Below are 57671 nucleotides of genomic sequence, written 5' to 3' on the forward strand. Positions count from 1 at the left end.
CTAACGCCGCAACTGGAAGCAATCTTCCGTGCGCGCTTTCCCGCCATACGATTGGTCAGCCTCCACAGCGGACTCAATCCGGGTGAGCGCATGAATGCCTGGCTGCAGGCACAGCGGGGCGAAGCCAAAATAATACTGGGCACGCGCCTGGCGGTATTCACGCCACTGCCAAAGCTTGGCCTGATTATTGTGGATGAGGAGCAGGATACCTCGTTCAAACAGCAAGAGGGATTGCGCTATTCGGCACGGGACGTGGCGATCTTTCGCGCCAAGCATGCCAATGCACCGGTGATACTGGGTTCCGCCACGCCTTCGCTTGAAAGTTATTACAACGCCCTGAGCGGCCGCTACCTCAGATTGCGCCTGCCATCCCGCGCGGTGAAGAATGCCGCGCTGCCAGTCGTGCGCTGTATCGATACCCGCGCCGCCAAAACAAAAGAAGGTTTTTCGGACCCATTAATCGCCGCGCTGGAGAAGTGCCTCACGTTACATCAGCAAAGCCTGGTTTTCATCAATCGGCGTGGTTACGCACCGGTGTTGCTGTGCAAGTCATGCGCATGGACAGCAACCTGTCATCGCTGCGCCAGCCGTCTGGTGGTGCATCTGCGTGAAAAACAATTGCGATGCCACCATTGCGGTCATCAGGAGCGCTTCCCCTCCGTCTGCCCCGAATGTGGCGACCAGGATATCGTACCCTTTGGCCATGGCACGCAGCGGGTGGAAGCCGCATTGACCGAGCGCTTCCCCGAGGCACGAATTGTACGCATCGATCGCGACAGTACGCGCCGAAAGAATGCGTGGCAAAAAATACTGAAGGATATCCAGGAACAGCGTGTGGATATTCTGATTGGGACACAGATTCTCGCGAAAGGGCATGATTTTCCAAATCTGTCGCTGGTTAGCATCCTGAATTCCGATGCCTCGCTATTCAGCACCGATTTTCGTGCGTCAGAGCGCCTGTTTGCTCAGTTGATGCAAGTAGCGGGCCGAGCCGGACGGGCCACTATCTTGGGAGAAGTGCTGATTCAAACCGAATTTCCTGATCATCCCCTCTATCAGGCACTGCGGCGGCAGGATTATGACTCACTCGCGCAAACACTCCTGGCAGAAAGAAAGACAGCGGGATTTCCCCCGTATGTCTACCAGGCCTTGTTGCGGGCAGAGGCGCTGCAGATTGCCGCTGCGCTGGACTTTCTTGCCAGGGCGGCAACCATAGCGAAGGCGCCGAAGCTAGTCGAGATATTCGATCCGGTTCCGGCGCAAATGGCGCGATTAAGAGGAATGGAGCGCGCATACCTGCTTATACAATCCGGCTCGCGCAAGCAATTACAGGAATTTCTCTCCGTATGGCGAGCAAAACTCGACACGCTTTCGGCACACAAGGTGCGATGGACGCTGGATGTCGATCCGCTGGAGTTTTAACTGGAAATCCATGCCCCTGCGGCACTTGACCGCGCATTTTTCGCTACCCGCCTGCCCCCTGCCTGTCCCTCCTAGTGAATTTCGGCAAGTAATCTGCTTGTCATTTGTTCCGCCTGGCGAAGATACCCGCCACCGAACAGGTTGAGATGATTCAGGATGTGATACAGGTTATAGAGTGTTTTGCGGGTGGAGTAGCCAGGATCGAGCGGATAGGCTTCCCGGTAGGCCGCATAAAAAGCAGCGGGGAATCCTCCAAAAAGTTCGGTCATGGCAATATCCGTCTCACGATCACCATAATAGATGGCCGGGTCAAATAACACCGGTTGCCCCGCATGATCAAAACTATAGTTGCCACTCCACAAGTCGCCGTGCAGCAGTGAGGCAACCGGCTCCGCTCCCGGAAAAAAGAAATCCAGCTGCACCAGCAATTGTTCACCCTGTGTCTGCAATTTTCCAGTGTAGCCGTTAACCCGGGCAAGCTGTAATTGATAGCCCAGGCGTTGCTCGCGCCAGAACTGTATCCAGCTGGGAAAATAGCTATTGATTTGCGGTGTGGCGCCGATGGTGTTATCGCGCACCCATCCGAATTTTCCGGAAGAGATACGATGCATCGCAGCCAGCCGTGCGCCCAAGGCTGCAGCGCCACTACTGGAAACGTTACCCATTTCCAGATACTCCAGCACCAGCCATGCTTTGGATTTATTTTTCCCCCAGCAGACCGGTACTGGAACACGCAATGTATGGGAGCGATAGATTTCTTGCAGACCCATCGCTTCCGCCTCGAACATTGCCAGGCTGTCCGCATGGTTCAGTTTGACGAAAAATCGCCGGCCATTACCTTCAATCCGATGCGCTTCGTTGATGCAACCACCACCGATGGAAGCGGTTTTTTCCATCGCGAACGGAAGGCCGGTGGAATTGGAGATTTGTGCGGTGATGTCGCTCCAGGGTAGCATAAGCGAATGCCGGATTATCGCTTTAGGATAACCACTTCCTTGCTCGCTTGATGGCTGTCCTCACCTGCGCCGGTGCCGTTCCGCCGATATGGTCGCGACTATCTATCGAGCCTTCCAGGGTCAGTACGGCGTAGATATCGCCGTCGATCAACCGAGAGAATTCTTGCAATTCCGGGAGAGTAAGCGCGCTCAGATCCCGAGCGCTCCCGTCCGCAAAGCGCACTGCTCGGGCTACGGCCTCATGCGCTTCGCGAAAAGGCAATCCTTTTTTCGTCAGATAATCGGCCAGATCGGTAGCTGTGGCGTAACCACGCATCGCGGCAGCGCGCATTGCATCCCGGTTGACGCGCACGCCGGTCAACATATCGGCATAAATACGCAGCGTGTCAGTGAGCGTTTCCACCGTGTCAAAAAGAGGCTCCTTGTCTTCCTGATTGTCTTTATTGTAAGCCAGCGGCTGACCCTTCATCAGCGTCAGTAGCGCAACCAGGTGCCCATTGACACGCCCGGTTTTGCCACGCACCAGTTCCGGCACATCCGGATTCTTTTTTTGCGGCATGATGGATGAGCCGGTACAGAACCGGTCGGCGAGATCAATGAAACCAAACGATGGATTCATCCATAAAATCAATTCTTCGGATAGCCGCGACAGATGCGTCATGATCAGTGCCGCGGCGGCACAAAATTCGATGGCAAAATCCCGATCGGAAACCGCGTCCAGCGAGTTTTCGCAAACCCCGTCAAATCCCAGCTGTTGCGCCACCGCCTTGCGGTTGATAGGATAACTGGTCCCCGCCAGCGCCGCCGCGCCCAACGGCAATTTATTCATACGCCTCCGGCAATCGGATAATCGCTCGACATCGCGCTTCAGCATTTCAAAATACGCCATGAGATGATGACCGAAGACAACCGGCTGCGCCACCTGCAAATGCGTGAAACCTGGCATCACGGTATCCACATGCTGTTCGGCAAGCTCCAGCAATGCGCGCTGCATACTATGGATAAGCCCGATGATATCGTCTATCGCGGCACGCAAATAAAGCCGCACGTCGGTGGCGACCTGATCGTTACGTGATCGCGCGGTATGCAGCCGTTTGCCGGCATCGCCGATCAGTGTGGTGAGGCGTTTCTCGATATTGAGATGCACGTCTTCCAGTTCCAGGAGCCAGACGAATTCACCGTTGCGGATTTCGTCGCGAATCTGGCCCAGGCCAGATTCGATGGCAGCCAAATCATGCTCATCGATAATGCCTGCGCCAGAGAGCATTCGTGCGTGAGCAAGCGATCCCTGGATATCGTATTCCGCCAGTCTGCGGTCAAAACCGACCGATGCGGTATAACGCTGCACCAGCTCCGAAACCGGCTCATCGAACCGCCCCGACCAGGTATTTCCGTTTTTGTTGGCGGCCGATGTTTTTTTCTTTTTTGAAGTTGCCATTATCCTAAGCCCGGCAGTTGCCGCTTATTTTTATCCATTTTTCAACTCGAGACCATCACCCGTCATAACTTTACCCCACTGAATTTCCCAGGGTGTTTGCTACAGAGCATCCCTCTGCCGGATTCAGGTCGAACAATGAGTATAAATCAAAATAACTTTCCTGACGTCACGCCGGATTTCCGCATCAAGGGACTTTGCGGCATTCACAACAAGGTGGCAAGAGATAGCGAATTACCCCTCCAGATGGGTCTGGAATACCAGCCCGGCATGCTCCCGCAGTCTGTGGAACTGAATACGCTTCCAGCTCTCCTGGGCGACACTCAATTCTGCTCCGAATGACGCCAGAAAAGTGGGGGCATCTACCGCATCGTAGGCTACCCGATGCGCGTTGGTGTCGATGAACCGCTTCAGTTCGCGCGAATCATCGGACGTGACCCAGCGCGCCATCTGGTACTTTGCCGAAGCGAGACGGGCATCTACACCATACTCGTGCTTGAGCCGGTGCGCCACCACTTCGAACTGCAATGTACCCACCGCACCCAACAGCAAAGCACCTCCGGCATGGGGCCGAAATACCTGGATCGCCCCCTCTTCACCTAACTGGGTGAGTCCCAACTTGAGCTGCTTGCTGCGCATTGGATCGGCAATCTCCACCGTCTGGAAGATTTCAGGTGCAAAAAACGGCAAACCGGTAAACTGCAAGCGCTCGCCTTGCGTCAGTGTATCTCCCAACTGCAACGTTCCATGATTGGGAATGCCGATAATATCGCCGGAGTAGGCGATATCAAGCAACTCGCGCCGCTGTGAGAGAAAGGATACTACGCCGTTGGTACGGATATCCTTATCGCTACGTACGACCCTGAGGTTCATTCCACGCTCGAAGCGGCCCGAACAGATCCGCACGAAGGCGATGCGATCCCGGTGTGCAGGATTCATGTTCGCCTGAATCTTGAAGACGACGCCTGAAAACATCGATTCCGCGGGTTGCACCTGACGCTGCAAGGCTTGGCGCGATCCGGGTGATGGCGCCAGGTCGACCAGTGCGTCAAGTACCTCGCGTACGCCAAAGTTGTTGATGGCCGAACCAAAAAACACCGGGGTCTGCTCGCCGGCGAGGAAAGCCGCGTGACTGAATTCTGGCGAGGCACCACGTATCAGCTCGATTTCCTGCCGAGCGTGGGCGGCATTCGCCGCGAAACGTATCGCGATTTCAGGATTATCCAGACCTTCGATAATCTCGTCCTGCTCATCCAGCCTATCCGCGCCTGGACGAAAAACGCGCATGCGGTCGCGCCGCAAGTCGAATACACCATGAAAACCACGGCCCATACCCAGCGGCCAGGTAAAAGGCACCGCCGTCATGTTCAACGTCCGTTCGATTTCGTCAATGAGATCGAGCGGCTCACGTACTTCGCGATCCATTTTATTCACGAAAGTGAGGATGGGCGTATTACGCGCACGGCACACTTCCAGCAGACGCAATGTCTGGGCCTCTACACCATTGGCGGCATCGATCACCATCAACGCCGCATCCACCGCGGTCAGCACCCGGTAAGTATCTTCGGAAAAATCCTGGTGACCCGGTGTATCCAGCAGGTTGATGACGCAACCCCGGTACTCCATCTGCATCACGGAACTGGCAACGGATATACCCCTTTGCTTCTCGATCTCCATCCAGTCCGAGGTGGCGTGACGGCTCGCTTTCCGCGCCTTGACGCTGCCGGCGATATGAATGGCGCCGGCAAACAGCAACAACTTTTCCGTCAGCGTGGTTTTCCCCGCATCCGGGTGTGAGATTATGGCAAACGTGCGGCGACGCGCCACTTCCTGATTGACCGCCATCAAATATTCCTCATGCTGAATCTTGTTCCTGTGGGTAAAGGTAGCACCGCGCCGTGTGCGTTGAACTGAATGCGCTTGTTTCGGGGTAATGCTCACGGCATATCGGCATGACATGCGGACAACGAGGATGAAAGTGGCAGCCGGATGGCGGATTGGCTGGAGAAGGCAGATCCCCATGCAGGTGGATGATCTGGCGCTTTGATGCGAGATCAATGACCGGTACCGCCGACAGCAGCGCCTGAGTATAGGGATGCCTGGGATGACCCAATACTTCATCCACCCGCCCCTGCTCCACGATTCTTCCCAAATACATCACCGCCACCTCGTCGGCGATATACTCCACCACCGAGATATTATGAGTGATGAATAGATATGCCAACCCCAGGCTGCTCTGCAAATCCTTCAGCAGATTCAGGATCTGTGCCTGTACGGACACATCCAGCGCACTGGTGGGCTCATCGCAAACAATCAGCCGGGGATTGACCGCCAGGGCGCGGGCAATGGCGACACGCTGGCGCTGACCGCCCGAGAACTCATGCGGATAGCGCCATTTGGTTTCTGGCGGCAACCCGACACTTTCCAGAAGCGCATCCACTCTTCCCTTCTTGCGGGTGGAATGATGCTCCGCTTGACTTGCTTCGCCGCCGTCGCCGCCATCTCCGACGTTCAGGGCATCCATGCCCTCTTCAATGATATCCACGATACGCATTCGCGGGTTGAGTGACGAATACGGATCCTGAAAGATGAGCTGGAATTCAGCGCGCATCTTCCGCAATCGCTTGCGTTCCATCCCGACGAGTTCAAGCCCGTTGTAACGTACGCTGCCTGCGGACGGCGGAATCAACTGCAAAATACCCTTGCCGACCGTCGTCTTGCCACAGCCGGATTCTCCCACCAGCGCCAACGTCTTGCCCTGCCGGATCGTCAGCGACACGCCATCCACCGCCTTGACATACCCGGTGATACCTTTCATCAGTCCCTTATGTATCGGGAAGTAAACTTTGAGGCCGGTGACGGACAACAAGCAGCTGGAGTCTCGTGATTCAGAAGCCCGTGCGGGCTGAGGACTTGATTCCGCTGATCTTTCAGAGTCCTGAACGGCAGCTTCGAAATGCTGACTCCCGAGTTTCGGGTCCTGAATGCTGGGACGGGTATCTTCATTAAAGAGATGACACCTCACCTGGTGTCCGCCTGCCACCACATTCCACCTCGGTGCGATCTCATGGCACAGTTCCCACGCATGGTCGCAACGGTCGGCAAAACGGCAACCGGTGAATTCGCTTGACAGCGGCGGGACATTTCCGCCAATCGCCGCCAGCCGCAATCCCTGCTCGCGCAGGGCTTTGCCCGGCAGGGAAGCAAACAATTTCTGCGAATAAGGATGCGCCGGACCGCTAAAAAAATCTTCGCGAGTCGCCGTCTCCACAATTTCACCCGCGTACATCACCGCCACCCGATGCGCCATTTCCGCCGCCACCGCGAGATCATGAGTAATGAGTAGAATCGCCATGCCGTCGCGCTGCTGCAAGCTGCGCATCAGATCCAGCACCTGCGCCTGAATGGTGACATCCAGCGCGGTAGTCGGCTCATCGGCGATGAGCAGCTCCGGCTCCCCGGCCAGCGCCATGGCAATCATCATCCGCTGCTTCATTCCACCCGAAAACTGAAAGGGATATTCATTCATGCGGCGCGCCGCATCCGGTATACCCACCTGATTCAATATCTCCAGTACGCGTTCTTGTGCCGCCATACCGCTTAAATTGAAATGCCGCCGCAACACTTCACCAATCTGGTCCGCCACCGTCATTACCGGATTCAAGCTTAGCATCGGCTCCTGAAATATCATGCTGATGCGCTTCCCACGAACATCGCGCATGGCGGCTTCCGGCAGCAGAAGCAGATCTTCCTCGCCGATCCTGATGGATCCCGCCACGATCTCTCCCGCCTCTGGCAATAGTCGCATAACCGAGAGGGCCGTCATGGATTTTCCGCAACCGGATTCGCCCAGCAACACGAAGGTTTCACCCCTAAGAATCTGTAGCGTAAGGCCATCCACCGCCCATACCGGTGCTGCACCGGTGTGGAGAACGGTTTCGAGATTCTCAATTTGCAGTAAGGGACTCATGGCTGGGAGGGGCCTTCAACCGTGGGAGAAACGGATTGAGCTTCCGATTTCTCTCCGCGTCCCCGGCGACGCAATATTACCGCCTTTGCCGGCAACGTTTTTGCTCGTGGATCAAAGGCATTCTGTACCGCATCGGCAAAAAGATTGGCACTCAATACCAACGCGAACATAAAACCGAAGGCCGCAAGCAATGCCCACCACACCATCGGTTCACGCGCCATTTCCAGCCGCGCGGCGTTAATCATGGTGCCAAAACTAATCATGGAAGGATCGACACCGACACCCACATAAGACAATACGGCTTCCGCCAGAACCAGTCCGCTGAAATCCATCACGGTGGCAATCAGCACGATATGCATCACATTGGGAAGAATGTGGCGACTGATGATACGCCAATGGGAAACACCGAAGGCATGGGCCGCCTGAATGTATTCCATTTCGCGCAGTTTCAAGGTTTCCCCCCGCAGCAACCGGCATAGGCCGGTCCAGCTGGTGACCCCGAGTATGATGCAAAGAAACAGCAGACGCAGGTCGGCACGCGCGGCAATGGTGTCGAATAACTCGGGATGGGTTTCTATATAGACCTGCATCATCAATACCGTTGCCGCAATCAGCAGGACACTCGGGATTGAACTCAGCGTGGTGTACAAGTATTGAATGACATCATCCACCCAACCACGAAAATAGCCGGCCATGATGCCCAGAAGCAACGCGAATGGCAGCATCATCAGCGTGGTGAGCGTTCCGATCACCAAACCCGTGCGGATGCTTTTGAGAGACTGATAAAATACGTCCTGCCCCACCTTATCGGTACCAAATATGTGGTAACTGCCGGATAGTGCCAGCGCGGCACCGCAGAATAGCAATATGAATGCAAGCGTGATACATACCGCATTCCATGGAACCTGAGTGGTGCCGCGCCAGATGGCGGAAAGCACCGACGAGAATTTTTCACCGCTACGGCGCGCCAATAGTCCGGTCAAGGAAACCACCACGATGCCCCATAGGAGAAGCCCCAAACCTCCACCCACGCCTGCTTTCCAGGCCACATCGGCCGTAAGCTCAGATTCGGGATCCTGCAAATGCGCGCCGCCGAATTGCAACCGGGGGAATTCCCGTACCTGCCGTCCATCCGGAAGCTCCGTTGTTTCCCTGGCGTAAAGAAAGGCGGCAAAGGGCGCGGAATAAGTCTTTTCCACGCGCGTCCGCAAAGGGGCTGCAATCACGTCGAGCAAACTCAGCACTTCCACACCGTAAGCTTTCTCGCCGTTGCCACTGTTACTATTCTCAACGGCAGGGCGTATATGCACTGTATCGAGCAATCCAACGGCAATAAAAAATACCAGAACCGTAAGTGCCGCCATTCCGCTCGCACTGTGTCCCACACGCCGCCATGGCGCCAGAAGATATTCATTGCGCCGCACATACCAGACGAAGGCGATTATCACCGCCACCAACAGGTAGACAAGTGCATCTGTCCAGAGAATTACCGGTTTGAAAGACATTATCCTAAATCCGGCAGTTGGACGGGGTGAAGTGTACGGTTTTTGGGGTACGGGGCAAGGCGCAACGACGCGGAATGGTTGTTCCATTCCAAGGAGTTACAACGCAGCCATGCGCCGCAAAAATCGTGCAATCCGCCCCGTAGCGAACTCACCCAAGTGAAGATTGATTGAGACGAAACAGCTTTGTAAATCATAATATTAAACTGAAAAATGGCGGTCAATCGCCAGATTTAGGATTATAGCGTCGTCATGCCAGTCTCACCCTTGGATCCACCAGCGTATAGGAAATGTCCGTCAATATCAGTCCGACGATATAAAGCAACGATCCCAGAAAAACCATGGCACGCACTACGGCAAAGTCCTGTGAGTTGATCGCATCAATGGTATAGCTGCCTAATCCGGGAATGCCAAAAAAGGATTCGGCAATCAGGCTTCCCAGAAATAGCAGCGGGATCACTACCACCGCGCCGGTGAGTATCGGAATCATTGCGTTCCTGAGCACATGCCTGAAGAGTACAAGACTTTCAGACAATCCTTTAGCGCGGGCGGTGCGAACGTAATCCTTGCCCATTTCCTCAAGGAAAATGGTGCGATACCAGCGAGTGCTGGCGCCTGCACCGCTAATTACGCCGATGATAACCGGCAATACCAGGAATTTAGCGGCATTCAGGCCACTTCCATAACCTGAAATGGGGACCAGATGCCATATCTTGCTGATCAAAAACTGGCCGCCAATGATATAGAACAAACTGGAGATGGACATCAGGGCGACGCATAGTACCACACCCCAGAAATCCACGTAGGTAGCCCGGAAAAATACCATTGCCAGCGCAAAAAAAATGTAGACAAACAATCCCAGCAGGAACACGGGCAGCGCAATGGCAAGGCTGGGTATCATGCGTGTTTTGATTTCGTGAGCAATATCGCGTCCGTCATCGGCCCGTCCAAAATCAAAGGCAAACATGGCAACTGATTTCTCAAAAAAAATAGTGCGCGTAAATTTTGCGATACCCTCCACCGTATCATTAAACATGAGCGGTTTATCATACCCGCGCTCCTGCTTCCACTTGGTAATGGCCTCGGGCGTGACACGCTTGATTCCCAACTGCATCCGCGCCATGTCATCAGGGCTGTTAACCACAAAAAACAGGGTAAAGGTGATCAGATTCACGCCGATCAGAATGGGAATGGCATAAAGCACGCGCCGAATGATGTAATTAAGCAACGTCGCCTCTTGACCCCGGATTCCCGGTCTCTGATTCCCTGCTCCTGATTCCCGCCCTTTGTTCCCTGCGGCGGTAAACGACCACGGCCGGGGTAAGGCCTACCGCCAGCACGATCAATCCCAGCACAATGGGCCACAACACCGGCTCATTCCATTCGCGCCGCTTCTGATCCCGCAACTCCGCATCTACACGGAAGTATTTAATGTTATTGTGCGATAGCCTGTTCGGTTTAACATTGCCGTACCAGGTGTGATACAACCCATAATCCTTGGGGTGATATCCCCAAAGCCAGGGCGCGTCGTGACGCAGAATGTCGATCATCCGATCGATGATTTGCTGGCGTTCGGGACTGTTTTCCATATTCTTCATTTCCTCGAACAGCCGGTTATACTCGGGATTGGAGTAATTGGCGGCGTTCTCGCCTTCATTACCGACCTTTTGCTGCGGACCATGCAACAGGAACAGGAAATTCTCCGGATCGGGATAATCGGCGTTCCAGCCCCACTCGAAGATTTGCGCGTTGCCCTTGCGTATCTTGTCCTGGAAACGGTTGTAGTCGGTGCTGCGAACCACCAGCTGAATATTGAGTTTCTGGAATTGCTTGCGCATCCAGTCGAGACTCGATTTGTCATCGACACCTCTCGCGGTTACATCAAAATACAGCACCAGCGGCGTACCCGTTTTCGCGTCCATCCCGTTGGGATAACCCGCCTCCGCCAACAGCGCCCTGCCGGCTTCAATCGGTTTGCGCCGTGCCCGTCCGTTTACCCAATCGTAGACGACCGGGTTGATTCCCTCCTCGCCCTCCCGATGACCGGCAATGCCCGGTGGAATAGGACCTTGGGCCGGGATACCGCGGCCATTGGCAAATATCGAAACATATTCTTCGTAATCCACCGCGATCGAAATGGCCTGGCGCAACTTTCTGGCAGATTCGCGCTCCTGCTTGGTTACTCCGCCGACTACCGGGTCAAGCATATTGAAACCCATGTAGTTCGTGGAGGTCGCCACAGCGGTTTCCAGCCGGATACCCTGGCGCTTCATCGCTTCGGTCACGGTGGCTTCTCCCTGGCCCGTCAGTTGCACCGCCTGATCGAAACTGTCAGATCCAATGCCCGAGGCGTCATAGTAACCCTGGAGGAACTTGTTCCAGCGCGGAATACTTTCCTTATCGCGGCTGGATATTACTTTATCGATAAAGGGTAGCGGCTTGCCTGCATCCGCGAGCAAACCCGCCTCCGCATCATCCGGCATGCCCTCGGACGGATAGGCCTCGCCGTGAAAATTGGGATTTTTTTCCAATATCATCATACGATTGGGATCGTTCTCGGTGAGCATATAAGGTCCGGTGCCCACGGGATACCAATCAAAGGTGATATTTTTTTCCGCCAACCCTTTCTGGGTATAAAAACGTTCCGCCTCCCATGGGATGGGCGCAAAAAAAGGCATTGCCAGCCAGTACATAAACTGTGGATATTTCCCCTTGATCTTGATGCGATAAGTATAGCGGCTCACTGTTTCCGCGCCTTCCAGCGGATAATTATTCAAATCCAGATAGGCATCGCTACCCTGCCCATTGAACTGCGCCACGACGGCGGTCTGAAGCGTCATGGAGTACTCTTTAAGACCTACAATATAATCGGCCATCAGGCCGAAGATTGGCGAATGCAATTTGGGATGCGCCAACCGTTTGATCTCGAAAATATAGTCTTCAGCCGTCAATTCGCGGGAACCCGTGTGGCGAAAATCGGACAGTTTGTAGACGTTGGCCAGATCCTCCGCGGTGAGATTATGATAAAGAAACTCTCCCTGCTCATTTCTGGCGAAGGCCGGGTGAGGCTGATATCGGATACCGGGCTTGATGGAAATTTCATAAATTGTATAGGCGATTTGCGCGGCATCCACGCTGTCATGCAGGCGCTTTCCATTCTTGTCGAAATATTGCGCAACCGGCATTTCGGCGGCCGCCGATGGGATGAGCGTATAGGGACGTTTCAGATAATGGTATTGCAGCGGCGGTTCGTAAATCTGCGCCGTCAGCAGAATTTCGTTGGAGCTGTATGACTGCACGGGGTCAAGGTGCTTTGGGCGCTCGGCAAACGGAGTATAGAGGATATTTTTTCCCGTATCGTCTGCTGGATAGGGACTGTTCCATGAATTACCGCTACAGGCACAAATGAGGACCACAAGCGATGCCGGCAGATATTTGGATAGGGCCTTCATTGATGCGATAGTGTAGCGTAAATATCAGAAATGGAGATGACGCTTCAACCCCGGCGGCGTTCATGATTCTACAAGTGGGAAAGACTTGAAGTTATAATCCTGAATCCGGCAGCTGACCACTCATTTTTTACTCACTTTTCAGCTGGGCACCATGATCCACGCAGACTTTTGGCGCCATTTGATCTTTACCTTTTTGGTGAGTGCTATGGGATGGATTGCATGGTTTGTGCGGCACATGGCTGCGTTGCAACTCCTTACCCTGCATCCGGGAAAATCATACGCTCCACTCCGCTCAACTGCCGGAATCAGGATAATTCCCCAAACTCCTCATTACTTCAAGGATATGACATGACACTCCTCGCTGACAAACGCATTCTCATCACCGGACTGCTTAGTAATCGCTCCATTGCCTATGGCATTGCAAAAGCCATGCGTCGCGAAGGCGCGCAACTGGCCTTTACCTATCAGGGAGAGGGAGTGCGTGGACGAGTTGAAAAAATAATCGCTGAATTCGAGAGTGATTTGCTGTTTCCCTGTGATGTTTCGAACGATGATGAAATCATCCGCTGTTTTGATAGTTTAGGAAAACATTGGGATGGTCTTGACGGCATCGTTCACTCGATCGCCTTCGCTCCGCGAGAAGCATTGAGCGGGGACTATCTCGAAAGCGTAAACCGCGAGGCCTTCCGCATCGCCCACGATGTCAGTTCCTACAGCTTCGCGGCCTTGGCAAAAGCGGGGATGCCGCTGATGCAGGGCAGGAATGGCTCGCTGCTTACGCTTACCTACCTCGGCGCGGTACGGGTTATGCCGAATTACAATGTGATGGGCCTGGCTAAAGCCAGTCTTGAGGCCAATGTGCGCTTCATGGCATCCAGCCTTGGTCCCAAGGGAATACGCGTCAACGCGATTTCCGCCGGTCCGATCAAAACCCTGGCAGCGGCGGGCATTGGCAATTTCGGAAAACTGCTGAGCTATACGGAGAAGGTTGCGCCATTACGACGCAATGTTTCCATCACGGAGGTCGGTAACGTCGCGGCTTTTCTGTGTAGCGATCTGGCTAGCGGCATTACTGGCGAAGTTACCCATGTCGACGCAGGATTTAATACGGTCGCTTTTGATATCAGCGAACCCTAACCTTGAAGAACCTCTGAACAAACTTCCGGGCTTTGCCGGCAAAGCACTCCCCGAGTGATTCAGAGGTCCCTGACAATGAATACAGGATTCTTATTTCTTTTCTAAACTCTCATTCCTGACCGTCACGTCATACTGTTTTCTGACCCCGGCAAGATAAGATGAGAGCTCCTCCTGGGCGTGTACCTGTTGCAATTGCCGGGAAAAGGTCCTGCGTTCGGATGCTTCTGCTGGAACCGGTTCAATGACGCGGCTAATGCGGATCAAAGTAAACCCTCCCTGAGAATTCTCCACACCGGCATAGGATGGCAGTCTCCCGGCTTCAGCCTTGAAAACCGCGCGCAGGGTTTCATTGTCCAGAGCTTGGGGCTCTTTCCTGGAAACTTGCTGGGTGGCGCCCCACGTAACGGCTCCATCCTTGCCTTCCTGCAACTGCGCAAATTTTTCCCTGCCTGTTTTTTTGGCCGCTTCCATCGCATCCTTGCGGGCCACTTTCTCGCTAATTTTATCCCGCAACATTGCAATGGAAGGCGTCGTCGCCGGCCTGTGTTCCAGAACTCTGGCTGAAACAAGCGTATTGGGCATCACTTCCACCGCCTCGGTGTTACGCTTATTCTTCAGCGCATCTTCCGAGAATATCGCCTGCAGCAATCTCCCATTAGTAAAATAAGGTGGCTCACCCGCATTTCTTCCAATCCAATCACTCTGCTGGATACGCAAGCTGAATTTCTCGGCGGCGGGCCGCAGGCTATCACTCTGCTCATACACCATATTGCTGAAGCCTTCAGCCATTTCACCAAAAATTTTTCCGGCTTTTTGCTTCTTCAGTTCCTGCTCGACTTGGCTCTTTACTTCCTCAAAACTAACCAGTTTTGGAGGTTTTATGGCGGAAAGTTTAATAATATGAAAGCCATGATCTGTTTCAACCAGATTACTGATCTCTTCTGGTTTCATCTGAAAAACCGCATCTTCGAACGCCTTGACCATCATGTTGCGTGCGAAAAAGCCCAGGTCACCCCCCTTGATCGCCGAACCCGGGTCTTGGGAATGCTGCTTGGCAAGTTCCGCAAAGTTTTGCGGAGCCTGCCTTACCTGAACAAGCAACTGTTCGGCCTTGGCACGCGCCACGGCCTTCTCCGCATCGGACGCCGTGGCGGGAACCGTTATCAGTATGTGGCTCGCACGGCGCTCCTCAGGTTGCTCAAACTCACTCCGATGCTCCTCAAAATACTTTATTTCCTCGTCAGTGCTCACTTGCAGGTCTTTAGTCAAATCATCCAGAGACAGCACCAGATATTCAACACGCACTTGCTCCGGCAGCTGAAACTCGGCTTGGTGACTATCATAATAAGACTTGATAGCCGCGTCATCGGGCTTCATCTGCGACAGGAATTGCTCCGGTAGTATTTGAACCAGGCTAATTTCGCGTTTCTCACCCCCCAACCGCATAATTCTTTCCGCCACCGAGACGGGAACGAAACCATTCGCGGTATATGCGTCAGTCAATTGCTGCCGCATCAGTTCCTGGCGCACACGCGCTTCGAATGTTCGCGGATTCATTCCCTGTCCGCGCAGCAGCTCTTCATAGCGCTGCTTGGAAAATTTGCCATCCTCCTGAAATGCGGAAATATCTTGTATGACGGATATCAGTTGCGAATCCGGCACGGTCAACCCAACACGCGCGGCTTCATGCTTCAGGAGCCGCTGCTGGATCAGCCCCTCCAATACCGCAGACCGTAGTTCCGGATTATTCAGCATTGCATCGTTAAAATTTTCTCCCATGGTCGCCCGCATGCTTTCCTGCTGATTGCGCAACGCCTGCTCGAATTCCTGACGCGGGATCTTTTCGCCCGCCGCCAATGCAAGATAGTCTTCGCCGTCACTACTGTTATAGGACTCGATTCCCCAGAAAAGAAATGGCAATGCGGCAAGTGCCAGAATAGCCTGGACGATACGTTTTTTTCTATGAACAAAATCAAACATTATTAAAAGCTTAAGAAATGCATAAAAAAGGCGAACTCGCGTTCGCCCTGGTTTAGCACAAAATCTGGCGGAGTGGACGGGACTCGAACCCGCGACCCCCGGCGTGACAGGCCGGTATTCTAACCAACTGAACTACCACTCCAACAATCTGTAAGTTTCTGCTGGTGGGTGCTGACGGGGTCGAACCGCCGACATTCGCCTTGTAAGGGCGACGCTCTACCAACTGAGCTAAGCACCCCGTCCGAAGAATGCTAGTTTACTGCATCCTTGAGCGCCTTGCCAGCGCTGAATTTCGGAACTTTCGCGGCTTTTATCTTGATTGCCGCGCCCGTGCGAGGATTGCGGCCGGTGCGGGCCGCCCGTTTACCTACTTTAAAAGTTCCAAATCCGACGAGTGTTACACTTTGCCCTTTTTTTAGAGCGGCTTTGATTGCGGATAATGCTCCATCCAGCGCGTTACCTGCAGAGGCCTTGGAGATGTCGGAAGACTTGGCGATGGCATCAATGAGTTCAGATTTATTCACGGTGATTCCCCTTTCGTTATTTTAGTTACAGAAAAACCCTTGCAATTGTTTTATATCAAGCCGTTTGTGCTTGGTCAAGCAATTGTGAAAATATTTCAGAAACATTTTGTACATAAACTTACGCGGGAAAATCCTGCTTTCTCCAGTAAACCCGGTCTGTTTCATGAAATGGAATAAACCGGAGACTGAAAAATAAAAGTTACACGAGCCTTTCTGGAATTTAGTGCTTGATAACCGTGGTGGCAGTATCCTCCTCGACCGCAACGGGACCAGGCACGGGCGCAGGGGTAACGGGAAGCGCTTCCGGCTTGCGTTCCAATGCTAGATCCAGCACCTGATCTATCCATTTAACCGGATGAATATCCAGCCGATTCTTGATATTCTCTGGAATCTCGGTCAGATCCTTGACGTTATCCTCCGGAATCAGCACTCTCTTTATGCCGCCGCGGTGCGCAGCCAGAAGCTTTTCCTTGAGACCACCAATGGGCAATACCTCGCCGCGCAATGTTATTTCGCCCGTCATCGCCACATTCGCCCGAGCCGCGATACCTGTCAGCGCCGATACCATCGCTATGCAAATGCCGATCCCCGCGCTGGGGCCGTCTTTAGGCGTCGCACCCTCAGGCAAGTGGATATGAATGTCGTTCTTCTGATAAAAATCATCGGCGATGCCCAACGTTCTTGAACGGCTGCGTACCACCGACAGCGCGGCCTGAACCGATTCCTGCATTACCTCTCCCAATTTTCCGGTAGTGATGGTTTTCCCCTTGCCCGGCAACACGACCGCCTCGATGGTCAGCAATTCTCCACCTACCTCGGTCCATGCCAGACCTGTCACCTGCCCTACCTGATTTTTCTCTTCCGCAACGCCATAGGTATACCGTCTTACCCCCAGGTATTTATCCAGATTCCGCCCGCTGATGGTGATCTTTTTCTGATCACCTTTGAGCAGCAATGCCTTGACCACTTTACGGCATATTTTTGAAATTTCCCGCTCCATCGCCCGTACACCGGCCTCTCTTGTGTAATAACGGGTAACATCACGCAGGGCGGATTCGGACACCGCCAGCTCATCTTCTTTGAGACCATGATTTTTTATCTGTTTAGGCAACAGATAGCGCGTTGCGATATTGAGTTTCTCATCCTCGGTATAACCCGACAGCCTGATCACCTCCATGCGATCCAGTAATGCCGGGGGTATATTCAGCGTATTGGCGGTAGCGACAAACATGACGTCCGACAAATCATACTCAACCTCGATGTAATGATCCACGAATGAATTGTTCTGCTCCGGGTCCAGCACTTCCAATAGCGCGGATGACGGATCGCCACGGAAATCCATACCCATTTTGTCCACTTCATCGAGCAGGAATAATGGATTTTTGACACCAACCTTGGTCATGTTCTGCAAGATCTTGCCGGGCATCGAACCAATGTAAGTACGGCGGTGGCCGCGTATCTCGGCCTCGTCGCGCACGCCGCCCAGGGACATGCGTACGAACTTGCGGTTGGTGGCACGGGCGATGGATTGTCCCAATGAGGTCTTGCCCACGCCAGGCGGCCCCACCAGACAAAGAATGGGTGCTTTCAGCTTATCAACGCGCTGCTGCACGGCCAGATATTCGACGATACGTTCCTTGACCTTGTCCAGGCCATAATGATCCTGCTCCAGCACCACTTCGGCAGCGTTAAGGTCCTTACTGATTTTATTTTTTTTCTTCCACGGTAACGCTACCAGCGCGTCAATGTAATTGCGAACCACCGTAGCCTCAGCCGACATGGGAGACATCAAACGCAATTTCTTCAATTCCGCTTCCGCCTTTGCGCGACCCTCCTTGGACATCTGTGCGGCCTTGATCTTCCTGTCTATCTCTTCCAGATCGGCACCATCCTCGCCCTCACCGAGCTCCTTCTGGATAGCCTTCACCTGCTCGTTGAGATAGTAGTCGCGCTGGCTTTTTTCCATCTGGCGCTTGACTCTCCCACGGATACGTTTTTCCACCTGAAGGATGTCAAGTTCGGTTTCAAGTAATCCCAGCAGATGTTCCAAACGTTTTGGAACATCGAAAATCTCCAGTACTTCCTGCTTTTGCTCAAGTTTCAATGGCAAGTGGGCGGCGATCGTATCAGCCAGACGTCCTGCTTCATCTATCCCGCTAAGTGAAGTCAGTATTTCGGGCGGAATTTTCTTGTTGAGCTTCACATACTGGTCGAACTGGGCCAGCATTGCGCGCCGCATTGCCTCAACCTCGTGGTTGTCAACGGCATCCGGCGGAAGCAATGCAGCCTGGCCGGAGAAGTAGTTGCCGTCATCGATCACCTTCATGATGCGTGCACGGCGGCTCCCTTCAACCAGCACCTTGACGGTACCATCGGGCAATTTAAGCATTTGCAGCAGATTTGCAACGCTGCATACGCCATAGAGGTCGTCAGGAGCCGGCTCATCCTTGGCGGCAAACTTTTGCGCAACCAGAAGAATGCTCTTGCCGGACTCCATAGCGATTTCCAATGCCTTGATGGACTTGGGCCGTCCGACGAATAAGGGAATCACCATATGCGGAAACACCACTACGTCGCGCAACGGCAATAACGGTAATGACACCTGATTGGGGTCGTTAACTGGGGAGGACATATCGGCTCACCTATAAAAGACGAACAAAGGTTATGGGGACGCCGCGAGGAAATTCAAGGCAACGGACCAGGTAAAATAGTCAGAACCCGGGTTAAAAACTTTTGGCCACTTTCGGTTTATCCGAGTAAATCAGAATGGGTTTGATATCGCCACCTACCGAACCATGATCAATGACCACCTTGGCAACGTTTTCCAGTGAGGGCAGATCGAACATGGTATCCAGCAGTGTACTCTCCAGAATGGAGCGCAGACCGCGTGCGCCAGTCTTGCGCGCCAGCGCTTTCTTGGCAATCGCTTTGAGCGCCTGCTCGCGGAACTCGAGATCGACGCCGCCCTCCATGTGAAACATCTTTTGATACTGCTTGATAAGCGCGTTTTTGGGCTCGGTCAGAATTTGAATCAGTGCCGATTCGTCCAGTTCTTCGAGGGTGGCGACCACCGGCAGGCGTCCGACGAATTCCGGAATCAAACCATACTTGACCAGATCTTCCGGCTCCACTCCCCGCAATACGGCACCGAAGTTCTTGCGACTGTCTTGGCTTCTTACATTGGCGCTAAAGCCTATCCCACCTTTCTCGGAACGGGCGCGTATCACCTTCTCGAGACCGTCAAACGCACCACCGCAAATGAAAAGAATATTGGTGGTGTCCACCTGAACAAATTCCTGATTGGGATGTTTTCTCCCGCCCTGGGGAGGCACCGAGGCGATCGTTCCCTCGATCAGCTTCAGCAGAGCCTGCTGAACACCTTCCCCCGACACATCCCGGGTAATTGACGGGTTATCCGATTTACGCGAAATCTTATCGATCTCATCGATATAGACAATGCCCTGCTGCGCCTTTTCCGCGTCGTAATTACATTTTTGCAGTAACTTCTGGATGATGTTTTCCACATCCTCGCCGACATAACCCGCTTCGGTTAGTGTTGTCGCATCGGCCATGACGAAGGGCACGTCCAGCAAACGAGCCAGCGTCTGCGCAAGCAGCGTCTTGCCTGAGCCGGTCGGACCGATAAGCAGTATGTTGCTTTTTGCCAGCTCAATATCATCAGCGTCCGTGCTTTTTGCGAGATTCCTCAGACGCTTGTAATGATTGTACACCGCCACCGACAGGATTTTTTTCGCCGGTTCCTGACCAATTACGTATTGATCGAGAATCTGGCAGATCTCATGCGGCACCGGCAAATCCGACTTGGTGAGCTTGGCGGCTTCAGCACCTTGTATCTCCTCACGGATGATGTCATTGCAAAGTTCTATGCATTCGTCGCAAATGAATACCGATGGGCCCGCAATGAGCTTCTTTACTTCGTGCTGGCTTTTGCCGCAGAAGGAACAATAAAGCAGTTTTTCCCCGCCAGTTTTCTCTGACATAGTTTTATCCCGCATTATCCGAGCCGGTACGCTCGTAGCTAAAAATTAAATCTCCATCCACGATTATTATAGATCACTCTGGATCATTCAGCCCGCACTCTCACTTCTGGCAGTGAGCACAGAATCCACCAAGCCGTATTTTACTGACTCCTCCGCGCTGAGAAAGTTATCCCGGTCGGTATCTTTCTCGATGGTCTCTATGTTTTGGCCCGTATGCTTTGCCATGAGCGCATTTAATCGGCCTTTAAGAAACAGAATTTCTTTGGCATGTATTTCGATATCAGAAGCCTGACCCTGAAAACCACCCATTGGCTGATGAATCATAACACGTGAATTGGGAAGGCAAAAACGCTTGCCGTTTGCGCCCGCTGTCAACAGGAGGGAGCCCATGCTCGCGGCCTGACCTATGCAAAGCGTGCTGACATCAGGTTTTATGAATTGCATGGTATCGTATATCGCCATTCCGGCGGATACCAGCCCCCCTGGAGAATTGATATAGAAATGAATGTCCTTGTCCGCATTTTCTGATTCCAGGAACAGCAGCTGCGCCACAATCAGATTGGCGGAAACCTCGGTCACCGGTCCCACCAGAAAGATCACCCTCTCCTTCAGTAAGCGGGAATAAATATCGTAAGCACGTTCACCCCTCCCGCTTGTCTCGATCACCATGGGGATCAATCCTAAATTGTTAGGATCGAGGTTGCGCTGTTTCCAATCGAATTGTTGCATCATGTCATGATTTTCCCATCAATTCATCCAGCGTCATTGGCTTATCCGCTACCGTGACTTTATCCACCACCCACATCACCACGTTATCTTCCAACACCGCCGACTCCGCCTCGTTCAGGCGACCCTGTGAAGCATAATGCCATTTAACCACTTCAGCCGGATTCTCGTAGCTTTGCGCGAGATCCTCCACCACTGTTCGTACCTGTTCGGGTTTTGCATGCAAGCCGTTAATCTTTACCACTTCGGCCAGGATCAACCCCAGAGTCACCCGGCGTTGCGCCCGCTCGTGAAACAAATCTCGGGGTAGCGGCACATTTTTAGCGTTCATGCCACGCGATTCAAGATCGTTACGCGCATCCTGCATGAGCCGCTCCAGTTCCTGTTCCACCAATGCTTTAGGTGCCTGAATCGCAGTCGCATCCAGCAATGATTGCATGACCTGTTCCTTGATTCTTGCTTTTACCCGTTTGGATACTTCCCGCTCAAGGTTAGCTCGAATTTCATTGCGCATTTTTTCGATGTTGCCATCCGCAACGCCTAATGATACGGCGAATTCAGCATCCACTTCCGGCAGCTTTGCCGCTTCCACGCTGTGGAGCTTCACTTCAAACGTGGCCGTCTTTCCGGCGACCTCTTTTCCATGATAATCCGCCGGAAAGGTTACTTCAAACGTTTTTCCCTGCCCGGCGCTCATACCCGCAAGAGGTCCTTCAAAGTCCTTGAGAAGCCTGCCTTCACCCAGTACAAGAGCAAAATTCTCGGCTTTGCCGCCTGCAAATTCGACTCCATCGATGACGCCACTATAATCGATGGTGGCACGGTCACCTATTACCGCGGGCCGCTCCGCCGGCTCATACTGAACTCGCTGCTTGCGCAGAATCTCCAGCGTCTTATCGACATCAGAGCCGGTCACGTTGACTACCGGCTGATCGATTCGGGTTCCGCTTAAGTCACCCAGGGTCACATCTGGATAGACCTCAAAGGTTGCACTGAATTCAAATTGAGAGGTATCTTCCCCTACCTGCTTCGGTTCAAAATGCGGGTAACCCGCAACCCGCAGCTTTTGCTCGCGCACAGCCTCACTGAAATTTTTCTGCAGTACATCCCCCATCACCTCCTGACGCACCTGCGGGCCGTATTGCTGCATGACAATTTTCAGCGGCACCTTGCCTGGCCGAAAACCGTGTATTTTTGCCGTGCGCGCCAAACGCTTCAGGCGGCTTTCAACTTCCGTTTCGATTTTTTCCTGAGGAATCGAAACGTTAAGGCGACGCTCTAGCGCACCAAGGTCTTCGACATTCGATTGCATCACATTTCCCGACTGGTTGATAACATTCATGCGGCGCTACCACGACAATAGCAATAGCAGCCAACGGTCATGTGGCCGTCAATACACGACTCGCGCAACATCACTCGCACCGCTTATAACTCCCTGGTGCGAAAGGGGGGACTCGAACCCCCACACCTTTCGGCGCCAGAACCTAAATCTGGTGCGTCTACCAATTCCGCCACTTTCGCGCGCCGCTCCGGGCCAATTATACCTATTTCTCCCTGCAGCGGCAGCCTGTACGGGGACGATCTAGCAAAATACGGTCTGGCCGCTCACGCCTTTACTGTCCGGGCCCATCAAATATAGGTACCCTGGCATTAGATCCTCCGGTTGACGCAAATCCTGCTTGACCTCGCCGGGATGAGTCCTCGTCCGCTGCGGCGTATGCGCCGGCCCCGGGATTATCACGTTGACGCGCAGGTTTGGAAGCATTTCCCATTCCTGTGCCTGAATTTTCACCAGCGCCTCGAGCCCCGCCTTGGCCACCGCAAATCCGCCCCAATAGGCGGCGGGATCATGGCCATGCATTTCCGAGGTCATTACCATGCTGGCATCCGGCGAAGCTTTCAGCAGCGGCAGGCAGGCGCGTGTCAGTGCAAATGGCGCAATCAGATTGACGCGTAGCAGCGATAGCCATTGTTCCAGCGTCTGATTCTCTAATGGCGTCAGGCTGAATATCAATGCCGCGTTGTGCAGAATGCCATCCAGTCTGCCTAACTGCAGCTTGATGGCTTGAGCAATCGCTTGAAAATCTTTGTCTCCCGCCTTTTCCAGGTCGAGCGGAAAGATTGCCGGCTGCACCCCGCCTCTGGTTTCAATTTCATCATACACACTTTCCAGTTTCTCAACCCGGCGCCCATGCAGAATTACGGTGGCACCGTGAGCGGCATAGGTGAGTGCCGCAATGCGCCCGATGCCCTGGCCTGCGCCGGTAACGAGAATCACGCGATCCTTGAGCAAATCCGGCGACGCGTGATAGTTTTTAAAATTATTCATCCTGAATCCGATAGTTGGCCGATGGTCAGCAGAAGGACATGCTGCCAATCATCCCTTGATCCAGGTCGTCCATGCTATCCATAATTTACGCATCGGCGTAAGACTGACGCGCTGCCGCATGATATGACAACCGTCCTCCTTGATTTCCTTGAGCAGGGTTTGATAAATCGCTGCCATGACAATGCCGGGCCGCTGGTTTTTGCGGTCCTCCGGAGGCAAAGCAGCGAAGGCCCGCGCGTAATAGCTTTCCGCGCGTTCAATCTGAAATTCCATCAACTGCCTGAAACCGTCCGTTTCACGCGAATGGAGGATATCCTCGTTGGATACTCCAAAACGAACCAGCTCGTCCTGAGGCAGATAGATTCGGTCGCGGCGTGCGTCCTCGCCGACGTCGCGTATGATGTTGGTGAGCTGGAAAGCGAGTCCCAGATCCTGCGCATACTTCAGGGTGTCAGGATTGCGATAGCCAAAAATCTCCGCTGAACATAATCCCACCACGCTTGCCACATGGTAGCAGTAAAGCCTCAGGGTTTCGAAATCAGCATAGCGATTATAATTAAGATCCATTTCCATGCCATCAATGATTTCATTCAATCGCTCAGCCGTGAGATTGAATGTTTTTGACACGTTAACCAGCGCTTTAGCCACCGGGTGACTAGGCTCATTTCCATGTCCGGCATCAAATATGGCTGCGACTTCCTGCCGCCACCACGCAAGTTTCGTTCGCGCTACCGACGCATCGGTGCACTCATCCACCACATCGTCCACCTCACGGCAGAAAGCATATAGGGCGGTAATGGCGCGGCGTTTTTCCGATGGCAGATAGAGAAAGCTGTAATAAAAACTGGAACCGCTCTGAATCGCTTTTTCCTGGCAATACTGATCTGGGGTCATAATTTATTATGAAAAAACATTTGGCCGCTACCGCCCTGCAATTTATGAGTGTCCGCCATGACTTTAGTGAGTGGCCTGGCACTTTCACATGAACAAAGAAACGAGCTTTTATTTAATGGAGCATTATCCTAAATTCAGCGGTTGACCGCTCTCATCTGTCAATTAAATTTTCCATCAATTTCTACGCTGCCTGATCTTCATCTTTTTGATGAGCGCGCTAAAAGACGGATTTAGGATTATAAAGGGATGTAGCACATATCGTGCACCTCAAAATGAATCTCGGCTTACAGTAGCTTATGTGGGTCGTAATAATAAAAAACCCCACCGTAGCGGGGTTTTTTATTGTGCTTCATTTCCAATAAGACCGGTACGGCAAAATGCTACATATCCATGCCGCCCATGCCGCCCATGCCACCCATGCCGCCCATGCCACCCATACCACCGCCTCCGCCGGATTCTTCCTTCGGCGATTCTGCCACCAGAGCGTCAGTGGTAAGCATCAAGCTCGCCACAGAAGCGGCGTGCTGCAGGGCATAGCGCGTAACCTTGGTAGGATCCAGAACGCCCATTTCCACCATGTCGCCATACTCGCTGGTGGCGGCGTTGTAACCGAAATTACCCTTGCCTTCCAATACCTTGTTGATGACTACCGAAGGCTCATCACCGCAATTGGCAACAATCTGGCGTAACGGCTCTTCCAGTGCCCGCAGAACGATCTTGATCCCTGCATCCTGATCATGGTTGTCGCCTTTGAGGTTGGCTACCGCGGCCCGGGTGCGCAACAATGCCACACCACCCCCGGGAACAATACCCTCTTCCACTGCGGCGCGAGTGGCGTGCAGCGCGTCTTCCACACGCGCTTTCTTCTCTTTCATTTCCACTTCGGTGGCTGCACCGACCTTGATCAGCGCTACTCCGCCAGCCAGCTTGGCCACACGCTCCTGCAATTTTTCCTTGTCGTAGTCGCTGGAAGCTTCTTCGATTTGATTGCGAACCTGCTTGACACGGCTTTCGATGTTTGCGGCATCTCCAGCGCCATCAATGACGGTGGTTTCTTCCTTGCCAACTTCAATGCGCTTGGCTTGTCCCAACTCCTTGAGGGTTGCTTTCTCCAGCGACAAACCCACTTCTTCGGCAATCACTGTGCCGCCCGTGAGAATGGCGATGTCTTCAAGCATGGCTTTACGGCGATCACCGAAGCCAGGCGCCTTGACTGCGCAGGTTTTCAGGATGCCACGGATATTATTCACCACCAGGGTCGCAAGAGCCTCGCCATCCACGTCTTCAGCGATGATCAGCAGTGGCTTACCGGCTTTGGCCACCAGTTCCAGGACCGGCAGCAATTCGCGAATATTGGAAATTTTCTTGTCGTGCAGCAAGACGAAGGGATTTTCCAGCAATGCGATCTGTCTGTCGGGATTGTTGATGAAATACGGTGAAAGATAACCACGATCGAACTGCATACCTTCGACGACTTCCAGCTCATTTTGCAAACCGGAGCCATCTTCCACTGTAATGACGCCTTCCTTACCCACTTTTTCCATCGCATCGGCAATGATCTTGCCAATTTCCGGATCTGAATTGGCGGAAATACTTCCTACCTGCGCGATTTCCTTGCCGGTGGTACAGGGCTTGGAAAGCTTTTTGAGTTCTTCAACCGTTGCGACAACGGCTTTATCAATGCCACGCTTCAGGTCCATGGGGTTCATCCCGGCGGCGACATACTTCATGCCTTCCTTGACGATGGACTGTGCCAGAACAGTGGCAGTGGTGGTGCCGTCGCCCGCGACATCAGACGTCTTGCTGGCCACTTCCTTCACCATTTGCGCGCCCATATTCTCGAACTTGTCCTTCAGTTCAATTTCTTTCGCTACCGAAACACCATCCTTGGTAATGGTGGGCGCGCCATAGGAGCGCTCCAGCACCACATTGCGGCCTTTAGGCCCAAGGGTAACTTTAACCGCATCGGCCAGAATGTTGACGCCGGCCACCATTTTGTGGCGGGCTGAATCGCCAAATTTCACTTCTTTCGCTGCCATAATCTCTTTCTCCTAATTTCCAGAAAATATTGTAAATTAACCTTCGACGACACCCATGATGTCCTCTTCGCGCATCACCAGGAGTTCTTCTCCCATGACCTTAACCGTCTGCCCGGAGTATTTACCAAATAGCACCTTGTCGCCAACCTTAACATCCAGCGGACGGACCTTGCCATCGTCGCCAACCTTGCCGTTGCCTACAGCAATGATTTCGCCTTGATCAGGCTTTTCCGCCGCGCTGTCAGGGATGACAATACCGGATGCGGTCTTGCGTTCTTCTTCCAGCCGCTTGACAATAACGCGGTCGTGTAACGGACGAATTTGCATGTTTCTTTCTCCTGTTTTGGATTAATACGATGAAATCTATGGGAAAACTGATATTTTTGTGTTCAGACTTCCGGACTTACCACAAAAACCTGTTAGCACTCACTGCCAACGAGTGCTAATAATAGGGCTTATGGCCGGGAGTTTCAAGTGGATGAGCCACAAATACTTACTGAAACACCACTTAAAGTCGGTCTGGCACCCCTGCACCCAGATAAAACAGCATGAGGCATCACTCGTTCCTATTGATCGATGCAGAGGTATTTGGCTTCATGATTTCGAAGACAGATGCTATCTCGACACCATTCGTTCTGTACATAGTGAGCAGGAAATGGATTTGCTGGCAGCGGGACTTTGCCAGACGCTTGATTCATTCTAAAAATTAATGGCGGATACCGAAACTCATTACAACGGTTACACCGGAAGCATGGCTCACTTCAGAATAGCAATTGTTCTGTGTGCTGTGCTTGCCGCCGCACCGCTCCCCGCGTTTTCATACAACATACCGGTCCCTGTCAGCCAGGCACTCAAGCAGGCAGGTATTCCACAATCCGCAGTGGGTATTTACGTTCAAGAAATCGGCGCAACCAAGCCATTGCTTGCCGTCAACACCGGCACGCCGATGAATCCCGCGTCGGTAATGAAGCTGGTCACGACTTTTGCCGGACTGGAACTGCTGGGACCGGCTTATACCTGGAAAACCGAGCTGTATGCCGACGGCACGCTGGAAGGTGGCACGCTACGGGGAAACCTGGTAATCAAGGGTTACGGCGATCCCAAGCTGAATCTGGAAAATTTCTGGCTGCTTACGCGACGCCTGCGTCAGACCGGGTTACATGAAATTACCGGTGATCTGGTACTGGATAGCAGCCATTTCGATTTGCCCAGCGGCAATCCGGCCGCCTTCGACGGCAAGCCCCACCGTGCATACAACGTGCTTCCCGAAGCGCTGCTGGTGAACTACCGGACCCTGGCGCTGCGCCTGATCCCGCAACCCGGAAGCAAGACCGTTCGCATCGTAGTCGATCCATCCCTGCCATCACTGGAACTCAAGAACAGTCTGAAGCTTACCAATGGCCCCTGCAACGAATGGCGCGATGCGCTTGACGCCGATATTCGCACCACCATCAACGGCAATGTCCGCGTATCAATCGCCCTCAACGGCAGCTATTCCACTAACTGTGGCGAAAAGACCCTGTATCTCAGCGTGCATGATACGGCCGATTACATCTTCGGCCTGTTCAGGCAATTATGGGAAGAACAAGGGGGGATATTTCGCGGTAACGTACGCACCGGCATAACTCCGGAAGGAATGACGCCGCTGGAAACCCATCAATCCCCCCCGCTCGCGGACATCGTGCGCGACATCAACAAATTCAGTAACAATACTGCGGCGCGACAACTATACCTTGCGTTGGGACTGACTAGTGCGCTGACCGCAAAACTGGTTACCGGGCTGACTGCGGATCCGGCTGCCGGGTTACCGCCAAGGGTGCCTGCCGGTGGAGTCGGCAACACAATCCCTGATATGGCGGGTGCTTATGATAAACCTCCCGCAACGCTGGCCAAATCGGAGATGGCCCTCCGGCGGTGGCTCGCGTCCAAACGGCTCAGTTTCCCGGAGCTTGTCATCGAAAACGGCTCGGGGCTATCACGCAACGAACGCATTAGTACCGGTCACCTGGGAGCACTTTTGCTGGCGGCATTCCAGAGCCCGGTCATGCCTGAATTCATTTCCTCTCTGCCGATCGCGGCGGTGGATGGGACCATGAAGAAGCGGCTGAACGACAGCGCCACCGCGGGCCAGGCCCATATCAAGACCGGCTTGCTGGACGGTGTGAGAACCATGGCGGGTTATGTGCTCGATAAATCCGGCAGGCGCGTGGCCGTGGTTTTCTTTATCAATCATCCAAAATCGGGAATTGCGCAGCCAGCGATGGACGCGTTGCTGCATTGGACTTACGAAAGACCGTGATAGGGCTAATGTCTTAAATAGGGAAGCTAATGGGGAAGCTTACGGAGCACTCGAGCTCAAACCGTCACTGACCAATGATCAATGATCAAGTGAATTGATCATTTGAATATTTACCGCCATTTATTCTCCATGCGTTATTTTTGGAATGATGAACATAACATCTAGGTACTATTATTGCCTGGTTATGCGCATCTAACGAATCTAAAATTTTTTTATTTTTTGGAGTAGTGGTGGCTGGTGTTAAATTAAATAATCTTACTTGAAATTCTGTTTCATTCCCTCCAAAAGGAAAATATGGATTGAAATAAAACGTTTCATTCCACCTGTTATTTGCAAATGTTTTCGATGTGCATCCAAAACAAAAACCATTAACAAAACCCACTTTTTGGGGATTTTCATCTCTACCATCCCGGGTATAAGCATATTGTATTTTAATGCCTTTTTTATTAATCCAGGCGTGACCAGGCTCATTTGTTATCGGACCGTAAATAACATTATCGTCTGTAACAGATGAAACAAAATGCTCCCAGGTTTCATTAATTAAAATATCATCATTTATAATGAAAATAACATCACATTTATTTTCAATACATAAATCGACACCTTTATTCCAAACCCCCGTCAACCCGCCATTCTTAATCTGGTCATCTATTCTAATATAGCTAAATTCATTATTCATGCTGCAAAAATCTGTCACTTTATCATTGTCTTTATGGCTAGATTCGTTATCAAATACGCATACGAATTTTTCGTACTTAATATTTTCCCGCATGGAACTTAAACAAGGCAAAATAAATTTATTCACAAAGTTGTGATAGGCAACGACTATTCCAATTTTCATAATATGTGCTTATTTGCGAGTTATATTTCTTTGGCCCAGGTAATATTGTCTAAACACAGATAAAGCCATTTTCAGGCGCTTCCTATGAGTAATAAGTCGGCTTACAGCCTTACACTTCAGCACCCAATCTTTTCTCGATAGTTTGTTCCAGACTAAAGCGCTTCTGCGGCCCTCCAAAGTAGATCCCGCGCCTCAATCCAATCCTGTTCCGTACATTCATTCCACTCATCCATACGATCGCGAAAAGCCGCCACTTCCTGGGTGAGATCAAGCTGCGTATAGTCAGGCGAGGTAAAGACTCTGGATACGAGCGCCCGGTCGGCTCGCAGGCGCGCATACTGCGCATAGACGAGGTCAGACGGAATGGGCAGGCGGGCATCTTTTACCCGACCGACGCCACCGAAGCCGAAGGGGATACCCGCGTTATGAACGATATCTGACAGGTTATTCATAAATTGGGAGCGCAGCAATTCGAAGTGACTCTTCAGCCCGATATCCAGATGCAAGTCATTCAATCCAATATGGATCTCGTCGATTCCTTTAAGCTGCACAATTTCCTCAAGACGTACTGCCGCCGCCGCTGTTTCGACTAGTAACGAAACCTCTGCTCGACCGTCTATGTATTCAATGAATTTGGCAGCATCTTCAGTAGTCCTAAACATGGGAAGCATGATTACTTCTGCACCCGCCTCAACGAATCGATCAATTTCTTCATCCAAACGAGGATGTGGTGGATTGGTCCGCACGAAAAGCTTGCTCTTTTTGAGAACCTGCCTTAACGCTGGCAGCTGATTTTCTTCATGATCAGAAATCCAGGTGTTCAAATGCTGCTGTCGTACCGCTTTACCCAGCATCTCCAGATCAAGACCGATACGGTTAATCCCTGCCTCGTCAGCCCGCCTGGCCAATTCAATGTCATTAGTAAAAAGCGTTAATACGAAATCGTTTCCGTAACTCATCCTCAGTTTCCTTCCGCCAGGTCATTTATGGTGATTAAATCGAGCAATGTTTCGCCATTAAAATATCTTGTTACCTGATTTTCAATGAATGCTTCGAGCTTCTTTTGATGTTCAGGATGAAATACCGCGACCTTAGGGGTAATAAGTAAACGTGGTGCTGTCCAAACGGGATCGGACGAAGAAGATGGGACAGGATCGACAACGTCGAGGGCAGCGCCCCCCAGATGACCTTCCTGCAGGAGCCGGACCAATGCCTCAGTGTCAACAACCCCACCTCGGCCCATGTTGACAAGGACGGCATGTTTCGGAAGTGCACGCAAGATAGTCTCGTCAAAAAAACGGCTGGTATATTTGGTCAGCGGAAGGGTGATAAAACAAAGGTCAGCACGATGCAATTGTTCAAACCAGCTATTGTAGTCACAAAATAATTCATCGCATGCAGCGCTCGCTTCTGGCGAGTACTTCCTCGTCACACCCAGAACTGACAGCCCGTTTCTGCGCAGAATCATGGCCAACTCTCTTCCAATACGGCCCACGCCAAAAACCATGGCGGTTTTAGGAAAGGGTAGCATGTTGAAATGGGAGTGAGCCCATACGCCTTGTTGCTGAGCCTTGACCGCTTCGGGAATTCGCCGCACGACGGACAGAGCCAATGTAAAGGCATGCCATGCGATAGCATCTGAAAAGGCCGTGCAACGGCTGAGAATCGGATTCACTCTGCGCAAATCAGAGGACAGCAGATGATGCGGTCCGGCTGCGGTACTTTGCACCCACTTAAGGTGTTGCACATAAGGAAGTGTTTGACGCAGATATCGATGTCCCAGGATGATATCCGTATCAGCAGCGTGGCGAATAGCCATTTCTTCTGAATCAGCGACGACCACCGACACATCTTGCTGCACTTTTTCCAATCGCTCAACATGTCCCGGAGAAGGCTGGCCGTTACTATACATCACCAGTATCTTACTCATTTTGTTTTACGCGATTTCATAAAGGCGCGCCAACGTTCCTTAAAGTTTCTCAGGGTTTTGCGGAACTGGTATTCAAAATTTCCCATGGGACTGACTTTGGACGTCACTGTCGAAAGGGATATTTCAGAAGAAGCCTCACGCACGGCAAGGAATTCTTTTTCAATTTTCTCCCGATCCAACAGGTATTGACGACCCCAACGCTTTTCGAGGTCGACGCGAGACAAACCCGTACGAAGCTCAGCATAGCGTGTAATAAGATAATCCAGGCCAAGGTATTTGTAATGAAGCAGCTTGAGATCCCTTTTTTTGGGGAACACCACTCGGCCACTCGGATCGGCCTTATGTCGACCTGGAACGAAATTGGTTTCTTCGATTGCATCAGGATTAAATATGCAGAATTTATCCATCTTTTTAAAACGCATGCCGCGGGTGATCAGATCACATAAACGTTCGTCAGAATCCGGGAAAGAATCTGAAACCATCTGATAACCTTCGGCTGGTGGAATGGCGGTGATGCCCGCCTTCCGGCATTGTTGGAGATAGCCCAGTAGATCAGGGTGGTATAGGTGTTCGTCCATACTGCAGATGATCACCCAGTCTGCTTTTTTGCGGCTCCGCTTCCATATATTGTCGTTAAACATAGCAGCGCTACCCACAAGCGAATCAGTTTGCTTATGGAAACGGTCAAGTTCCACCTTCGGGTGCTTGGTCAGTATTTCAAGCGAGGCATCGGTGGATGCGTCGTCAAAAATGAAAAAACGATCGGCAATTGAATTGTAATGCCGAAAGTAATAGGGAAGCATTCTTTCCTCATTCCAGCACAGCGAATAAATATGGATAATCATAGGTATTGGGTGCGGGTGAGGATTTGTATTAAAAGGGGTAATAATGTATATGCGAAAAACCTTACAAGTATGATATATGCTATAACAAAGCGACAGCCTTTCCGTACATTATTTCGTACACTATTTGCGACGATCTGGCTGGCAATGCTAAATTTTTTTAGCCTAACGAAATCAGTTCACATGCAAGCTACGGATTTAATATAGAATTCCTGCCAACCTTCCGGCAGTTCGGGAAGTTGCACCAACATGTCGCCGGTTTTCTCGCTGCCAATGTTGGGGCTGTCATTCTAGAATTTATGCGTGTTCTCAGCGATGAAACCATGAACAAGATTTATTTGGGTTCAGGGCATTGCACAAACCCTTCTGGGCTAGCATGGGCTCTCCAAACGTCAGTGATTGCATGGGAAACGAGGAGGCACCTATCGAATCACTCTCTACTCGATCTTGCTGTCCAATCCACCTTCCGCAATCTCGGCCGCGCGCAGCAGTGCCTTGGCTTTGTTCTGGGTTTCAATCCATTCGCTTTGCGGCACGGAATCGGCAACAATGCCCGCACCCGCCTGCACGTGCAGCTTGCCGTCTTTGATGACGCCGGTACGGATGGCAATAGCCAGATCCATATCGCCATTGAATCCGAGATAGCCTACCGCGCCTGCGTAGATGCCGCGCCTGGAAACTTCCAGCTCATCAATGATTTCCATCGCCCGCACTTTGGGCGCACCGCTCACGGTACCCGCTGGAAAAGTGGCGCGCAGCACATCCATCGCATTCAGGCCTGGCTTGAGCTTGCCATCCACATTGGAAACAATGTGCATAACGTGGGAGTAATGCTCGATTTGCATGTTTTCCGTGACTTTAACTGTCCCGGTCTGCGCGACGCGGCCGACATCGTTGCGCCCGAGGTCCATCAGCATTAAATGTTCCGCACGTTCTTTCGGGTCGTCCAGCAGATCGGCCGCCAGCGCGGAATCTTCCTGGATGGTTTTGCCGCGCGGACGGGTACCGGCGATTGGACGTACGGTCACGGTGCCGCCTTCCAGGCGTACCAGGATTTCGGGTGATGCCCCAACCACGTGAAACTCGCCAAAGTGATAATAAAACATGTATGGCGAAGGATTGAGACTGCGCAGCGCGCGATAAAGCGCCAGCGGCGAGGCCCCATAAGGCTTGCTGGTGCGCTGCGACAAAACCACCTGCATGATGTCGCCATCAAAAATATAGCGCTTGGCGCGCTCCACCGCTTCAATGAAATCTGCTTCATTGAATTCCGAGACAGCCTCGGCGGGCTTGCTCGGCACTTCAAGCGGGATTTCCACCGGTTTACGGAGATTGGCAAGCAGCTCCTTCAGGCGTTTTTTTGCGACTTTATACGCTTCCGCTGCTTCCATTGAACCCGTGTCGCCAAGGGCTGCATACACGATGAGATAGAGTTTGCCGGAAAGATTATCCACCACCGCCAGCTCTTCAGACAGCAATAGCAGCATATCGGGTGTATTGAGCGTATCCGGGCGGGCATGACCTGCAAGTTTATACTCGATATATCGTACGGCATCGTAGGCAAAATAGCCTACGAGACCGCCGCAGAAACGGGGCAAACCGGGGTATGGCGCTGCCTTGAAGCGCGACAGATAGGACTCCACGAAAGCCAGCGGATCTCCTGCCTCAACTTCCTGCGATCCCGCACCATTGATGATTCTGACACGGTTGCCTCGCGCCTCTATCCGAGTCCGGGCAGGCAAACCAATAAAAGAATAGCGTCCGAAGCGCTCGCCACCCTGCACCGACTCCAGTAAATAGGAGTAAGGCCGGTTGGCAAGCTTTAGATAAACCGACAGAGGCGTATCCAGATCAGCGAATGTTTCCAGCACCACCGGGATACGGTTGTAGCCTTGCGCGACAAGGTCATTGAATTCAGTTTCAGTCATGATTTGATCCCACAAAAACAGGAAGGGCAGAAATAGCGTGGCGTGTGAATGCTAGGCACGCCAGCAATCAAGGCCAGGGCGCCAGGGACGCCAGGCCTTGATCGCGTATTCCTCGATTCCGGTGTTTTCGCGAATCATGACAATTTCTGAATTAATTTTGTAGCATCGTATACGGACGTAACGATGGCGTCGCAATCCAGTTCGCGCACATCGCGCCCCTCATTGTAGCCATAGGGTACGCAAAAGACATGGCAGCCCGCTGCACGTGCCGCTTCGGCGTCATTGAGGGAGTCGCCAATCAGCAGCATTTCATGGGGGAGGATGTCGAAATGTGTACAAGCATGCAGCAGGGGCATCGGGTCAGGTTTCTTTTTCGGGAGGCTGTCGCCTGACAGGACGATATCAAAATAATCGAACAGGCCAGTGGCGCGGAGCAGCGGCAAGGTGAACGCCTCAGCCTTGTTGGTGACGCAGGCCAGACGAAAATTCGCTTCCCGCAGGGCGTTCAATCCCTCTATTACGCCTGGATAGGGCCGTGTATTAACGCACAGCGTTTTCGCGTAATCGCGCTCGTAGATCGGCATCGCTTTGTCGAATAATTCAGCATCGGGCTCATCATCGAGACTGCCGGTCAGCGAACGCTTCACCAACTTCTGTATGCCCTTGCCGATATAGGATTGAATGGTCTCCAGCGGTAGTTCGGCCCTGCCCAGTTCCCGAAGCATCATATTGGCCGCCGCGGCAAGATCGCCCGCCGTATCGAGAAGCGTACCATCCAGATCGATCATTACAGCCTTGATCAACAGGGGAAATTCGATGTCTGCCGCAGAGGTATCTGCGAGCCGCGAAGCGCTTTTGTTCACGTAGTATATTCCTGACAGTCAAGTAAAGTTCCGTAGCTTACGACGCACTCGCAAATCTGGATTCTCCGAGGCGCCCTGTTGTTTCGGGACTGAAATCAAGCTTTCGCCAGCTCGGCCCGCAACGCTGCGACTACCGTATCATAGCGGTGCGGATCGCTGTCCTTGCCTGCGCCATAAATGGCGGAACCCGCCACGAAAGTGTCGGCCCCGGCGCGGGCAATCTCGGCGATGTTATCCACCTTTACGCCGCCATCAATCTCCAGCATGATGTCTTTGCCGGTTGCATCAATGCGTTTGCGCACCGCTTTTAATTTTTCCAGTGCTTCAGGGATGAATTTCTGCCCACCGAAACCGGGGTTTACCGACATGATCAGCACCAGATCCAGTTTATCCAGCACATGATCAAGATAATATAAAGGCGTCGCGGGATTGAATACCAACCCTGCTTTGCAGCCCTGTTCCTTGATGAGCCCGATGGTGCGGTCGATATGCCTGGACGCTTCCGGGTGAAAGGAAATAATATTGGCGCCAGCCTTGGCAAAGTCCGGAACAATGCGGTCAACCGGCTCAACCATCAGATGCACATCAATAATCGCCTGGGTCAGGGGACGGATTGCTTCACACACGAGCGGGCCAATGGTGAGATTAGGCACGTAGTGATTATCCATCACATCAAAATGGATGATATCCGCACCTGAATCGATAACGGCGGTGATTTCCTCGCCCAGCTTGGCAAAATTTGCGGAAAGAATGCTCGGAGCAATGCGATAATTAGCCATGAAGGCTTCCTTATAATCAAAAAACACCATTTTAACCGCAAATAGCTGTTTCGCGCTAACAGCTTCATCCTGTAAGCCATCATTCTGTCATTTTTATCACGCAGTACCATATTTTGTAGCCACCACCCTTGCCGTGACTCAAAAAATAGTGTGCAATGCGGGGATGGCTGAAAGTAAAAAATATGAGATTATTGTAACGGTTCACACTACCTACCTCCCGGAACAATCGGACGAAGCGCTCGACCGTTACGTTTTCGCGTATACCATTATGCTTGCCAATACCGGCACGGTCGCGGCGCAGCTCATCAGCCGCCACTGGATTATTGCAGATGGAACGGGCGGCGTGCAGGAGGTACGGGGACTGGGAGTGGTTGGCGAGCAGCCGCTCCTAAAACCCGGCGACAGTTTCGAGTATACAAGTGGTACCGCCATTTCCACGCCGGTTGGGTCGATGAAAGGCAGCTATCAAATGGTGGCTGAAGACGGTCTGCGCTTTGATGCAACCATTCCTGAATTCATCTTGAGTGTACCAAGGGTATTGCATTAAGGGGTTCGCCGCATGTTTGCCGCGAACGCGACGCTGGCAAGATCAGGAATTGAAACATTCGGTTAGGTTTAATTAGGGCCTGTTAACAGGCCCTAACCATATTTTTTCCGGCCAACCATACGGCGGCGGTGAGCACGTTTTGCTTCCGCTTCGCTGAGGGGTGCCGGACTTTTTTCAGCGTAGGGATTTCGACCCGACCTGAATACAACCCGCAACGGTGTACCTTCCAGCCGAAAGGTTTCGCGAAAAGTGTTTTCAAGATAGCGCTGATAAGTTTCGGGAACCTTATCGAGGGCACTGCCATGGATCACAATCAATGGCGGGTTGGAGCCGCCCTGATGGGCATAACGAAGCTTGGGACGTGATAAGCCGGCGCGCGGTGGCTGCTGCTTCTCGACTGCCGCCAACAGGGCGCGGGTAAGTTTGGGGGTAGATAGATTTGCCATCGCGGCCGCATAAGCCGCATCAATCGATGGGAGCAGTCCTTTCATGCCGCTGCCTCGCAATGCCGAGATATAGTGGAGTTTAGCGAAATTCAGTAAAAAAGCGAGTTTCCGGGCAATATCGTTCTTGATGGTATCGCGCTGATAATTGTCCAGACCGTCCCATTTGTTAACGGCCACCACCAGCGCGCGCCCCGTTTCCAGGATGAACCCGGCGATGTGTGCATCCTGGTCGGAAATTTCGTTTCCCGCGTCCAACACCAGCACCACCACATTGGCATCTTCCACCGACTGCAAGGTCTTGACCACCGAGAATTTTTCCACGGTCTCAAATACCTTGCCGCGACGGCGCAAACCGGCGGTGTCGATCAACGTATACGGACGTCCGTTGCGGTGAAAGTCAATATAGATACTGTCGCGGGTGGTACCTGGCTGATCAAACGCAATGACGCGTTCCTCGCCCAGCAGCGTATTCACCAGCGTGGATTTGCCAACGTTGGGACGCCCCACAATAGCAATTTTTGGGTGCCTGTCCTCTTTTTCTTCTTCTTGCGGCAGTGGAAAATCCGCTAACGCCAGTTCCACCAGCTCGTTCACATTGTCGCCGTGCGCGGCGGAGATCGCACAGGGTTCCCCCAGACCCAGTTCGTGAAATTCGGCGGTGACAACGGATGACGCCATGCCTTCGGCTTTATTCACCACCAGTATGATTTCGCGTCCCGTTTTACGCAGTTGCTCCGCAATTACCTTATCATGCGGCGCCAAACCGGTTCTGCCATCGACGATAAACAGCACCCTATCCGCTTCATCCACCGCTTGTCGAGTCTGCTTGGCCATCTCATGCAAAATGCCTTCCTTCACCATCGGCTCAAAGCCACCGGTGTCGACTACCAGGTAGGGCTTATCGCCCAGCCTGCCATGGCCGTAATGGCGATCCCGCGTCAACCCCGGAATATCCGCCACAATGGCGTCACGGCTGCGGGTCAGGCGATTAAAAAGCGTTGATTTGCCGACATTGGGCCGCCCGACCAGTACTAGGGTGGGTTTCATGACTTCCGGTTCTTATGCGAAGACCATCCATCCTTCTGCTCGGAAGGATAACGGTGAGCGTATTCCAAAATAAACAAACGAGCCCAAAATGAAGGAGCCCAACGAGACCGGTTACATACCGAAAGCATAAAGCCCGCCTTTCATGGTCTGCACCACGAAACCATTAGGCAGAGATACGGGACGGGCAACGATGGCGCTCCCGTCAGTGGCGGATCGAGCGACAATACTACCGGTGTCATTCCTGATGAGATTTACATAGCCTAGAGAATCCCCCACCACCACATGCTCATCCCGAATGAGCGGGGGAGATAATTGGACGCCCTTGAGCATATCCTGTTTCCAGATACTGGTGCCATCCTTTTTATTGTAAGCTACCACCGCGCCTTGAACGTCGCTCACGTAGATGTAATGATCATTCATGGCGAGACCCGCGCTGCTCGACGCGTCTCGCGCCCAAATCTGAGTACCATTAGCGATCTCAAAACAGGCAACGCGTCCCTGATAAGCGACAGCGCATATCTGCTGTTCGTCAGCCACTGGCAGGCTGGTGACATCCGTCATCCGCTCCAGTTCTGTCGCACCCCGTGGCCGCGATACCACCGCCTCCCACGTTACCGCGCCGTTTGCCAGATTTATCGCCACCAGTTTTCCGCCCGCGAATCCGGCGAATACCATCCCTTGCGAGATCAGTACACCGGCATAGCTCCGAACCGTCAGGGATGGCGTTGCGCCCTGGTATATCCACTTACGTTTACCGCTGCCGGCATCCAGACTGAAAATACGGCCATCTCCAGTGCGCACCACTACTGTGCCGCTATCCGCTCGCGGCGGACTTAACACTTCGGTGGATACTTGGGCCGTCCACAGGGCTTTACCATCTTTGCTGCCATATGTCAGAACCTCGCCTTTGAGGGTCCCAACCAGTAACATTCCGTCACCCGCACCCACGCCACCCGACAATTTATGCCTGGTATTGACATTTCCCGCTTGTTTGCCCGTAACAGGATCAAAACGCACCAGGAACCCATCCATACTGGCGGCATAAACGGCGCCATTCTCGTATACCGGCATAAATCCCAGCGCCTTACTTTCCTCAATGCCGTTCTGCCACAATGGGCGCGCTCCCGGAATTGTCTTTAATTGGGCAGCCTGTTCCGGGCTCATCTCAAAGGTCTCGCCTCCAAGGAGCCCGCCGCTGATACCCGCCACATCGATATCCGCCAAGTCACGCGCAATGTCGCGCGCCATATCAATGAGACTCACACATCCGGAAAATGCCAACAGCGGCACCAGCAGCAGGATATGCCGTCGAATCATCTTAAATCCGGCAGTTGTAGCGAACTCACCAGAAAGGTGAAGATCAAATGGTGCAAAAATTCATTATGGGTCATGACGTTAAACAAGGGAATGAGCGATTAACCACCGGATTCAGGATCATGCAAATAATCCTGGAGAATCTCTGCATCAGTCTTCCGTGGATAGTTTGCCGTCTACGCCTCATTCTTGCGGTCTTATTATGCGCACAATCGAAAATTCGAGGTGCCTCTATTTACCTTCCGCCAGGGCATCCAACTTCATTTGAACGATACTATGATAGGTACCTTTTTTACCCAGCTTGTCGAGTGCCATTTGATAAGCGGCACGTGCTTCGGGAACCTTACCCGCCGAAGTAAGGACATCGCCTTTGAGATCCGCATAAAGGCCATCAAAAGATTCACCATGCTTGGTATCCAGCAGCCTCACGGCATCGTCGTATTTTTTCTCGTCCAGGGATATGCCTGCCAACCGCAACCGCACAAGATCCTTCAACTCTTCTTCCTTGGCATTATCCAGCACCCACTGAAAACGGCTTTTGGCATTTTGCATGTCGCCCCCCTCGAGACTCGCACGTGCCGAAATCAATGCGGCACGCGCCGCGTAGCCACTGGCGGGAAAGCCTTCCATCAGCAAATGTGAGGCATCGCTAATTTTCTTGGGATCACCACTTGCCTCGACTTGCAACAGCGAGGCATATAGTTCCGCTGCCTGCTGAGTCTGTTGCGCCTTATAGTATTTCCATGCCTGCTGGCCACCCATGCCTGCAATCAAAATCGCCACAATTATAATCACCAGCGTGCCATAGGCTTCCCACCAGGATTTAAGCCCATCAATTTTTTCCTGCTCTTCCAGATCATAGGTCGCCATTTAATTTCCTGATAAGAATTTTCTGATTCAAGTTCTCTTAAGCAGATCCACTGCTTCCGCCAGCCCGACTCTCACCTGCTCCGCCGCCTCACGTAGCGGCTTGATGCTTATCTCACCGGCTTGTGCTTCATCATCACCAATAATAACGGCGAAACGCGCGCCGCTGGCATCCGCTTTTTTCATCTGCGCCTTGAAGCTGCCATCGCCACAATGCAGAATTGACTTGAGTCCGCTATCGCGCAAATATCTGACAGTCTTCCAGGCGGCCCCATTCGCAGCCTCGCCTTGATGTATCACATACACATCCGGTACGGGGTGCGGTATTTCCCCGCCGCATTCCACCATCAGCGCCAGCACACGCTCCACGCCCATGGCAAAACCGCACGCTGGCGCCGCCGATGCCGGTTTGCCGCCGATCTGCTCCACCAGTCCGTCATAACGGCCGCCGGCGCATATGGCGCCTTGCGCACCGAGCTTCCCGGTGACCCATTCGAATACGGTGCGGTTGTAATAATCCAGCCCTCTTACCAGCCGCGGATTGATCTCAAAGTCCACTCCCTGGTCGCGCAGGAGTCGCTGTAACGTCTCGAAATGCGCCAGCGAGTCCTCGTCCAGGTCATCCAGCAACCGCGGTGCGCCGTCAATGATCTCTCTCATTTCGGAATTCTTGCTATCGAGTATCCGTAACGGATTGCTGTGCAACCGCCGGCGGGCATCATCATCGAGCCCATCCAGATGCCGCTCCAGATACCCGATTAATCGCGCCCGATGCAATGCGCGCGATTCAGCGCTACCCAGCGTGCCAATTTCCAGGCGTACATCCGAAATACCCAGCTTCTTCCACAATTCCGCACACATGACGATGAGCTCGGCGTCAATATCCGGGCCGGTATAACCCAGCGCTTCGACGCCTACCTGATGGAACTGACGGTAACGTCCCTTCTGCGGACGCTCATGGCGAAACATCGGACCGGAATAGTACAGTCTCTGCGGCCCCGGATAGAGCAGATTATGTTCCAGCACCGCGCGCACACAGGAGGCGGTTCCTTCCGGGCGTAATGTTAGGCTGTCGCCGTTGAGACTATCCAGAAAGGAATACATCTCTTTCTCGACGATATCGGTCACCGCGCCTATGGAACGCACGAACAGATCAGTCTGCTCGACGATCGGCATGCGGATGTTACGATAACCATAAGCCGTCATCCATTCCCGCACGGTCTGTTCAAAAAAATCCCAAAGGTATATCTGGTCAGGCAGGATGTCATTCATCCCGCGGATGGCCTGGATGGATCGGGTCATTGCCTGATTTCTGCGGTGCCTGACTTCTTCGGATATTTCGCCTGCACATACTCATCGACGATCTGGCGGAATTCTCCCGCAATATTGTCGCCTTTCAAGGTCACCGATTTTTGCCCATCTACATAAACCGGTGCCACCGGCCTTTCACCCGAACCAGGCAGGCTGATGCCGATGTTGGCATGCTTGCTTTCCCCGGGTCCGTTGACCACGCACCCCATCACCGCCAATGTCATATTTTCCACGCCTTCGTATTCCTCGCGCCACACCAGCATCTGGGTACGTACATAGCCTTGGATACTTTCCGCCAGCTCCTGGAAATAGGTGCTGGTGGTACGCCCGCAACCAGGGCATGCTGCGACCAGCGGGACAAACGCGCGCAGACCCGTGGTTTGCAGAATCTCCTGCGCCACCACCACTTCGCGAGAGCGGTCACCGCCTGGCTCCGGTGTAAGCGATATGCGGATGGTGTCGCCTATGCCGTCAAGAAGCAGCACTGACAGCGCGGCGGTAGAGGCCACGATTCCTTTCGAGCCCATACCGGCTTCCGTCAATCCAAGATGCAAGGCATAGTCGCAACGCGATGCCAGGTCGCGATAAACAGCAATCAAGTCCTGCACGCCGCTTACCTTGCAGGACAATATAATTCTGTCGCGCCCCAGTCCGATCTCCTCCGCCCTGGCGGCACTTTCCAGCGCGGAGGTAATCAATGCCTCACGCATGACAAGCGACGCATCCTTCGGATCACCGGATCGGGCGTTCTCATCCATGATGCGCGCCAGCAGTTCGGGATCGAGACTACCCCAGTTAACGCCGATACGTACCGGCTTCTCATATTTACAAGCCGCTTCAATCAGGATGGAAAATTGCTCGTCACGTTTTTTTCCGTGCCCCACATTACCCGGGTTGATACGGTATTTGGCCAATGCCTTCGCGCAATCGGGATATTCGGTCACCAGCTTATGGCCGTTGAAATGAAAATCGCCTATCAGCGGCACATGGCAGTCCATGTCATCGAGACGCGCACGGATGCCCGCCACCGCTTTAGCGGCTGCGGCGGTATTAACGGTGATGCGCACCAGTTCCGAACCGGCACGTGCGAGCTGGGCCACTTGTACCGTGGTGGCAATTTCATTTTCCGTATCGGTATTGGTCATGGATTGCACCACCACCGGCGCACCGCCGCCCACTGTGATGGACCCTACACGGACGCCGACACTATTTCGGCGCGGCGGAAAAATATTTTGTATCATAGTCATGATAGGTATGAGAATCTTATAAAAGTGAAAATTTCATTTGAGCGACAGACGTGCCGTCCCTCCATAGGCATTGATATAAGGTGCCAGATCCACCGGATTGTTATTGTAGACCAGCTTGACTGCAGCGGCGTTACCGATCGTAAGGGAGAATGGCGGCTTACCGTGTAACACCTGCTCTGTGCCACGGGGATTAATCCGCGAAAGTAGCAACCTGCCTCCACTATCCTTGACTTCAGTCCATGATTCTCCTTCAAATACGAGGCGAAGAACATCTCCGCCACCCGCCGGTTGAGGAGCAGAGATATTTGCTGATTCACGGGCAGAGGCGTTTGCCGGTTCAGGAGCGACAGCCGCTGGCGCGCTTTGCCGCGCCAGCGGCGCAGCGGGAATAGGAGCAGGGGCCGGAAGAGGAGCCGGCACCTCGTGTTTTTGTTCAGTTACCGTGGCTTCTTCAGCAGATGATACCAGGCCGCCGGTCGAGTTTGCGGAGGGTAACTGATTTTTTGGTGGCACATCACCTCGCTCCGGCCCGGTTCCAGTTTCCATTTTTACGGCCGGCTGCTTTCCTTTATTGCCTTCACTGGCATCATAAATTTCAAAGATCAGCAGCAGCACCAGAACGGCTACTCCCGCGATAATCAGGTTACGCTTCCCACCTCCCTGATTTGAAGGGAAGGGAATCCCCTCGGTCTGATACGAGATGGTTGGGGTGGGAGTGGGTGGAAGCGATTGCTCCAGGCGCTGCAATAACGGTGCAGCATCCATCTGCAACAACTTGGCGTAGTTTCGTACGAAGCCGCGCAGAAATGTTCCGCTTGCAAGATTGTCGTAGTCATCCTGCTCCAGCGCGGTAACCTGTCGCACCGATAACCGCAATTGCCGTGCCACGTCCTCAATATTCATGCCACGCGCCAGCCGCGCAGCCCGGAATTCGCGGCCCACGCCTGTTTCCACCTCGGCTGGCTTCGAACCCGCTCCGTGGTTGGCGCCACCATTCCTGTCAGTGGCGTTCATTACTCAAATCCGTGATTGCGCAGCGCCGATGCTTGTTTGGAATTTGGAAACGGTTTCCATGACCTGCACGGCGCCAATGACACTGTGAAGATATCCATCCGACTTCGCCTCATCTCGCCACTTCGACAATTCCACGGCTTGTTCGCCGGGTTTTGTCATGCACTTTTCCCGCAAGTTGCCCGCAGGCAGCGGCAATATCGTCACCACGGGTCTTGCGCACGGTTGTTACCAGTCCAGCCTCCATCAGCACATCGCGGAAGCGACGCACCGCCTCCGGCGATGAACGCCTGTACCCGGAATTGGGAAAAGGATTAAACGGGATCAGATTGAATTTGCAAGGCGTATCTCGCACCAATTGTACCAATTCACGCGCATGGCCCAGACTGTCATTGACACCATCCAGCATGACATATTCAAAAGTGATGAAATCCCGCGGCGCGGACTGAAGGTAGCGCTGACAGGCCGCCAGCAACTCCTTGATAGGATATTTCTTGTTAATGGGCACCAACTCGTCGCGCAGTACGTCGTTCGGCGCATGCAGCGACACCGCAAGAGCCACCGGACAACGCCCGCGCAACCGGTCCATGGCCGGAACCAGGCCCGAAGTACTCACCGTCACGCGCCGCCGCGATAGCCCATAGGCATTGTCATCCAGCATCAAATCGAGCGCGGTCACCACGTTTTCAAAATTGGCCAGCGGCTCGCCCATGCCCATCATGACGACATTAGTGACGGCACGGCCACGATTCTGAATGTTGGGATGGTTTGGAGGGCACACCCCTTTCTGACCATCAGGGATTCCCTCAAGTTCCACGATGGGCTCGCCATTAAATGTTCCCGCTAACGCTTTATTCGCCCACCACAACTGGCCGATAATTTCCGCAACCGTCAGATTGCGATTAAATCCCTGCCTGCCGGTGGAGCAAAATGTACATGCCAGTGCACAACCCACCTGGCTGGAAACGCACAGCGTGCCACGGCTGGTTTCGGGTATGAAAACTGTCTCGATGCCATTACCGGCACCTACTGACAATAGCCACTTGCGGGTGCCATCCGCGGCGGCATGATCGCTGATTAACTGGGGTGGCTCAATCACGGCGGTTGCGGAAAGCTTATCCCGCAATCCCTTCGCCAAATCACTCATACCCGCGAAATCGGCCTCGCCCGACCGGTGTATCCAGCGCAGCAACTGCCTGGCACGAAACGGCTTCTCGCCAATTTCCGCACAGAAACCGGCAAGAGCGTTCGCATCGAAATCGAGTAGATTGACGCTCATGATGTTGAGCCAGAAACCCTTTTAACCCTTTTTATCTGGAATAAATATTCAGTGCCGGAAAATAATAGGCAATTTCAACCGCCGCGGTTTCAGGTGCATCGGAACCATGCACCGCGTTGGCATCGATACTGTCGGCAAAATCTGCGCGTATGGTTCCTTTTTCCGCCTTTTTCGGGTCGGTCGCACCCATCAGATCCCGGTTCTTCCTGATCGCGTCTTCGCCTTCGAGCACCTGCACCATGACAGGCCCGGAAATCATGAATTTAACCAGATCATTAAAAAATGGGCGGCTGCGATGCACGGCATAAAAGCCCTCGGCTTCCGCCTGCGAAAGGTGCATCATGCGTGCCGCAATTATTTTCAAGCCACTGCTTTCAAAACGCGAATAGATTTCTCCAATTACATTTTTTGCCACCGCATCCGGTTTGATGATAGACAATGTTCTTTCGACAGCCATTAAATACTCCACTAAATTAAGAAATTAAAGTGTATTTTAACAAAGAAACCCTCTCCAAAGGCGGAAAAAAAGAAAAGGGCGGTTATTGGTCGAGATCGATCTGATAAACCCGGATAATCCATCAGGATGCGAGATGATGGCAAGGCGGGTTGCGAGACAGTTTTTCCGGTTGGGAGAAGCCTATAGCGTGCTCTATGGATGAGTTTTGTAGCAGCTTTTTGGATCCGGAGTTCTCCGTGTATTCACGCCATCAATCAAGTTTCACCGCCTGTACACGTGTGGGCCACGCGCCCCGGCCAATCGCTTTTGCTCCATCGAAAATGACATAACTCTGACGGCCGTAGTGCGGCAGAGGCCGTATCAGCGCCGCAAGCGAAGCCGCCTCCCGTGCGGACACCACCGCGAGCGTCATGCCATCGGAACGGCTTACCGTCCAGGCATGCGCCGAACCCTTGCCCCGCACGATCTCCGGCCGGCGAGGCAACTGATGCCGCGCAAGCCACGCATCGACTTGTTCCTCCAAACCAATCACCAATGCAGGCGCGGAGGGCAGACTATCCGTCGCCGGGACCAGTTTCAGGGCACGATTCTGAAGTTTACCTGCAAGCGTCTCGGCGGTACCGCGCACTTCACCGCTTTCCGGGAGCAGAATGGTTACTGCTGCCCTGTCAACCATGATCTGGCGCAGAATCGGCGGCGCTTCGTCGGGCATCAAGCGCCGGAATAACCGCAGGTCCGGATCAAGGATCACCTCCAGCGGGAGGGTACGTACATCAAGCGTAAAAGTCTGACGTCCATGTTCCAAATCAAGGGTCCGCATCTCTTCACCTTCTCCGGTACGAATCGCGACAGGTACCCGCAACCGGTACTCGGGCGCCGCCTGCTCGAGCGTGACGTTAACGCGATAACCGGAATCCGACTTCGTACGTTTGGCTTCCGCAATGCGCACGACGGGTGCTCCCGCGCGCGTGAGCCACTGGTCGAAGAAACTATTTAAATCCTGTTTGGACACTGTCTGGAATGCACCCCGTAGATCCGCCCACGAGGCGATACGGAAGCGCTGCTCGCGCCAGAACGCCTGTAGTGCGTGATCGAAGGTCTCGCGTCCGAGCAGATCGCGCAGCATCAGGAACGTCATCGCGGCCTTGTTGTAGCCCACGATCTGAGTAGCCCCGTGAGTACGCGAGGTAAAAGTGGTAAGCGGCGCATCCTGACCGGGCGACAGCGCGGCAAAATCGCGCAGCCAGCCACGACGCATCTCCCGCGCGGCTTCCGGACTTTCACGCTCCTTGTATGCATAGTCCGCCATGAATGTGGTCAGCCCTTCTGACCAGTTGCCCTGCGCGTAATCGGGATACACGCCGTTTCCCCACCAGTTATGCAACACTTCATGGCCCAGCGACGTGGAACGGATGAACGGCAGGCGCAGCACCTCGATGCCGAGATAGGTGAGTGTTGGCATGCCGAAACCCGTCGGCGTCGGACTCGATACGACACTGAATTCAGTAAACGGATACGCTCCGATCCACGACTCGTAAAGTTCGATATAGCTTTTTACCGAACTGAGATAGGCAGGCGCAAGATCTGCGATCTGGGGATGAAAGTAGGTTCGCAACTGGATAGTCTTGCCTCCCGCGCCACGCATCGTGCTTGTTTCCACTTTGTAGGGACCGGCCATGAGATCGATGCCGCCGGTCGGCGCAGGAAACTCGAAATGTGCACGATATCCCTCATCCGTTTCGGATTCCTCGACGAGGCGGCCCGCGACAATGCCGCGCTGCCCGCCTGGCAGTTCGATGCTCACATGGTAGCTAGCGAGTTTTTCCGCTATGTAAGGATACCAGCCGCTCGAATCGGGCAGAAAGGTCCCCGCGTCGCTACTCGCCGGTTCGTTCCTTCCCAGCGTCTGCGGATGATCAAGTGAAGTATCCAGTGCTGAAAGTTCGCCACGCCAATGAACCTCGATACGGCGTGGTATCTGCTTATCGCCCGGAATACGCCAGGCACGCATCTTGCCGGTAATCGCAGACGGACCGAGCGACGTCGCGTCAACACGCCCGTGCATGACCTCGAAACGACGGCCCAGCACCAGAGTCAGCTCCTCCGATGTCTTCGCTGTAATAACACTGCGCCCCTCAATGGTGCGTGCACCCGGATTAATCCGCACCGTAATGTCATAGTGGATTTCCGCGGTGTCCGCTGCTGCAGCAGGTACGATGGACGCGGCAGATGTGGCGGTTGCAACAAAAAACGGGAGTAGAACCCATGCAACGTTTCTCCCAATGCGGCAGAGGCGCGCGCCGCCTATCCGTCTCATTTCGGCACCGCCGGAAACTTGGCGATAATTTCCATCGTTTCGCCGCCACGTCTCAGTTTTAATGGCAGCCACGTTCCCGGAGCCTGCTGTTTGACGATATCCACAATATCATTGATACGCTTGATCGTGATACTTGCGGCTTCGGTGATGATGTCACTGTCGCGGATACCGGCTGTTTCGGCGATACTCCCCTTCTCCACCTGCAACACGCGGGCACCGCCATCCTGCGCCAATTCGAAACGGATACCCAGGCGCTGCCGCGGCAACTCATGCGAAACGACTGATAACGTATTAACGCCAAATACCGCATCGGCCAGCCCCCCGACCACCTGTCCGCAATGGGTCCCGCTATTCCATGGTAACAATGTGCCCACATCGGTAACGCGAAGGTCCTTCAACTGGTGGGGGACCCCATAACCATATTTGATATGTCCCGAGCCCATAATGCCGACCACAAGGGGGCGGCCCGGCCGATCCAGCGCCGAGTGTATGGCTTGCGCCATTGCCCTGTCCCACAGCTGCTGGCTCTCCACAAAGCGCCGAAAATCCGGATCATCCCGGCTGATTTCACCTTTCTTCCTGCCACCGCGGTCATGCTCACCGTAAAACGGCAGCAGGTAATCAAGATAAGCCGTACTTGGCGCAGCGGGTGGCATCACGCCTTCGCGCTCGCTCTCCGGAACCCCCTCGAAGCCCTTCTGGGAAGTTGCTCGCCGCAAACGCGCGTCGATATTGAGCGCCACCATTGGCACACGATTCATGCGCGCAAAATGAAACAGCGGCATATAAAGGCTCGCGTCCGTACTCCAGACGGCGTCCCAGTCCGCGGCAGCGAGAAACTGCACTTCCGAAAACTCACCAGCCACCCACTGATCGAGCGCTTTCTGTACCCTGCGCGGAAACATCTCGAAACCGATTACCATATCGGGACGCATTGCATGCAGCGCAGCGAGTACCTGCAATTGCCATCGATGATGCTCAGCGTTGTCATGCATTTCACCCAGCAACACCACCGAGTTCCTTGCGGCGCGGGCGATGACATCGGCGCCGGATATCTTCCCGCCGCCAGGTATGCTCCAGCTTCCGGCCGGTGCACAATCCGCTTTATCCTTGTTGCCCGCTTTGGCTTGGGCCCATGCGACGCGCGGACCGGCGGCGAACGCGAATAGCATGACGGCCAGAAATACCCCTTTGTACAAGACACCCCAGGGCAGATTGCTTCGAGAAATTGTCAAGCTGGATACTCCCTCATCGTGAATTATCGAACTTATCTCATCCGTATCCGAATTATTATAGTCGCAGCAGGCTGCCATACCCCGCACCTCATCCCACCCATTTTCGAGCATTCCTGAACATCCGCATCCACGGCGCATCATCACGCCAACCCGGATGCCAGGAATTCTGGGCGGCACGAAACCCGCGCTCCGGGTGTGGCATCAGTATGCTGAAGCGCCCATCCGGGGTGGTCACGCCGGCAATGCCGTGGGGAGAACCACTGGGGTTGAGCGGATAAATCTCGGTGGACTGGCCCCGGTTATCGACAAAACGTAGCGCAACCAAAGATGCAATAGCTGAGACCTTGTTCCGTCCGGTAAATTCAGCACAACCTTCCCCATGCGCAACGACGACAGGCATTCGGCTCCCGGCCATACCGCCAAAAAACAATGACGGGCTCTGCTGGATTTCCACCATGACGAAGCGCGCTTCGAACTGCTCCGATTTATTGCGCACAAAACGCGGCCAATGTTCCGCGCCAGGAATGATCTCATGCAGGTTACTCATCATCTGACATCCGTTGCAGACACCCAGCGCAAAGCTATCGGTCCGCTGGAAGAACGCTTCAAATTCGTCGCGGGCGCGAGGGTTGAACAGGATCGAGTTGGCCCAGCCTTCCCCGGCTCCCAGCACGTCGCCGTATGAGAATCCGCCGCATGCGGCGAATCCCTCGTAATCCCTGAGAGAAACACGTCCTGCGACGATATCGCTCATGTGCACGTCGGTCGCCGAAAATCCTGCCTGATCAAAGGCGGCGGCCATTTCCACGTGACCGTTCACGCCTTGCTCGCGCAAAATGGCCATTCGCGGCCGGATGCCGCTATTGATGTAAGGCGCGGAAATATCGTCGTCCACGTCGAAACTCAGTTGTGCATGCAGGCCGGGATCGGTGATATCGAGAATGCGATCATATTCCTGCTGCGCGCATTCGGGATTGTCGCGCAGCGTCTGCATCCGATAAGTGGTCTCTGACCATGCGCGGTGCAAGTCAACGCGCTTCTCAGCGAATATCGGCTTATTGTTGCGCAGGAACTGGACTTCATCCTTGTCATTGACTTCACCGATAACGAAGCACGCATCGCGCAAGCCTGCTTCCGACAGAATGGCCATCACATCACGGTGGTGTTCCGTTTTTATCTGGATCACCGCCCCCAATTCCTCATTGAACAGAACGGATATGATGCGCTCCATAAATCTCCCGCCCAGCGCCTCCGGCCGCAATTCATGACCGTCCACGTCATTCGCGAGCACATCAAAACATAGCTGATCGAGGTTGATGGTTATGCCAACGTGACTGGCGAACGCCATTTCACACAGTGTCGCGAATATGCCTCCATCGGAGCGGTCATGATAAGCAATTATTTTATCCTCATGATTCATGCGCTGTATCGCGGCGAAAAAGCCTCTGAGTTTCTCTGCTCCCTCCAGACCTGCCATGTCCGGCGCGTCATCGCCCACCTGCTTATAAACTTGTGCCAGCGCCGAACCGCCCAAACGGTTCCTGCCGCCACCCAGGTCGATCAGGACAAGTTCCGTCTCGCCACAATCCTTGCATAACCGCGGTGTAAGTGTTTTGCGCGCATCTGCTACTCTCGCAAAGGCGGAAACAATCAGCGACAGCGGCGCGGTCACCTCTTTTCTGATACTCGCGCCGCTATGGCCGGATGCCGGCTCCCATACCGTCTTCATCGACATGGAATCCTTGCCCACCGGAATACTGATTCCCAACTGGGGGCAAAATTCCATGCCTACCGCATGCACGGCATCGAACAAAGCTGCATCTTCCCCAGGGTGCCCTGCCGCAGCCATCCAGTTGGCGGAAAGTTTGATCTCTCCGATATGTTCAATCCGCGCGGCTGCGATGTTGGTGATCGCTTCGCCCACCGCCATGCGTGCTGAAGCAGCGGGATCTATGAGTGCCACTGGCGTGCGCTCACCCACAGCAAAGGCTTCGCCCAGATAAGTCCGGTAGCCCATCAGTGTCACCGCCACATCCGCTACCGGTACCTGCCACGGCCCCACCATCTGGTCACGTGCGGTCATACCGCCGACGGTACGATCGCCGATGCTGATGAGAAAAGTCTTGTCCGCCACCGCGGGTAACCTCAACACCCGGTAGGCTGCTTCTCGCAGATTCAATCCCGCCGTATCGAACGGCAACAGCGTTCTCCCGATATGCGTCACATCCCGAATCATTTTTGGCGGCTTGCCCAACAGTACCGAGAGATCCATATCAACCGGCCGATTGCCAAATACGGGATCGGCCACGATAAGCTGTTGTTGCGCCGTCGCTGTGCCCACCACCGCGAACGGACAACGTTCACGCTCACAAATTGACTGGAACAGCGCCAATGACTCCGGCCTGATTGCGAGCACATAGCGTTCTTGCGCCTCGTTGCTCCAGATTTGCATTGGCGACATGCCCGATTCTTCCGAGGGGATATCACGCAAATTAAAACGCCCCCCGCGTGCGGAACCATGCAGTAGCTCGGGCAGTGCGTTCGATAAGCCGCCTGCGCCGACATCGTGAATCGAAAGAATCGGATTAGGCTCGCCCTTTCTCTCCATCTGCCAGCAGTAATCGATGACTTCTTGTGCGCGCCGCTCCATTTCCGCATTGCCGCGTTGCACCGAATCAAAATCGAGACGCTCTGCATTCACCCCGGTATCCATACTGGAAGCCGCACCGCCGCCAAGACCGATCAACATCCCCGGTCCGCCCAATTGAATCAATAGGCCGCCGGCTGAGAATTCTTCCTTGAAGGAATGGCGTTCGGCGATATGACCTATCCCTCCAGCCAGCATGATGGGCTTGTGATAACCGCGCATTTCGCCCGCGACAAATTCCTCGAAGGTACGGAAATACCCCGCCAGATTGGGCCGTCCGAATTCATTGTTGAATGCCGCGCCCCCAATGGGGCCCTCCAGCATGATTTGCAGGGCCGACGCGATGCGCGATGGCTTACCGTAAGAATGCTCCTCCCCCGATTGCTGGTGCACTTCCCAAGGCTGAACAAATCCGGGAATACTCAAATTGGAAACCGAGAAACCGCTCAGTCCAGCCCTGGGTTTGGCGCCCCGGCCAGTTGCGCCTTCATCGCGGATTTCCCCGCCCACCCCGGTGGCGGCACCCGGATAAGGCGAAATCGCGGTGGGATGATTGTGCGTTTCCACTTTCATCAGGATATGCGTTGGCTCCTCCGCATAACCGTAAGCATTATCCTCGCCGGGGTAAAAACGGGCGACCTTCGCCCCTGCGATAATGGAAGAATTATCCGCATAGGCCACCACTGTACCTTGCGGATTCTGGTGGTGAGTATTGCGTATCATCGAGAACAGCGACTTCGCTCGTGGCTCGCCGTCTATCACCCAGTCGGCGTTGAAAATCTTATGACGGCAATGCTCGGAATTGGCCTGGGCAAACATCATTAACTCCACATCGGTGGGATTGCGTCCAATCCGGGTGAAATAGGCTGCAAAATAGGCAATTTCGTCCTGCGACAATGCAAGCCCCATTGCGTTGTTGGCGTTCTGCAATGCATCGTCTCCACCTGCCAGCACATCCACTGTGGTGAGCGGTATGGGCTCAAAATGTCTGAACAATTTTCCCGCATCGTCGAATGAGCTGAATACCGCTTCGGTCATGCGATCGTGTATCAGCCCAAGTACCGCAATCCTGCCATCGGCCGAGAGTCCAGCAGCAGACTTATCTTCCGTCTGAACATAAAATGCCACGCCGCGTTCCAGCCGCTCCACCGCTTCCAGTCCGCAATGGTGGGCGATATCGGTGGCTTTGGATGACCATGGAGATATGGTACCGGGACGAGGCAGCACCAATAGCAGCTCACCTGTGGCATGGCTGGCCTGCCGTTCGATATCGCCTCTCAGGGGAACGTCCTTCGGCGTGACCTTGAGCAATCTTTCAAGAATGACGCTTTCATTTGGCTGCAGCGCGCGCCCGAGCGCGCAAAAATGCCAATATTCCGCATAAATGTGGGAAACTTGCGGAGCGGCAATTTTGAGCGCGCTCGCCAATTTTTCCAGGCGGAATGGAGAAAGCGCGCTGCCACCACGAAGTCGAAGCATCCGGCGAAATAGATCAATAAGTTGAAAATGTAATTTTACCCCAGATAATCCATTAGGACGCGAGATGATAGCGAGGCAGGTTGCGAGACAGTTTTGTTGGTTGGGAGAAGTCCATAGCTGGTCTATGGACGCCGAGCAAGCGGCGGAAATGGCCGCAAACTGACCGCACTCGCGTAGGCTCGGAGGTCCGCCTAATCGGATTATCTGGGTTTACACGAGAAGACAAGCTGGCCGCAGCCCGATAAACGTTTGATAAACGATAATATGCGTAATTACTCCACCGCCGTTTACACCACTGCCGAGATCCGGGAAATCGAGCAACTCGCGGCTGCATTGCCTGGACCCCCTGCCTTGATGGAAAAAGCCGGTCTTGCCGCTGCCGAAGTCGCACGGGACAGGTTGTTGATCTACGGAAGAACTCGAGTGCTGGTGCTGGCAGGTCCGGGTAATAACGGCGGCGATGCTTTCGCGGCGGCACGCCATCTGCAAGCCTGGTGGTTCAAGGTGACGCTGGTATTCACCGGCCAACGCTCAACCTTGTCCAGCGATGCCCAGCGCATGCTGGATGCCTGGCTCACTGCGGGAGGCAAGATATTTTCCGGGATCCCGGAAAATGAGAAATGGGATATGGTGATAGATGGACTGTTTGGCATTGGTCTCGATCACCATGAAGGAAGAGAACTGGCGGGTCAATACCTTGCCCTGGTTAATACTGTCAACCGCATGAACCTGCCTGTGCTTGCCCTCGATATTCCCAGCGGCTTGGGCAGTGACAGCGGCCAGGTACGCGGCGCGGCGATCCGGGCCGCCATGACGGTCACGTTTATTGGCCTCAAACCCGGCCTCGTGACTCATCAGGGTCCTGAATATTGTGGTGAAATCTTGTTGGACGATCTCGATCTCAATACGCTTTCCCTAAGAGAACCCGCCTCATGGATCATGGACCAGCTTTTGGCTCAAACGCTACTGCCGCCGCCCCGCTCCGCCAGCAGTCATAAAGGCACGTACGGCAGTGTCGGTATAATTGGTGGATCAACAGGAATGATGGGTGCGGCACTTCTGGCAGGCACAGCGGCATTGAAGCTGGGTGCGGGCCGCGTCTATCTCGGTTTGATTGCAGGTAAGGCACTTGAGGTGGACACTACGCAGCCTGAACTGATGCTGCGTCCTGTACATGAAATATTCAAGCTCGATCAACTGAGCTGCTTGGTTGTCGGTCCAGGGCTGGGAATGAGACCCGATGCCCGTTTCTGGCTAAGTTCAGCGCTGGAATCCACTCTGCCCCTGGTGCTGGATGCCGATGCATTGAATCTCATTGCCACGCATTCCAGCGTTGCCAATCTGCTACGGAAACGCAAGGCTCCGTCCACTCTTACCCCACATCCCGCCGAAGCCGCACGGCTGCTGAACATGGATATCTCAGCGATTCAAAATGACCGCATGGCTGCTGCGGCGAATCTGGCGAAGAAGTTCAATTGTTGCGCAGTATTGAAAGGTGGGGGCAGCATTTGTGCCGTATCCGGTGGCAAACGTTATATCAATACCAGCGGCAATCCCGGCTTAAGCAGCGCGGGAACAGGCGATGTACTGTCCGGCATCGTAGGCGCTTTACTGGCGCAGGGAGTAAGTTCGGAGAATGCGCTATTGCTGGCGGTTTATCTGCATGGGGCCGCGGCGGATATATTGCTGAAGCAACAGGGCGGCCCGGTGGGAATGACCGCCTCGGAAATCTCGAATACTGCACGCAACCTGTTGAACCAGTGGGTTTACAGCCCTGAAATTCACTAGGACCTGGTTTTCTTCCCCGGATGGGTTCACCAGTCATGAGACCATCGATGCCAAAGAATCATTGTTTTCGCAAGATATATTCATGCGCGGCACCGCACAGATAAGATAGGTTTTTGCATGTATATTGTGAAATATTGAGCTAAACCCAATTTCATTAAAGGAGAAATACCGATGTCCGTGCTCGTCACCCATCTCGCACCCGACTTCACCAAACCCGCCGTTCTGCCGGATGGGAGCTTCAATGAGGCTTTCAACTTTCATACCGAAATTTCGGGCAAGTATGCTGTACTGTTTTTTTATCCACTGGATTTCACCTTTGTCTGCCCTTCGGAAATCATTGCTCACTCTCACAGGGCGGAAGAATTCCGCAAACGCAATGTGGAAGTCATCGGGGTTTCGGTAGACTCGCAGTTCACCCATTACGCCTGGCGAAACACCGCTGTGGACAAAGGAGGTATCGGTCCGGTAGGCATCACCCTGGTGGCCGACGTGGGGGGAGAGGTCATGCATGCCTATGGTGTCGGTCATCCAGACCATGTTGCCCTGCGCGCTTCTTTCCTGATCGATAAACACGGTATCGTGCGCCACCAGGTGGTCAACGACCTGCCGCTGGGACGTGATGTGGACGAAATGCTGCGCATGGTGGACGCGTTGCAATTCTACGAAAGCCACGGCGAGCTCTGCCCTGCCGGCTGGAAAACAGGAGATCCCGGCATGAAGGCCTCTCCCGAGGGTGTAGCCGAATATCTGGGTGAACACGCAGAGGCGCTTTGAGTTAATCCGCCAATGACGGAATAAAGAGAGTGCGGCAATCTAGGAAATGGTTGTGGATTATAGAGTTGATCATCAAATGCTTGGAAAAGGATCTCTGGATTTCCGCTTTCGCGGGAAAGACGAAGCTTTTCATTTGATGGCTAGCTCTATGAAGGGGCTGCGCTGTTCGGATTATTTGCAACCAAAAGGAGAAAAGCATGAGCTTCGATAAAGACAAAGTCATCGCATTGTTGAACAAGATCATGGAACTTGAACTCGCCGGCGTGGTGCGTTATACGCATTATTCATTGATGGTCTTCGGCTATAACCGCATTCCCGTCGTGGAATGGCTCAAGAAAGAGGCCGACGAAGGATTAGTGCATGCCCACAAAGCGGGTGAGCTCGTTACCCTGCTGGGGGGATATCCTTCACTGTCCATTGGGCCGCTGCTGGAGACGCACCATCACGACATCGGCGATATCCTCAGGGAATCCATGGCACACGAGGGCGAAGCCTGTGCGGCCTATCATGAACTGCTGGAACTGATTCAGGGCAAATCGGTATTGCTGGAAGAGTACGCTCGCGAACTCATCGTCGCGGAGGAGATGCACGCCGACGAAGTCAACAAGATGCTGCGCCGGACGGGTAAAACAGGCGTGTATGAGTCCGCCAAGTAGCCACATTTTTAATGCGGACCAGGTTCTCAGGCATCCCTCAGACATCTGGGGGTTCCCTGATGTGAAGCGAGTTACTCGTCGCTTCGCAAATCGTTGTACACCATCACCATGCCGCTTAATTGAATCATCAGTTCAACCTCGCTTTCCTCTTCATCAAGGATCTCACCGGATTCGTAGAGTTTCATTAACGCATGCAGTGCATCGACAGGACTCGCATCAAAGATGTCAGCGGACTCAGCCGGCTGCAAGGTGATTTCAACAGGGTTCATGCCCGCCTCTTTTTAGTGCGGATAATTATCAAAAACCGGTTCGTACATATAGTGCATCAGCTTGGCGTTCATCATATGGGCGCACATCCCATAAACCCTAGCCGAAGCGCTTTTTCTTGGTTATAACGGAGGGCGCGGCATGATAAATGCGCCGGTTTAAACTGGAATCCCGTAAGCCGATGGTTCTACCACGATATGAGTCTTTGAAGATACCGGGATCATTGAATGTGCTATTGGCATCATTCAAGCAGCCGCCTTCATTTCTCATAACCGGCAAGTCCTGCCCGGGCTCCCTGTCAAGCAAAAGTTGATCAGCCTGACTCGCGGATGATACGGGCATCACCAATGCGGATAATTCAGGTTTCATGCTGCCTCCTGTGAATGTAAGAGCTAAACCAGGATAAACTCGTAAATTGATTGATACGCTCAGGCTAACTGGAACAGATGGCGTTTCGATGAAAGATTTGTGAAAGTTTTACAATCAATTGAATGCGGGTCGGGTAAGGACAGAAGCTGCTTCAGCTTTGCTTCTTTGAGATTTCCATGATGTTCCACTTGGGGCCTGAATATTCAAAGGTGACCGGCTCCAGCGGTGCCCGTTCGCACCCATCGCGCATCAACGCGGCCGTTTCCCCCAGCGCTATTTCCTGTAGGCGGCAGCGCATATTCAATACGCCATCGCTGGACTCAAAAACACCGCAGGTGCGCGAGGTCTCGCCATCCGCCCGATAGCTTTCGGATGCTACGTGAGACCCCACATCATTCATGACTGCCACGGGCAAATGGGGATATCGTCGCCTCGCTTCTCGAATCCATCGCAACAAACTTGCCTGTTGAGCGCAATCGTATACATTGCCATCAACCAGGACCATGTCGTAATCTTCCAGATCCGGCTCGGGAAAGCTTTCCAGCGATCTTCGCTCCAGCCTGTGCTTTGATTTTTCAAGCAACAGTTGCAGGATGCAACGCGCATCCTGTCTCTCTCCAACCAGAAGAATATTCATGCGACCTTCCTTTGCGCATCCTCGGGCAGCGTACCGAACAGGGCAAACTCCGTGATGGCGTCGATCTCAATGTAGCAGGCTACGGTTAGAACTCGTCCAATCTTGATGGGCGCTCCCAGTCTGGAGA

At 53.5% G+C, this 57671-nt stretch carries 46 protein-coding genes and 3 tRNA genes (1 of these 49 running past the window's edge); 7 read left to right on the plus strand and 42 right to left on the minus strand.

Annotated elements, in window-relative coordinates; genetic code table 11:
• Nucleotides 1-1422 (plus strand): replication restart helicase PriA (gene priA / locus BLR00_RS00005; RefSeq protein ID WP_074630233.1); only part of this gene is annotated, 1422 nt, incomplete at its 5' end.
• Nucleotides 1423-1493: 71 nt separating this feature from the next.
• On the opposite strand, the gene BLR00_RS00010 is transcribed toward priA, so the two are convergent.
• The 7 genes from BLR00_RS00010 to BLR00_RS00040 all read right to left on the minus strand — a co-directional run bounded on the left by BLR00_RS00010 (nucleotide 1494) and on the right by BLR00_RS00040 (nucleotide 12737).
• Nucleotides 1494-2378, minus strand: a complete 885-nt coding sequence (locus BLR00_RS00010) for a fructosamine kinase family protein (RefSeq protein WP_074630234.1) — start codon at nucleotides 2376-2378, stop codon at nucleotides 1494-1496.
• Between the two features lie 22 nt (nucleotides 2379-2400).
• Nucleotides 2401-3816 (minus strand): argininosuccinate lyase, encoded by a 1416-nt coding sequence (gene argH / locus BLR00_RS00015; RefSeq protein WP_074630235.1) that lies wholly within the window; start codon nucleotides 3814-3816, stop codon nucleotides 2401-2403.
• 231 nt (nucleotides 3817-4047) lie between these two features.
• On the minus strand, nucleotides 4048-5658 hold the full coding sequence (locus tag BLR00_RS00020; protein ID WP_074630236.1) for a peptide chain release factor 3: 1611 nt from the start codon (nucleotides 5656-5658) through the stop codon (nucleotides 4048-4050).
• Between the two features lie 10 nt (nucleotides 5659-5668).
• Complete coding sequence (locus BLR00_RS00025) at nucleotides 5669-7783, minus strand: ABC transporter ATP-binding protein (protein ID WP_074630237.1); 2115 nt, start codon at nucleotides 7781-7783, stop codon at nucleotides 5669-5671.
• Nucleotides 7780-9288 carry an ABC transporter permease gene (locus BLR00_RS00030; protein WP_074630238.1) on the minus strand — a complete coding sequence of 503 codons (1509 nt, stop codon included), beginning with the start codon at nucleotides 9286-9288 and terminating at the stop codon, nucleotides 7780-7782. The genes BLR00_RS00025 and BLR00_RS00030 overlap by 4 nt, the downstream gene beginning before the upstream one ends.
• 247 nt (nucleotides 9289-9535) lie before the next feature.
• Entirely contained in the window at nucleotides 9536-10513 is a 978-nt protein-coding gene (locus tag BLR00_RS00035; RefSeq protein ID WP_074630239.1) for an ABC transporter permease, read from the minus strand.
• Entirely contained in the window at nucleotides 10506-12737 is a 2232-nt protein-coding gene (locus BLR00_RS00040) for an ABC transporter substrate-binding protein (RefSeq protein WP_074630240.1), read from the minus strand. Before BLR00_RS00040 ends, BLR00_RS00035 begins: the two co-directional genes overlap by 8 nt.
• Before the next feature lie 348 nt (nucleotides 12738-13085).
• Here BLR00_RS00040 and BLR00_RS00045 point away from each other — a divergent pair, with 348 nt between their 5' ends.
• Nucleotides 13086-13874 carry an enoyl-ACP reductase FabI gene (locus tag BLR00_RS00045; RefSeq protein ID WP_074630241.1) on the plus strand — a complete coding sequence of 263 codons (789 nt, stop codon included), beginning with the start codon at nucleotides 13086-13088 and terminating at the stop codon, nucleotides 13872-13874.
• Nucleotides 13875-13964: 90 nt separating this feature from the next.
• Here the strand turns inward: BLR00_RS00045 and BLR00_RS00050 are convergent, their stop codons facing one another.
• From BLR00_RS00050 to groES, 13 genes are all read right to left on the minus strand, one after another.
• Nucleotides 13965-15854 carry a SurA N-terminal domain-containing protein gene (locus BLR00_RS00050; RefSeq protein ID WP_074630242.1) on the minus strand — a complete coding sequence of 630 codons (1890 nt, stop codon included), beginning with the start codon at nucleotides 15852-15854 and terminating at the stop codon, nucleotides 13965-13967.
• Nucleotides 15855-15919: 65 nt separating this feature from the next.
• A tRNA-Asp gene (locus BLR00_RS00055) sits at nucleotides 15920-15996 on the minus strand.
• Between the two features lie 20 nt (nucleotides 15997-16016).
• Nucleotides 16017-16092: transfer RNA gene (locus BLR00_RS00060), tRNA-Val, on the minus strand.
• 13 nt (nucleotides 16093-16105) lie between these two features.
• Nucleotides 16106-16378 carry an HU family DNA-binding protein gene (locus BLR00_RS00065; protein WP_004180321.1) on the minus strand — a complete coding sequence of 91 codons (273 nt, stop codon included), beginning with the start codon at nucleotides 16376-16378 and terminating at the stop codon, nucleotides 16106-16108.
• 220 nt (nucleotides 16379-16598) lie between these two features.
• Entirely contained in the window at nucleotides 16599-19010 is a 2412-nt protein-coding gene (gene lon, locus BLR00_RS00070; protein WP_074630243.1) for an endopeptidase La, read from the minus strand.
• A 91-nt stretch (nucleotides 19011-19101) separates the two neighbouring features.
• Nucleotides 19102-20379 carry an ATP-dependent Clp protease ATP-binding subunit ClpX gene (gene clpX / locus BLR00_RS00075; RefSeq protein ID WP_074630244.1) on the minus strand — a complete coding sequence of 426 codons (1278 nt, stop codon included), beginning with the start codon at nucleotides 20377-20379 and terminating at the stop codon, nucleotides 19102-19104.
• Nucleotides 20380-20466: 87 nt separating this feature from the next.
• Entirely contained in the window at nucleotides 20467-21111 is a 645-nt protein-coding gene (gene clpP, locus BLR00_RS00080; RefSeq protein ID WP_074630245.1) for an ATP-dependent Clp endopeptidase proteolytic subunit ClpP, read from the minus strand.
• A 1-nt stretch (nucleotide 21112) separates the two neighbouring features.
• Nucleotides 21113-22417 (minus strand): trigger factor, encoded by a 1305-nt coding sequence (gene tig / locus BLR00_RS00085; RefSeq protein WP_074630246.1) that lies wholly within the window; start codon nucleotides 22415-22417, stop codon nucleotides 21113-21115.
• A gap of 124 nt (nucleotides 22418-22541) precedes the next feature.
• Nucleotides 22542-22626, minus strand: a tRNA-Leu gene (locus tag BLR00_RS00090).
• 61 nt (nucleotides 22627-22687) lie between these two features.
• Complete coding sequence (locus BLR00_RS00095) at nucleotides 22688-23434, minus strand: YciK family oxidoreductase (protein WP_074630247.1); 747 nt, start codon at nucleotides 23432-23434, stop codon at nucleotides 22688-22690.
• A gap of 48 nt (nucleotides 23435-23482) precedes the next feature.
• Entirely contained in the window at nucleotides 23483-24328 is an 846-nt protein-coding gene (hpnD, locus tag BLR00_RS00100) for a presqualene diphosphate synthase HpnD (protein ID WP_074630248.1), read from the minus strand.
• Nucleotides 24329-24708: 380 nt separating this feature from the next.
• Complete coding sequence (gene groL, locus BLR00_RS00105) at nucleotides 24709-26367, minus strand: chaperonin GroEL (RefSeq protein WP_074630249.1); 1659 nt, start codon at nucleotides 26365-26367, stop codon at nucleotides 24709-24711.
• A 36-nt stretch (nucleotides 26368-26403) separates the two neighbouring features.
• Nucleotides 26404-26694 carry a co-chaperone GroES gene (gene groES, locus BLR00_RS00110; protein WP_074630250.1) on the minus strand — a complete coding sequence of 97 codons (291 nt, stop codon included), beginning with the start codon at nucleotides 26692-26694 and terminating at the stop codon, nucleotides 26404-26406.
• 382 nt (nucleotides 26695-27076) lie between these two features.
• Here groES and dacB point away from each other — a divergent pair, with 382 nt between their 5' ends.
• The gene (dacB, locus tag BLR00_RS00115; RefSeq protein WP_256324010.1) at nucleotides 27077-28666 is read left to right on the plus strand and encodes a D-alanyl-D-alanine carboxypeptidase/D-alanyl-D-alanine endopeptidase; all 1590 of its coding nucleotides are present in this window, start codon (nucleotides 27077-27079) and stop codon (nucleotides 28664-28666) included.
• Nucleotides 28667-28751: 85 nt separating this feature from the next.
• Here dacB and BLR00_RS00120 read toward each other — a convergent pair whose 3' ends face one another.
• The 7 genes from BLR00_RS00120 to rpe form a co-directional block, all read right to left on the minus strand.
• The gene (locus BLR00_RS00120; protein ID WP_074630251.1) at nucleotides 28752-29507 is read right to left on the minus strand and encodes a glycosyltransferase; all 756 of its coding nucleotides are present in this window, start codon (nucleotides 29505-29507) and stop codon (nucleotides 28752-28754) included.
• A 152-nt stretch (nucleotides 29508-29659) separates the two neighbouring features.
• The gene (locus BLR00_RS00125; protein ID WP_074630252.1) at nucleotides 29660-30466 is read right to left on the minus strand and encodes an aldolase/citrate lyase family protein; all 807 of its coding nucleotides are present in this window, start codon (nucleotides 30464-30466) and stop codon (nucleotides 29660-29662) included.
• A 2-nt stretch (nucleotides 30467-30468) separates the two neighbouring features.
• Nucleotides 30469-31437 (minus strand): NAD(P)-dependent oxidoreductase, encoded by a 969-nt coding sequence (locus BLR00_RS00130; protein WP_074630253.1) that lies wholly within the window; start codon nucleotides 31435-31437, stop codon nucleotides 30469-30471.
• On the minus strand, nucleotides 31434-32240 hold the full coding sequence (locus tag BLR00_RS00135) for a glycosyltransferase family 2 protein (RefSeq protein ID WP_074630254.1): 807 nt from the start codon (nucleotides 32238-32240) through the stop codon (nucleotides 31434-31436). The genes BLR00_RS00130 and BLR00_RS00135 overlap by 4 nt, the downstream gene beginning before the upstream one ends.
• Before the next feature lie 476 nt (nucleotides 32241-32716).
• Nucleotides 32717-34207 carry an anthranilate synthase component I gene (gene trpE / locus BLR00_RS00140; protein ID WP_074630255.1) on the minus strand — a complete coding sequence of 497 codons (1491 nt, stop codon included), beginning with the start codon at nucleotides 34205-34207 and terminating at the stop codon, nucleotides 32717-32719.
• Nucleotides 34208-34341: 134 nt separating this feature from the next.
• On the minus strand, nucleotides 34342-35070 hold the full coding sequence (locus tag BLR00_RS00145; RefSeq protein WP_371130362.1) for a phosphoglycolate phosphatase: 729 nt from the start codon (nucleotides 35068-35070) through the stop codon (nucleotides 34342-34344).
• Nucleotides 35071-35165: 95 nt separating this feature from the next.
• Entirely contained in the window at nucleotides 35166-35849 is a 684-nt protein-coding gene (gene rpe, locus BLR00_RS00150; RefSeq protein WP_074634044.1) for a ribulose-phosphate 3-epimerase, read from the minus strand.
• A 163-nt stretch (nucleotides 35850-36012) separates the two neighbouring features.
• Here rpe and apaG point away from each other — a divergent pair, with 163 nt between their 5' ends.
• Nucleotides 36013-36396, plus strand: a complete 384-nt coding sequence (apaG, locus tag BLR00_RS00155; protein ID WP_074630256.1) for a Co2+/Mg2+ efflux protein ApaG — start codon at nucleotides 36013-36015, stop codon at nucleotides 36394-36396.
• A 92-nt stretch (nucleotides 36397-36488) separates the two neighbouring features.
• On the opposite strand, the gene der is transcribed toward apaG, so the two are convergent.
• The 11 genes from der to purL all read right to left on the minus strand — a co-directional run bounded on the left by der (nucleotide 36489) and on the right by purL (nucleotide 53053).
• Nucleotides 36489-37889 carry a ribosome biogenesis GTPase Der gene (gene der / locus BLR00_RS00160; RefSeq protein ID WP_074630257.1) on the minus strand — a complete coding sequence of 467 codons (1401 nt, stop codon included), beginning with the start codon at nucleotides 37887-37889 and terminating at the stop codon, nucleotides 36489-36491.
• A 111-nt stretch (nucleotides 37890-38000) separates the two neighbouring features.
• Nucleotides 38001-39206 carry an outer membrane protein assembly factor BamB gene (gene bamB / locus BLR00_RS00165; protein ID WP_074630258.1) on the minus strand — a complete coding sequence of 402 codons (1206 nt, stop codon included), beginning with the start codon at nucleotides 39204-39206 and terminating at the stop codon, nucleotides 38001-38003.
• 228 nt (nucleotides 39207-39434) lie between these two features.
• A complete protein-coding gene (locus BLR00_RS00170) occupies nucleotides 39435-40073 on the minus strand; it encodes a tetratricopeptide repeat protein (protein ID WP_074630259.1) in 639 nt (212 codons plus the stop codon).
• A 27-nt stretch (nucleotides 40074-40100) separates the two neighbouring features.
• Nucleotides 40101-41372, minus strand: a complete 1272-nt coding sequence (hisS, locus tag BLR00_RS00175; protein ID WP_074630260.1) for a histidine--tRNA ligase — start codon at nucleotides 41370-41372, stop codon at nucleotides 40101-40103.
• Nucleotides 41369-42622: a flavodoxin-dependent (E)-4-hydroxy-3-methylbut-2-enyl-diphosphate synthase gene (ispG, locus tag BLR00_RS00180; RefSeq protein ID WP_074634045.1), complete on the minus strand. Its 1254-nt coding sequence runs from the start codon at nucleotides 42620-42622 to the stop codon at nucleotides 41369-41371. The genes hisS and ispG overlap by 4 nt, the downstream gene beginning before the upstream one ends.
• Nucleotides 42623-42661: 39 nt before the next feature.
• The gene (locus BLR00_RS00185; RefSeq protein ID WP_074630261.1) at nucleotides 42662-43642 is read right to left on the minus strand and encodes a RodZ domain-containing protein; all 981 of its coding nucleotides are present in this window, start codon (nucleotides 43640-43642) and stop codon (nucleotides 42662-42664) included.
• 109 nt (nucleotides 43643-43751) lie between these two features.
• The gene (gene rlmN, locus BLR00_RS00190; protein ID WP_074630262.1) at nucleotides 43752-44918 is read right to left on the minus strand and encodes a 23S rRNA (adenine(2503)-C(2))-methyltransferase RlmN; all 1167 of its coding nucleotides are present in this window, start codon (nucleotides 44916-44918) and stop codon (nucleotides 43752-43754) included.
• A 31-nt stretch (nucleotides 44919-44949) separates the two neighbouring features.
• On the minus strand, nucleotides 44950-45375 hold the full coding sequence (gene ndk / locus BLR00_RS00195) for a nucleoside-diphosphate kinase (RefSeq protein ID WP_074630263.1): 426 nt from the start codon (nucleotides 45373-45375) through the stop codon (nucleotides 44950-44952).
• 250 nt (nucleotides 45376-45625) lie between these two features.
• Nucleotides 45626-47692, minus strand: a complete 2067-nt coding sequence (locus tag BLR00_RS00200; protein WP_074630264.1) for a M1 family metallopeptidase — start codon at nucleotides 47690-47692, stop codon at nucleotides 45626-45628.
• Nucleotides 47689-48927 (minus strand): ChaN family lipoprotein, encoded by a 1239-nt coding sequence (locus tag BLR00_RS00205; RefSeq protein ID WP_256324011.1) that lies wholly within the window; start codon nucleotides 48925-48927, stop codon nucleotides 47689-47691. Before BLR00_RS00205 ends, BLR00_RS00200 begins: the two co-directional genes overlap by 4 nt.
• A gap of 88 nt (nucleotides 48928-49015) precedes the next feature.
• Nucleotides 49016-53053: a phosphoribosylformylglycinamidine synthase gene (purL, locus tag BLR00_RS00210; RefSeq protein ID WP_074630265.1), complete on the minus strand. Its 4038-nt coding sequence runs from the start codon at nucleotides 53051-53053 to the stop codon at nucleotides 49016-49018.
• Between the two features lie 264 nt (nucleotides 53054-53317).
• Here purL and BLR00_RS00215 point away from each other — a divergent pair, with 264 nt between their 5' ends.
• The 3 genes from BLR00_RS00215 to BLR00_RS00225 all read left to right on the plus strand — a co-directional run bounded on the left by BLR00_RS00215 (nucleotide 53318) and on the right by BLR00_RS00225 (nucleotide 56271).
• Nucleotides 53318-54841 carry a bifunctional ADP-dependent NAD(P)H-hydrate dehydratase/NAD(P)H-hydrate epimerase gene (locus tag BLR00_RS00215; RefSeq protein ID WP_074630266.1) on the plus strand — a complete coding sequence of 508 codons (1524 nt, stop codon included), beginning with the start codon at nucleotides 53318-53320 and terminating at the stop codon, nucleotides 54839-54841.
• A 171-nt stretch (nucleotides 54842-55012) separates the two neighbouring features.
• On the plus strand, nucleotides 55013-55615 hold the full coding sequence (locus BLR00_RS00220) for a peroxiredoxin (protein WP_074630267.1): 603 nt from the start codon (nucleotides 55013-55015) through the stop codon (nucleotides 55613-55615).
• A 197-nt stretch (nucleotides 55616-55812) separates the two neighbouring features.
• The gene (locus tag BLR00_RS00225) at nucleotides 55813-56271 is read left to right on the plus strand and encodes a ferritin-like domain-containing protein (RefSeq protein WP_074630268.1); all 459 of its coding nucleotides are present in this window, start codon (nucleotides 55813-55815) and stop codon (nucleotides 56269-56271) included.
• Between the two features lie 71 nt (nucleotides 56272-56342).
• Here the strand turns inward: BLR00_RS00225 and BLR00_RS00230 are convergent, their stop codons facing one another.
• From BLR00_RS00230 to BLR00_RS00245, 4 genes are all read right to left on the minus strand, one after another.
• Nucleotides 56343-56540 (minus strand): hypothetical protein, encoded by a 198-nt coding sequence (locus BLR00_RS00230; protein WP_074630269.1) that lies wholly within the window; start codon nucleotides 56538-56540, stop codon nucleotides 56343-56345.
• A gap of 97 nt (nucleotides 56541-56637) precedes the next feature.
• Nucleotides 56638-56907 carry a hypothetical protein gene (locus BLR00_RS00235; RefSeq protein ID WP_074630270.1) on the minus strand — a complete coding sequence of 90 codons (270 nt, stop codon included), beginning with the start codon at nucleotides 56905-56907 and terminating at the stop codon, nucleotides 56638-56640.
• Between the two features lie 151 nt (nucleotides 56908-57058).
• Nucleotides 57059-57544 (minus strand): hypothetical protein, encoded by a 486-nt coding sequence (locus BLR00_RS00240; protein ID WP_074630271.1) that lies wholly within the window; start codon nucleotides 57542-57544, stop codon nucleotides 57059-57061.
• Nucleotides 57541-57671 carry the 3' portion of an acyl-homoserine-lactone synthase gene (locus BLR00_RS00245; protein WP_218124298.1) on the minus strand. 484 nt of this gene lie beyond the right edge of the window, so the window shows 131 of its 615 coding nt (coding positions 485-615); its start codon lies off the right edge, out of view; the stop codon is at nucleotides 57541-57543. Before BLR00_RS00245 ends, BLR00_RS00240 begins: the two co-directional genes overlap by 4 nt.

It is taken from the genome of Nitrosospira multiformis (genome assembly GCF_900103165.1).
GTDB classification, from domain to species: Bacteria; Pseudomonadota; Gammaproteobacteria; order Burkholderiales; family Nitrosomonadaceae; genus Nitrosospira; species Nitrosospira multiformis_D.

What these genes read in the sequence shown, in the direction of transcription:
- BLR00_RS00010 (WP_074630234.1), bottom strand. Translation starts at nt 2,378, where the DNA reads ATGCTACCCTGGAGCGACATCACCGCACAAATCTCCAATTCCACCGGC.
- argH (WP_074630235.1), bottom strand. Translation starts at nt 3,816, where the DNA reads ATGGCAACTTCAAAAAAGAAAAAAACATCGGCCGCCAACAAAAACGGA.
- BLR00_RS00020 (WP_074630236.1), bottom strand. Translation starts at nt 5,658, where the DNA reads ATGGCGGTCAATCAGGAAGTGGCGCGTCGCCGCACGTTTGCCATAATC.
- BLR00_RS00025 (WP_074630237.1), bottom strand. Translation starts at nt 7,783, where the DNA reads ATGAGTCCCTTACTGCAAATTGAGAATCTCGAAACCGTTCTCCACACC.
- BLR00_RS00030 (WP_074630238.1), bottom strand. Translation starts at nt 9,288, where the DNA reads ATGTCTTTCAAACCGGTAATTCTCTGGACAGATGCACTTGTCTACCTG.
- BLR00_RS00040 (WP_074630240.1), bottom strand. Translation starts at nt 12,737, where the DNA reads ATGAAGGCCCTATCCAAATATCTGCCGGCATCGCTTGTGGTCCTCATT.
- BLR00_RS00045 (WP_074630241.1), top strand. Translation starts at nt 13,086, where the DNA reads ATGACACTCCTCGCTGACAAACGCATTCTCATCACCGGACTGCTTAGT.
- BLR00_RS00050 (WP_074630242.1), bottom strand. Translation starts at nt 15,854, where the DNA reads ATGTTTGATTTTGTTCATAGAAAAAAACGTATCGTCCAGGCTATTCTG.
- lon (WP_074630243.1), bottom strand. Translation starts at nt 19,010, where the DNA reads ATGTCCTCCCCAGTTAACGACCCCAATCAGGTGTCATTACCGTTATTG.
- clpX (WP_074630244.1), bottom strand. Translation starts at nt 20,379, where the DNA reads ATGTCAGAGAAAACTGGCGGGGAAAAACTGCTTTATTGTTCCTTCTGC.
- clpP (WP_074630245.1), bottom strand. Translation starts at nt 21,111, where the DNA reads ATGATGCAACAATTCGATTGGAAACAGCGCAACCTCGATCCTAACAAT.
- tig (WP_074630246.1), bottom strand. Translation starts at nt 22,417, where the DNA reads ATGCAATCGAATGTCGAAGACCTTGGTGCGCTAGAGCGTCGCCTTAAC.
- BLR00_RS00095 (WP_074630247.1), bottom strand. Translation starts at nt 23,434, where the DNA reads ATGAATAATTTTAAAAACTATCACGCGTCGCCGGATTTGCTCAAGGAT.
- hpnD (WP_074630248.1), bottom strand. Translation starts at nt 24,328, where the DNA reads ATGACCCCAGATCAGTATTGCCAGGAAAAAGCGATTCAGAGCGGTTCC.
- groL (WP_074630249.1), bottom strand. Translation starts at nt 26,367, where the DNA reads ATGGCAGCGAAAGAAGTGAAATTTGGCGATTCAGCCCGCCACAAAATG.
- groES (WP_074630250.1), bottom strand. Translation starts at nt 26,694, where the DNA reads ATGCAAATTCGTCCGTTACACGACCGCGTTATTGTCAAGCGGCTGGAA.
- dacB (WP_256324010.1), top strand. Translation starts at nt 27,077, where the DNA reads ATGGCGGATACCGAAACTCATTACAACGGTTACACCGGAAGCATGGCT.
- BLR00_RS00120 (WP_074630251.1), bottom strand. Translation starts at nt 29,507, where the DNA reads ATGAAAATTGGAATAGTCGTTGCCTATCACAACTTTGTGAATAAATTT.
- BLR00_RS00125 (WP_074630252.1), bottom strand. Translation starts at nt 30,466, where the DNA reads ATGAGTTACGGAAACGATTTCGTATTAACGCTTTTTACTAATGACATT.
- BLR00_RS00130 (WP_074630253.1), bottom strand. Translation starts at nt 31,437, where the DNA reads ATGAGTAAGATACTGGTGATGTATAGTAACGGCCAGCCTTCTCCGGGA.
- BLR00_RS00135 (WP_074630254.1), bottom strand. Translation starts at nt 32,240, where the DNA reads ATGCTTCCCTATTACTTTCGGCATTACAATTCAATTGCCGATCGTTTT.
- trpE (WP_074630255.1), bottom strand. Translation starts at nt 34,207, where the DNA reads ATGACTGAAACTGAATTCAATGACCTTGTCGCGCAAGGCTACAACCGT.
- rpe (WP_074634044.1), bottom strand. Translation starts at nt 35,849, where the DNA reads ATGGCTAATTATCGCATTGCTCCGAGCATTCTTTCCGCAAATTTTGCC.
- apaG (WP_074630256.1), top strand. Translation starts at nt 36,013, where the DNA reads ATGGCTGAAAGTAAAAAATATGAGATTATTGTAACGGTTCACACTACC.
- der (WP_074630257.1), bottom strand. Translation starts at nt 37,889, where the DNA reads ATGAAACCCACCCTAGTACTGGTCGGGCGGCCCAATGTCGGCAAATCA.
- bamB (WP_074630258.1), bottom strand. Translation starts at nt 39,206, where the DNA reads ATGATTCGACGGCATATCCTGCTGCTGGTGCCGCTGTTGGCATTTTCC.
- BLR00_RS00170 (WP_074630259.1), bottom strand. Translation starts at nt 40,073, where the DNA reads ATGGCGACCTATGATCTGGAAGAGCAGGAAAAAATTGATGGGCTTAAA.
- hisS (WP_074630260.1), bottom strand. Translation starts at nt 41,372, where the DNA reads ATGACCCGATCCATCCAGGCCATCCGCGGGATGAATGACATCCTGCCT.
- ispG (WP_074634045.1), bottom strand. Translation starts at nt 42,622, where the DNA reads ATGATACAAAATATTTTTCCGCCGCGCCGAAATAGTGTCGGCGTCCGT.
- BLR00_RS00185 (WP_074630261.1), bottom strand. Translation starts at nt 43,642, where the DNA reads ATGAACGCCACTGACAGGAATGGTGGCGCCAACCACGGAGCGGGTTCG.
- rlmN (WP_074630262.1), bottom strand. Translation starts at nt 44,918, where the DNA reads ATGAGCGTCAATCTACTCGATTTCGATGCGAACGCTCTTGCCGGTTTC.
- ndk (WP_074630263.1), bottom strand. Translation starts at nt 45,375, where the DNA reads ATGGCTGTCGAAAGAACATTGTCTATCATCAAACCGGATGCGGTGGCA.
- BLR00_RS00200 (WP_074630264.1), bottom strand. Translation starts at nt 47,692, where the DNA reads ATGAGACGGATAGGCGGCGCGCGCCTCTGCCGCATTGGGAGAAACGTT.
- purL (WP_074630265.1), bottom strand. Translation starts at nt 53,053, where the DNA reads ATGCTTCGACTTCGTGGTGGCAGCGCGCTTTCTCCATTCCGCCTGGAA.
- BLR00_RS00215 (WP_074630266.1), top strand. Translation starts at nt 53,318, where the DNA reads ATGCGTAATTACTCCACCGCCGTTTACACCACTGCCGAGATCCGGGAA.
- BLR00_RS00220 (WP_074630267.1), top strand. Translation starts at nt 55,013, where the DNA reads ATGTCCGTGCTCGTCACCCATCTCGCACCCGACTTCACCAAACCCGCC.
- BLR00_RS00225 (WP_074630268.1), top strand. Translation starts at nt 55,813, where the DNA reads ATGAGCTTCGATAAAGACAAAGTCATCGCATTGTTGAACAAGATCATG.
- BLR00_RS00230 (WP_074630269.1), bottom strand. Translation starts at nt 56,540, where the DNA reads ATGAACCCTGTTGAAATCACCTTGCAGCCGGCTGAGTCCGCTGACATC.
- BLR00_RS00235 (WP_074630270.1), bottom strand. Translation starts at nt 56,907, where the DNA reads ATGAAACCTGAATTATCCGCATTGGTGATGCCCGTATCATCCGCGAGT.
- BLR00_RS00240 (WP_074630271.1), bottom strand. Translation starts at nt 57,544, where the DNA reads ATGAATATTCTTCTGGTTGGAGAGAGACAGGATGCGCGTTGCATCCTG.